Annotated in this window: 56 protein-coding genes and 1 tRNA gene (1 of these 57 cut by a window edge); 30 read left to right on the forward strand and 27 right to left on the reverse strand. The window is 67.5% G+C overall.

The features are described 5' to 3' along the window. Positions 1-105 precede the first annotated feature (105 nt). Positions 106-972, reverse strand: coding sequence for a M23 family metallopeptidase (locus tag ACFQ9R_RS11825; RefSeq protein ID WP_378632128.1), 867 nt, complete (start codon positions 970-972; stop codon positions 106-108). 266 nt (positions 973-1,238) lie between these two features. Between ACFQ9R_RS11825 and ACFQ9R_RS11830 the strand changes: the two genes are divergently transcribed. Together ACFQ9R_RS11830 and ACFQ9R_RS11835 are read left to right on the forward strand one after the other, a co-directional pair. Next, a complete protein-coding gene (locus ACFQ9R_RS11830; RefSeq protein WP_378990435.1) occupies positions 1,239-2,285 on the forward strand; it encodes an NAD(P)H-dependent flavin oxidoreductase in 1,047 nt (348 codons plus the stop codon). Between the two features lie 69 nt (positions 2,286-2,354). Beyond that, positions 2,355-2,747, forward strand: coding sequence for an SCO5389 family protein (locus tag ACFQ9R_RS11835; RefSeq protein ID WP_378632123.1), 393 nt, complete (start codon positions 2,355-2,357; stop codon positions 2,745-2,747). Positions 2,748-2,800: 53 nt separating this feature from the next. Here ACFQ9R_RS11835 and ACFQ9R_RS11840 read toward each other — a convergent pair whose 3' ends face one another. From ACFQ9R_RS11840 to ACFQ9R_RS11850, 3 genes are all read right to left on the reverse strand, one after another. Then, positions 2,801-4,435, reverse strand: a complete 1,635-nt coding sequence (locus tag ACFQ9R_RS11840; RefSeq protein WP_378990437.1) for a long-chain fatty acid--CoA ligase — start codon at positions 4,433-4,435, stop codon at positions 2,801-2,803. 114 nt (positions 4,436-4,549) lie between these two features. Beyond that, positions 4,550-4,927, reverse strand: coding sequence for an ArsR/SmtB family transcription factor (locus tag ACFQ9R_RS11845; RefSeq protein WP_378990438.1), 378 nt, complete (start codon positions 4,925-4,927; stop codon positions 4,550-4,552). A gap of 99 nt (positions 4,928-5,026) precedes the next feature. Next, a complete protein-coding gene (locus ACFQ9R_RS11850) occupies positions 5,027-5,626 on the reverse strand; it encodes a TetR/AcrR family transcriptional regulator (RefSeq protein ID WP_378990439.1) in 600 nt (199 codons plus the stop codon). A gap of 71 nt (positions 5,627-5,697) precedes the next feature. On the opposite strand from ACFQ9R_RS11850, the gene ACFQ9R_RS11855 reads away from it, so the two are divergent. The 3 genes from ACFQ9R_RS11855 (at position 5,698) to ACFQ9R_RS11865 (ending at position 7,857) form a co-directional block, all read left to right on the forward strand. After that, positions 5,698-6,840, forward strand: coding sequence for an acyl-CoA dehydrogenase family protein (locus ACFQ9R_RS11855; protein WP_378990440.1), 1,143 nt, complete (start codon positions 5,698-5,700; stop codon positions 6,838-6,840). A 94-nt stretch (positions 6,841-6,934) separates the two neighbouring features. Next, on the forward strand, positions 6,935-7,708 hold the full coding sequence (locus tag ACFQ9R_RS11860; RefSeq protein WP_378990442.1) for a DUF1542 domain-containing protein: 774 nt from the start codon (positions 6,935-6,937) through the stop codon (positions 7,706-7,708). 73 nt (positions 7,709-7,781) lie between these two features. Then, positions 7,782-7,857: transfer RNA gene (locus tag ACFQ9R_RS11865), tRNA-Arg, on the forward strand. Between the two features lie 624 nt (positions 7,858-8,481). Here the strand turns inward: ACFQ9R_RS11865 and ACFQ9R_RS11870 are convergent. Together ACFQ9R_RS11870 and ACFQ9R_RS11875 are read right to left on the reverse strand one after the other, a co-directional pair. After that, positions 8,482-9,144, reverse strand: coding sequence for a pentapeptide repeat-containing protein (locus tag ACFQ9R_RS11870; protein WP_378990443.1), 663 nt, complete (start codon positions 9,142-9,144; stop codon positions 8,482-8,484). Between the two features lie 12 nt (positions 9,145-9,156). Beyond that, positions 9,157-10,044 carry an exodeoxyribonuclease III gene (locus ACFQ9R_RS11875; RefSeq protein WP_378990444.1) on the reverse strand — a complete coding sequence of 296 codons (888 nt, stop codon included), beginning with the start codon at positions 10,042-10,044 and terminating at the stop codon, positions 9,157-9,159. A gap of 652 nt (positions 10,045-10,696) precedes the next feature. Between ACFQ9R_RS11875 and ACFQ9R_RS11880 the strand changes: the two genes are divergently transcribed. From ACFQ9R_RS11880 to ACFQ9R_RS11890, 3 genes are all read left to right on the forward strand, one after another. After that, a complete protein-coding gene (locus tag ACFQ9R_RS11880; RefSeq protein ID WP_378990446.1) occupies positions 10,697-12,067 on the forward strand; it encodes a toll/interleukin-1 receptor domain-containing protein in 1,371 nt (456 codons plus the stop codon). Further along, a complete protein-coding gene (locus ACFQ9R_RS11885; protein ID WP_378990447.1) occupies positions 12,064-15,687 on the forward strand; it encodes a hypothetical protein in 3,624 nt (1,207 codons plus the stop codon). Before ACFQ9R_RS11880 ends, ACFQ9R_RS11885 begins: the two co-directional genes overlap by 4 nt. Positions 15,688-15,753: 66 nt before the next feature. Further along, positions 15,754-16,677, forward strand: a complete 924-nt coding sequence (locus tag ACFQ9R_RS11890; RefSeq protein WP_378990448.1) for an esterase/lipase family protein — start codon at positions 15,754-15,756, stop codon at positions 16,675-16,677. 21 nt (positions 16,678-16,698) lie between these two features. Here the strand turns inward: ACFQ9R_RS11890 and ACFQ9R_RS11895 are convergent, their stop codons facing one another. Then, the gene (locus ACFQ9R_RS11895) at positions 16,699-17,841 is read right to left on the reverse strand and encodes a serine hydrolase domain-containing protein (protein ID WP_378990450.1); all 1,143 of its coding nucleotides are present in this window, start codon (positions 17,839-17,841) and stop codon (positions 16,699-16,701) included. 334 nt (positions 17,842-18,175) lie between these two features. On the opposite strand from ACFQ9R_RS11895, the gene ACFQ9R_RS11900 reads away from it, so the two are divergent. The 3 genes from ACFQ9R_RS11900 to ACFQ9R_RS11910 all read left to right on the forward strand — a co-directional run bounded on the left by ACFQ9R_RS11900 (position 18,176) and on the right by ACFQ9R_RS11910 (position 19,915). Next, on the forward strand, positions 18,176-18,676 hold the full coding sequence (locus ACFQ9R_RS11900) for a DUF4232 domain-containing protein (RefSeq protein WP_378990451.1): 501 nt from the start codon (positions 18,176-18,178) through the stop codon (positions 18,674-18,676). Between the two features lie 38 nt (positions 18,677-18,714). Then, the gene (locus tag ACFQ9R_RS11905) at positions 18,715-19,143 is read left to right on the forward strand and encodes a hypothetical protein (RefSeq protein ID WP_378990452.1); all 429 of its coding nucleotides are present in this window, start codon (positions 18,715-18,717) and stop codon (positions 19,141-19,143) included. A 61-nt stretch (positions 19,144-19,204) separates the two neighbouring features. After that, positions 19,205-19,915, forward strand: a complete 711-nt coding sequence (locus ACFQ9R_RS11910; protein WP_378990453.1) for a helix-turn-helix domain-containing protein — start codon at positions 19,205-19,207, stop codon at positions 19,913-19,915. Here ACFQ9R_RS11910 and ACFQ9R_RS11915 read toward each other — a convergent pair. Next, positions 19,897-20,472, reverse strand: coding sequence for a dihydrofolate reductase family protein (locus ACFQ9R_RS11915; protein ID WP_378990454.1), 576 nt, complete (start codon positions 20,470-20,472; stop codon positions 19,897-19,899). The two genes, ACFQ9R_RS11910 and ACFQ9R_RS11915, sit on opposite strands and share 19 nt — an antisense overlap. A gap of 65 nt (positions 20,473-20,537) precedes the next feature. Between ACFQ9R_RS11915 and ACFQ9R_RS11920 the strand changes: the two genes are divergently transcribed. After that, complete coding sequence (locus tag ACFQ9R_RS11920; protein WP_378990789.1) at positions 20,538-20,978, forward strand: chloramphenicol phosphotransferase CPT family protein; 441 nt, start codon at positions 20,538-20,540, stop codon at positions 20,976-20,978. A gap of 139 nt (positions 20,979-21,117) precedes the next feature. Here ACFQ9R_RS11920 and ACFQ9R_RS11925 read toward each other — a convergent pair whose 3' ends face one another. The 4 genes from ACFQ9R_RS11925 to ACFQ9R_RS11940 all read right to left on the reverse strand — a co-directional run bounded on the left by ACFQ9R_RS11925 (position 21,118) and on the right by ACFQ9R_RS11940 (position 23,057). Beyond that, positions 21,118-21,285, reverse strand: a complete 168-nt coding sequence (locus tag ACFQ9R_RS11925) for a DUF4236 domain-containing protein (protein ID WP_082843603.1) — start codon at positions 21,283-21,285, stop codon at positions 21,118-21,120. A 39-nt stretch (positions 21,286-21,324) separates the two neighbouring features. Next, on the reverse strand, positions 21,325-21,621 hold the full coding sequence (locus tag ACFQ9R_RS11930) for a hypothetical protein (protein WP_378990455.1): 297 nt from the start codon (positions 21,619-21,621) through the stop codon (positions 21,325-21,327). 117 nt (positions 21,622-21,738) lie between these two features. Further along, positions 21,739-22,176, reverse strand: a complete 438-nt coding sequence (locus ACFQ9R_RS11935) for a DUF6194 family protein (RefSeq protein ID WP_378990456.1) — start codon at positions 22,174-22,176, stop codon at positions 21,739-21,741. A gap of 56 nt (positions 22,177-22,232) precedes the next feature. After that, positions 22,233-23,057 (reverse strand): helix-turn-helix transcriptional regulator, encoded by an 825-nt coding sequence (locus ACFQ9R_RS11940; protein ID WP_378990457.1) that lies wholly within the window; start codon positions 23,055-23,057, stop codon positions 22,233-22,235. A 128-nt stretch (positions 23,058-23,185) separates the two neighbouring features. Between ACFQ9R_RS11940 and ACFQ9R_RS11945 the strand changes: the two genes are divergently transcribed. From ACFQ9R_RS11945 to ACFQ9R_RS11955, 3 genes are all read left to right on the forward strand, one after another. Beyond that, complete coding sequence (locus ACFQ9R_RS11945) at positions 23,186-23,650, forward strand: hypothetical protein (protein WP_378990458.1); 465 nt, start codon at positions 23,186-23,188, stop codon at positions 23,648-23,650. A gap of 243 nt (positions 23,651-23,893) precedes the next feature. Further along, on the forward strand, positions 23,894-24,880 hold the full coding sequence (locus ACFQ9R_RS11950) for an adenylate/guanylate cyclase domain-containing protein (RefSeq protein ID WP_378990459.1): 987 nt from the start codon (positions 23,894-23,896) through the stop codon (positions 24,878-24,880). Positions 24,881-24,977: 97 nt separating this feature from the next. After that, positions 24,978-25,745 (forward strand): RluA family pseudouridine synthase, encoded by a 768-nt coding sequence (locus ACFQ9R_RS11955; RefSeq protein WP_378990460.1) that lies wholly within the window; start codon positions 24,978-24,980, stop codon positions 25,743-25,745. 5 nt (positions 25,746-25,750) lie between these two features. Here the strand turns inward: ACFQ9R_RS11955 and ACFQ9R_RS11960 are convergent, their stop codons facing one another. Then, positions 25,751-26,359, reverse strand: coding sequence for a TIGR03086 family metal-binding protein (locus ACFQ9R_RS11960; RefSeq protein ID WP_378990461.1), 609 nt, complete (start codon positions 26,357-26,359; stop codon positions 25,751-25,753). A 73-nt stretch (positions 26,360-26,432) separates the two neighbouring features. On the opposite strand from ACFQ9R_RS11960, the gene ACFQ9R_RS11965 reads away from it, so the two are divergent. Both ACFQ9R_RS11965 and ACFQ9R_RS11970 read left to right on the forward strand, forming a co-directional pair. Further along, positions 26,433-26,876, forward strand: a complete 444-nt coding sequence (locus ACFQ9R_RS11965; protein WP_378990462.1) for a MarR family winged helix-turn-helix transcriptional regulator — start codon at positions 26,433-26,435, stop codon at positions 26,874-26,876. A gap of 151 nt (positions 26,877-27,027) precedes the next feature. Next, positions 27,028-27,807: a phosphodiesterase gene (locus tag ACFQ9R_RS11970; RefSeq protein WP_378990463.1), complete on the forward strand. Its 780-nt coding sequence runs from the start codon at positions 27,028-27,030 to the stop codon at positions 27,805-27,807. On the opposite strand, the gene ACFQ9R_RS11975 is transcribed toward ACFQ9R_RS11970, so the two are convergent. Next, positions 27,753-28,700 (reverse strand): LysR family transcriptional regulator, encoded by a 948-nt coding sequence (locus tag ACFQ9R_RS11975; protein ID WP_378990464.1) that lies wholly within the window; start codon positions 28,698-28,700, stop codon positions 27,753-27,755. The genes ACFQ9R_RS11970 and ACFQ9R_RS11975 overlap by 55 nt on opposite strands. 84 nt (positions 28,701-28,784) lie before the next feature. Between ACFQ9R_RS11975 and ACFQ9R_RS11980 the strand changes: the two genes are divergently transcribed. The 5 genes from ACFQ9R_RS11980 (at position 28,785) to ACFQ9R_RS12000 (ending at position 34,162) form a co-directional block, all read left to right on the forward strand. Beyond that, entirely contained in the window at positions 28,785-29,705 is a 921-nt protein-coding gene (locus ACFQ9R_RS11980; protein ID WP_378990466.1) for a DMT family transporter, read from the forward strand. Positions 29,706-29,786: 81 nt separating this feature from the next. Further along, entirely contained in the window at positions 29,787-31,916 is a 2,130-nt protein-coding gene (locus ACFQ9R_RS11985; protein ID WP_378990468.1) for an ABC transporter ATP-binding protein, read from the forward strand. Further along, positions 31,913-32,653: an energy-coupling factor transporter transmembrane component T family protein gene (locus ACFQ9R_RS11990; RefSeq protein WP_378990470.1), complete on the forward strand. Its 741-nt coding sequence runs from the start codon at positions 31,913-31,915 to the stop codon at positions 32,651-32,653. The genes ACFQ9R_RS11985 and ACFQ9R_RS11990 overlap by 4 nt, the downstream gene beginning before the upstream one ends. A gap of 174 nt (positions 32,654-32,827) precedes the next feature. Continuing rightward, positions 32,828-33,469, forward strand: a complete 642-nt coding sequence (locus ACFQ9R_RS11995) for an ammonium transporter (protein ID WP_378990471.1) — start codon at positions 32,828-32,830, stop codon at positions 33,467-33,469. Between the two features lie 51 nt (positions 33,470-33,520). Then, positions 33,521-34,162, forward strand: coding sequence for a cysteine hydrolase family protein (locus tag ACFQ9R_RS12000; protein WP_378990472.1), 642 nt, complete (start codon positions 33,521-33,523; stop codon positions 34,160-34,162). Positions 34,163-34,301: 139 nt separating this feature from the next. Here the strand turns inward: ACFQ9R_RS12000 and ACFQ9R_RS12005 are convergent, their stop codons facing one another. From ACFQ9R_RS12005 to ACFQ9R_RS12025, 5 genes are all read right to left on the reverse strand, one after another. Further along, entirely contained in the window at positions 34,302-34,472 is a 171-nt protein-coding gene (locus ACFQ9R_RS12005) for an antitoxin (RefSeq protein WP_378990473.1), read from the reverse strand. A 77-nt stretch (positions 34,473-34,549) separates the two neighbouring features. Further along, positions 34,550-36,832, reverse strand: a complete 2,283-nt coding sequence (locus ACFQ9R_RS12010) for an ATP-dependent DNA ligase (protein WP_378990474.1) — start codon at positions 36,830-36,832, stop codon at positions 34,550-34,552. 48 nt (positions 36,833-36,880) lie between these two features. Continuing rightward, entirely contained in the window at positions 36,881-37,126 is a 246-nt protein-coding gene (locus ACFQ9R_RS12015; RefSeq protein ID WP_301904870.1) for an antitoxin, read from the reverse strand. 27 nt (positions 37,127-37,153) lie between these two features. After that, positions 37,154-38,287, reverse strand: a complete 1,134-nt coding sequence (locus ACFQ9R_RS12020) for an MBL fold metallo-hydrolase (RefSeq protein WP_378990475.1) — start codon at positions 38,285-38,287, stop codon at positions 37,154-37,156. After that, entirely contained in the window at positions 38,287-39,015 is a 729-nt protein-coding gene (locus tag ACFQ9R_RS12025) for an enoyl-CoA hydratase (RefSeq protein ID WP_378990476.1), read from the reverse strand. Before ACFQ9R_RS12025 ends, ACFQ9R_RS12020 begins: the two co-directional genes overlap by 1 nt. Positions 39,016-39,047: 32 nt before the next feature. On the opposite strand from ACFQ9R_RS12025, the gene ACFQ9R_RS12030 reads away from it, so the two are divergent. After that, on the forward strand, positions 39,048-40,229 hold the full coding sequence (locus ACFQ9R_RS12030) for an NAD(P)-binding domain-containing protein (protein ID WP_378990477.1): 1,182 nt from the start codon (positions 39,048-39,050) through the stop codon (positions 40,227-40,229). Here the strand turns inward: ACFQ9R_RS12030 and ACFQ9R_RS12035 are convergent. Continuing rightward, on the reverse strand, positions 40,210-41,064 hold the full coding sequence (locus ACFQ9R_RS12035) for an aldo/keto reductase (RefSeq protein ID WP_378990478.1): 855 nt from the start codon (positions 41,062-41,064) through the stop codon (positions 40,210-40,212). The two genes, ACFQ9R_RS12030 and ACFQ9R_RS12035, sit on opposite strands and share 20 nt — an antisense overlap. A gap of 101 nt (positions 41,065-41,165) precedes the next feature. Continuing rightward, positions 41,166-42,677: a carboxyl transferase domain-containing protein gene (locus ACFQ9R_RS12040; protein WP_378990480.1), complete on the reverse strand. Its 1,512-nt coding sequence runs from the start codon at positions 42,675-42,677 to the stop codon at positions 41,166-41,168. A gap of 106 nt (positions 42,678-42,783) precedes the next feature. On the opposite strand from ACFQ9R_RS12040, the gene ACFQ9R_RS12045 reads away from it, so the two are divergent. Further along, the gene (locus tag ACFQ9R_RS12045; protein WP_364578900.1) at positions 42,784-43,062 is read left to right on the forward strand and encodes a helix-turn-helix transcriptional regulator; all 279 of its coding nucleotides are present in this window, start codon (positions 42,784-42,786) and stop codon (positions 43,060-43,062) included. Beyond that, positions 43,059-43,592, forward strand: a complete 534-nt coding sequence (locus tag ACFQ9R_RS12050; RefSeq protein WP_378990481.1) for a hypothetical protein — start codon at positions 43,059-43,061, stop codon at positions 43,590-43,592. Before ACFQ9R_RS12045 ends, ACFQ9R_RS12050 begins: the two co-directional genes overlap by 4 nt. Positions 43,593-43,668: 76 nt before the next feature. On the opposite strand, the gene ACFQ9R_RS12055 is transcribed toward ACFQ9R_RS12050, so the two are convergent. The 4 genes from ACFQ9R_RS12055 to ACFQ9R_RS12070 are packed head-to-tail and all read right to left on the reverse strand — an operon-like array spanning position 43,669 to position 48,919. After that, a complete protein-coding gene (locus tag ACFQ9R_RS12055) occupies positions 43,669-44,271 on the reverse strand; it encodes an ATP/GTP-binding protein (protein ID WP_174551063.1) in 603 nt (200 codons plus the stop codon). Then, positions 44,252-44,626, reverse strand: a complete 375-nt coding sequence (locus ACFQ9R_RS12060; protein WP_056818578.1) for a DUF742 domain-containing protein — start codon at positions 44,624-44,626, stop codon at positions 44,252-44,254. The genes ACFQ9R_RS12055 and ACFQ9R_RS12060 overlap by 20 nt, the downstream gene beginning before the upstream one ends. Before the next feature lie 7 nt (positions 44,627-44,633). Continuing rightward, positions 44,634-45,047: a roadblock/LC7 domain-containing protein gene (locus ACFQ9R_RS12065; RefSeq protein ID WP_011207200.1), complete on the reverse strand. Its 414-nt coding sequence runs from the start codon at positions 45,045-45,047 to the stop codon at positions 44,634-44,636. Next, on the reverse strand, positions 45,044-48,919 hold the full coding sequence (locus ACFQ9R_RS12070) for an ATP-binding protein (RefSeq protein ID WP_378990483.1): 3,876 nt from the start codon (positions 48,917-48,919) through the stop codon (positions 45,044-45,046). Before ACFQ9R_RS12070 ends, ACFQ9R_RS12065 begins: the two co-directional genes overlap by 4 nt. A 319-nt stretch (positions 48,920-49,238) precedes the next feature. Between ACFQ9R_RS12070 and ACFQ9R_RS12075 the strand changes: the two genes are divergently transcribed. The 3 genes from ACFQ9R_RS12075 (at position 49,239) to ACFQ9R_RS12085 (ending at position 53,504) form a co-directional block, all read left to right on the forward strand. Continuing rightward, positions 49,239-51,284 (forward strand): AMP-binding protein, encoded by a 2,046-nt coding sequence (locus tag ACFQ9R_RS12075; protein WP_378990484.1) that lies wholly within the window; start codon positions 49,239-49,241, stop codon positions 51,282-51,284. Positions 51,285-51,441: 157 nt separating this feature from the next. Next, positions 51,442-52,137 (forward strand): response regulator transcription factor, encoded by a 696-nt coding sequence (locus ACFQ9R_RS12080; RefSeq protein WP_101464499.1) that lies wholly within the window; start codon positions 51,442-51,444, stop codon positions 52,135-52,137. Positions 52,138-52,247: 110 nt separating this feature from the next. Beyond that, positions 52,248-53,504 carry a sensor histidine kinase gene (locus ACFQ9R_RS12085; protein WP_378990485.1) on the forward strand — a complete coding sequence of 419 codons (1,257 nt, stop codon included), beginning with the start codon at positions 52,248-52,250 and terminating at the stop codon, positions 53,502-53,504. 55 nt (positions 53,505-53,559) lie between these two features. On the opposite strand, the gene ACFQ9R_RS12090 is transcribed toward ACFQ9R_RS12085, so the two are convergent. Both ACFQ9R_RS12090 and ACFQ9R_RS12095 read right to left on the reverse strand, forming a co-directional pair. Then, complete coding sequence (locus ACFQ9R_RS12090) at positions 53,560-53,706, reverse strand: hypothetical protein (protein ID WP_378990486.1); 147 nt, start codon at positions 53,704-53,706, stop codon at positions 53,560-53,562. A 97-nt stretch (positions 53,707-53,803) separates the two neighbouring features. After that, positions 53,804-54,466 (reverse strand): hypothetical protein, encoded by a 663-nt coding sequence (locus tag ACFQ9R_RS12095; protein ID WP_378632017.1) that lies wholly within the window; start codon positions 54,464-54,466, stop codon positions 53,804-53,806. Positions 54,467-54,743: 277 nt separating this feature from the next. Here ACFQ9R_RS12095 and ACFQ9R_RS12100 point away from each other — a divergent pair, with 277 nt between their 5' ends. Then, on the forward strand, positions 54,744-55,901 hold the full coding sequence (locus tag ACFQ9R_RS12100; protein ID WP_378990487.1) for a hypothetical protein: 1,158 nt from the start codon (positions 54,744-54,746) through the stop codon (positions 55,899-55,901). A 74-nt stretch (positions 55,902-55,975) separates the two neighbouring features. After that, positions 55,976-56,086: the start of a Uma2 family endonuclease gene (locus ACFQ9R_RS12105; protein WP_378990488.1), read on the forward strand. Its footprint extends 471 nt past the window's final position; only the first 111 of its 582 coding nucleotides appear in the window; the start codon lies at positions 55,976-55,978; its stop codon lies beyond the right edge, outside the window.

A 56,086-nucleotide genomic window follows, 5' to 3' on the forward strand; every position in this document is an offset into this window, starting at 1 on the left:
CCGTCGATCAGGTGCCGTTGCGTAGGCGACGAAGGAGCAAGCAACGGTGCCTGATCGACGGGACCGGCGGGGCCGCGAACTCGAGCGCGCCAGCGCTCCAGAAACTCAGTGCGCGGAAGGGCCCCATTCCAGCGGCACGCCCTTGGAAGCGAGGTACGGAATCGGGTCCATCTTGGCGCCGCCCTGATCCCAGATCTCGAGGTGCAGGTGCGGTCCGGTGGACTGGCCGCGGTTGCCGACGGTCGCGATGACCTGGCCCGCGTTGACCCGCTGGCCTTCGCTGACCAGCATTTCGTTGACGTGGCCGTAGACGCCGGTGGTGCCGTCGTCGTGCAGCACCCGCACCCACAGGCCGAAGCCCGACGCCGGGCCCGCCTCGATGACGGTGCCGTTGGACACGGACTTGATCGGCGCGCCGATCGAGTCGGCGAAGTCGAGGCCGTAGTGCATGGCACCCCAGCGCGAGCCGAAGCCGGAGCTGATCGGGCCCGCGACCGGGCGGGTGGCCTGCGGCGGCGCGACCTGGTGCTGGATGCCCTGGAGGATGTCCTCGACCTGCGACAGCGGGCCGGAGATCTCGGGGGGCAGGTTGCCGATCCCGAAGGGCGCGGCCACGGGGGCGGCGATCGGCGCGGCGACCGCGGTCACCGGTGCGGGGGTCTCGACGTGCGCGGCGACTTCCTGCGCGGCGACGAGGTCGACATCTTGGCGGGCCGACTCGGGAACGACCGATTCCTCGACGCTGTCGTCGTGGGTCGGCAGCAGCGGTGCGGCGAAGGCCAGGGCCGGGGCGATCTGAGCGGTGACGCCGACCAACGCGCCCGCGGCGACCGCGGCACTGGCGGCGACCCGAACACGATCGGAACGCGACGCCTCGGCGCGGTGCCTGCTCCTGCTCGGGCTCCGGCCATCCGCGTGCGCAAGCAGGGCCTGCACGGAGATGGATTCGGGACCCACACGGTGCTGCGACAAGATCTCGTCCTAGCGTCCGACAACAAGGAAACGAAACCGGTCTGCGACCGGGCCGGAGACCACCTGGGTGTTCTCCGATGCCGAACTATGTGTAACGGTTCGGCATCCGTTGTGACGCGAACTCTACCCGGCCGTGACCATTCCGCAACCTTCTGTCACGAATTCGCAGGTAGATGACGTGCCGCACAGTAACAATCACAGTGTCCGACCCATCACACGCGCTGTCACCGGGCCTGAACACGGTCCCGACCGACCAGACTCGACCCATGGTGATCGAGACCCTGACCGTCCCCATCGTCGCCGCGCCCATGGCGGGCGGCCCGTCCACACCCGAGTTGGTGGTCGCCGTCGCGGCCGCGGGCGGGTTCGGCCAGCTCGCCGCCGGATACCTCGGCACCGAGGCGGTGGCAGCGCAGATCGAGGCGACCAGAGCCGCCACCACGGCGCCGTTCGGGGTGAACCTGTTCGCGCCCGGCGCGGTGGCCGATCCGGCCGGCTACGCCACCTACCTCGCCGAACTCGGCGCCGAATTCCCGATCGGCACCCCTGAGCACGACACCGACGGATGGGACGACAAGCTCGATCTGCTGGTCGCCGATCCGGTCGCCGTGGTCTCGACGACCTTCGGCTGCCCCAGCGCGGTGGAGGTGGACCGGCTGCACGCGGTCGGCTCGGAGGTGTGGGTCACGGTCACCTCCCCCGCCGAGGCGCTGATCGCCGTCGAGGCGGGCGCCGACGTGCTGATCGCCCAGGGCGCCGAGGCGGGCGGGCACCGCGCGAGCTTCCTCGACGATCCCGCCGAGGACCCGATCGACCCGCCCGGCCTGCTCACCCTGATCCAGCTGCTCACCGCCGTCACCTCCCGCCCGCTCGTGGCGGCGGGCGGGATCGCTACCGGCGCAGGCGTGGCCGGGGTGCTGGCGGCCGGTGCGTCGGCGGCGCAGATCGGCACCGCGCTGCTGCGCTGCCCGGAAGCCGGCACCAACGCCGTGCATCGTGGTGCGATCGGGACGCCGGAACCGACGATGCTCACGCGCGCGTTCACCGGACGTCGCGCGCGCGGGATCCGCAACCGTTTCCTCGTCGACCACACCGCCGACGCGCCCGCCGCGTACCCCGAAATCCATTACGCCACTGCCCCCTTGCGGGCGGCCGCGCGGGCGGGTGGCAACACCGACGAAGTGAATCTGTGGGCGGGGCAAGCGCACTCGCTGAGCACCGGGCAACCGGCAAGCGAACTGGTCACCGATCTCGCCGCCGACGCGAAAAGCGCACTCCGGAAAGCACTTTCGGAACGAATTCAGGGTTATTGACAACGGATTTCGTTTAGACTCGGACCTGGCATCGCGTCCCGCCGACCACCCCCAAGCAGGAGGAGAGCCATGTCCCTCGATGTTCCCGCCGCATTACTCGAACGCGCAGAACAAGGCAATATCGACGACGCCGAATTCGTCGAATGTGTCCGTACCTCCCTGCCTTACGCGTGGGAGGTGGTGAGCCGGGTGGCCGAAGACCTGCGCACCGGCACCGACGAATACGCCGACAACCGGATCCCGCCGCCGGACGAGGTGGCTCGCGGGCAGCTGCTGCGCGCCCTGGCCTCCGACGCCATCCGCGGCGGCCTGGAACGGCATTTCGGTGTGAAGCTGGCCTTCCAGAACTGCCATCGGGTCGCGGCGTTCCCGCTGTCGGCCGTCGGCGGGGAGACCTACACCACCTACATCAGCCCTCGCGCCCAGCTCTTGAATCAGAGCCCCGAGCTGCGCAACTGCTGATCGACGAAAAAGGCGGGCGTGGAAGCAATTCCACGCCCGCCTTGTCGTTTTCGCTACACCGTGACGACGTCCAGCTCGCCCTCGGCGTACTGGGCGCGCAGGCGCTTCTTGTCGAACTTGCCGACGCTGGTCTTGGGCACCTCGGCGATGAAGGTCCAGCGCTCGGGCAGCTGCCACTTGGCGAACTTGTCGGCCAGGTAGTCGCGCAGCTCGGCTGCCTCGGCGGCAGCGCCCTCGGCGAGCACGATGGCGACCAGCGGGCGCTCGTCCCACTTCTCGTCGGGCACACCGATGACCGCGGCCTCGGCGACGGCCGCGTGGCCCATCACCGCGTTCTCGAGATCCACCGAGGAGATCCACTCACCACCGGACTTGATCACGTCCTTGGAGCGGTCGACCAGGGTGAGGTAGCCGTTGGCGCTGATCTTGCCGACATCGCCGGTACGCAGCCAGCCGTCGTCGAACTTGTCCGGGTCGATCTCCGCGCCGGTGGGCGAGTAGTAGGAGCCGGTGATCCACGCGCCGCGGACCTCGAGCTCGCCGAGCGACTCACCGTCGTTCGGGACGACCTTGCCGTCGTCGCCGACCAGCCGGGCCTCGACGTTGGCCGGGAAACGCCCCTGCGTGTAGCGGTACTCCCAGGCATCGTCATCGCTGACGCCCGCGGGCGCGTGCGCGACGCTGCCCAGCGGGGAGGTCTCGGTCATGCCCCACGCGTGCAGGATGCGCACGCCGTGCTTCTCCTCGAACGCGCGCATCATCGCGGGCGGCACCGCGGAGCCACCGACGACCGCGGTACGCAGGTGCGAGATGTCCTGCGGCGCGGCGGCCAGCGCGGCCAGCACGCCGCCCCAGATGGTGGGCACCGCGGCGGCGAAGGTCGGCTTCTCGGCCGCCATCATCTCCAGCAGCGGGCCGGGCTGCAGGAAGCGGTCCGGCATCAGGACGTTGGCGCCCGACATCAGCGCCGCGTACGGCAGGCCCCACGCGTTGGCGTGGAACAGCGGCACGATCGCCAGCACGTAGTCCGAGCCCTGGAAACCCATGCCGTTGGGCGAGTTCACCTGCATCGCGTGCAGCCAGTTGGAGCGGTGCGAGTAGACGACGCCCTTCGGGTCGCCGGTGGTGCCGGAGGTGTAACACATCGCGGCGGCCGAACGCTCGTCGACGACCGGGAAGTCGAAGTCGGCGGACTGGGCGTCGAGCAGCTCGCGGTAGGAGTGCACGGTGACGCCTTCGGGCGCGGTGAGCGCGGCCGGATCGCCGTTGACGACAATCACGTGCTGCACGGTCTTCAGGTTCGGTAGGTACTGCGCGAACAGCGGCACCAGCGTGCCGTCCACGAGCACGACCTTGTCCTCGGCGTGGTTGGCGACGAAGACCAACTGCTCGGGGAACAGCCGGATGTTGAGCGCGTGCAGCACCGAGCCCATCGCGGGCACCGCGATGTAAGCGACCATGTGCTCGTTGTTGTTCCACATGAAGGTGCCGACGCGGTCGCCCTCTTCGATGCCGAGACCCCGCAGCGCGTTGGCCAGCCGGGCCGAATCGGCGCCGAGCTCACGGTAGGTCATGGTGCGAACACCGTCACCGGTCCATGTGGACACAGTCGAATCGCCCTGGAAAGTTGCGGCATAGTTGAGCAGTTTGGCCAGCGAGAGCTGGTCGTCCTGCATGGTGCTCAGCATCGGTGCTCCTTCAAGTCCCTGCCGTGGCATGAGCCACGTCACAACGGATGCTACCGAAAGGTTTGAGGCTCGCAATCGTTTCCTCCGACAACATTCCTGCAGGTCGGCTCGTCATCACGCACCGGGCGGCCGCGCGTGCGGCGGCTGACCATCGGGCCCCCTATGGTGCGATGGCACTCCGGGACCGGCATGTTCGGCGTTGTGTACCGCGTCGACGACCAGGCTGCGGACATGGTCGTTGTCGAGGCTGTAGTAGATGGTGGTCCCCTCGCGACGAGTACGCACGAGCCTGGCCATCCGCAGTTTCGCCAGATGCTGGGACACCGAGGGGCCCGGCTTGCCCACCCGGCTCGCCAATTCGTTCACCGAGAGTTCTTGATCGGCCAGCGCCCAGAGGACTTGAACCCTCGTCGGATCGGCCAGCATTCGGAACACCTCGACCACCAACCCCACCTGATCCTCGGCCAGAGGCGAGCGGGCATCTGCATTCATGCGCAGATAATAGATCGCCGATGCCGGTTCCCCATGGCCGCCGCTCCGGACGTTGGTCAGGCCGACATGCCGAGTGCCGAGGCGAGCGCCGCAATCCGCTCAGCGCAACGCGATCTCGGCGAGCGCGGTCCAGTCGGCCAACACCTTTTTGCGACGAACGCGGTCACGGCCGACCATCTCGTCGAGAGTGGCGCCACGGACCAGGTTTATGGTGAGCCAGAAGGTGCTCTCCAAGCGCTCACCGGTGATGGCGGGGTCGATCAGCCCGGCACAGCGGTCGAGCAGCTCGACGGTGAGTTCGTGCTGCACCCGCAACATTTCGCGGCGTAGCGCCGCGTCGTTGGCGATTCCCACATACAGCTCCACCGCGGCACGACCGAGCTTGCCCGCGAAGGTAGCGGTGACCAACTCGACCAGCACAGCGCCCGCCGACCTACCGTCCGCCACCGCTTTCGCCTTGCGCAGCATGGCTTCTCGCTGACGATCGGTGAGATGGCCGATCGCCTGAGCTAGAAGTTCACCGCGCGTGTGGAACTGATGCAACTGCGCGCCACGCGTCACCCCCGCCCTGGCCGTGATATCGGCGATAGAGGCACCCGCATAGCCGACCTCGGCCAGGCTCTCGATGGCGGCATCAAGCAGCAGCGTCCGGGTCCGCAGACTCTTCTCCTGATGCTTGTTCGGTGGGAGCGCAGGCATCACTCCAGTATAGGGCTACAAAATTACATGTCACATTGCACGCAATTCAGTGCTCGGCGTACTGTCATGACATGGCTGTAGACCGGATGTTGCCCACCGCCGAGGCACGTGAGCTGATCGAACTGACCCGCGACATCGCCGACAAGGTGCTCGAGCCGCGTGTCACCGAGAGCGAGAAGACCGGAGTCTTCCCGGACGGCGTGTTCCCGGCGCTCGGCGCGGCCGGGCTGCTCAGCCTGCCGTATCCGGAGGAATTCGGCGGCGGCGCGCAGCCGTACGAGGTGTACCTCCAGGTGCTGGAGGAAATCGCGAGCCGCTGGGCCGCCGTCGCCGTAGCGGTGAGCGTGCACGGCCTGTCCTGCCACCCGCTGTTCACCTACGGCACCGACGAGCAGAAGCAGCAGTGGCTCGACGGCATGCTCTCGGGCGAAACCATCGGCGCCTACAGCCTTTCCGAAGCGCACGCCGGTTCCGACGCGGCCGCCCTGCGGTGCCGGGCCACCCCCGTCGACGGCGGCTACAACCTCAACGGCACCAAGGCCTGGATCACCAACGGCGGCCGCGCCGACTTCTACACCCTGTTCGCCCGCACCGGCGAGGGGTCGCGCGGCATCTCCTGCTTCCTCGTGCCCGCGGGCACCGAGGGCCTGAGCTTCGGCAAGCCCGAGGAGAAGATGGGCCTGCGCGCCATCCCCACCACCACCGCCGCCTACGACGACGCGTTCCTGCCCGCCGAACGTCGCATCGGCGAAGAGGGACAGGGACTTTCGATCGCGTTCAGCGCGCTCGACGCGGGCCGCCTCGGCATCGCCGCCGTCGCCACCGGTGTCGCCCAGCGCGCGCTCGACGAGGCCGTCGCCTACGCGAAGGAACGAGAAGCCTTCGGCCGCAAGATCATCGATCACCAGGGCCTCGGGTTCGTCCTCGCCGACATGGCCGCCGCCGTAGACACCGCCCGCGCCACCTACCTCGACGCCGCCCGCCGCCGCGATGCGGGCCTGCCGTATTCGCGCCAGGCTTCGGTCGCCAAACTGGCCGCCACCGACGCGGCCATGAAGGTGACCACCGACGCGGTCCAGGTCTTCGGCGGCTACGGCTACACCCAGGACTTCCCCGTCGAGCGCTACATGCGCGAAGCGAAGGTCATGCAGATCTTCGAGGGAACCAACCAGATCCAGCGCCTGGTCATCGCCCGCCACCTCGCCGGTAGCTAATAGGCAACGCGCTGATCAATAGGGGTCAGCGCGTTCGGGCAACCGATCAGTAAACTGGACGGCATCTCGACACCTCGACGAAATGAGGCGCGCGATGCTGTGGTGGCTGATCGTGATCGTGATCGTGTGCGTCGGTGCTCTGCTGTACCTGCGTGCCGAACAGAACAAGCGCAACGCGCGCGAGCTCGAGGAAGCACAGGCCGACGCGCGGGTGACCATCGAGCGGCTCGGCGGACAGGTCTACCAGCTGACTCCGCGCAACGAAGCCGCACGACAGGCCCTGGCCGACGCGTCCGAACGGTACAACGCCGCGGGCGGCCAGATCGACCGCGCCGGCTCCCCCGCCCAAGCCCGGCTGGCCAAGCAGTCCGCGCTGGAGGGCCTCTATTACATTCGCGCCGCCCGCACCGCGATGGACATGGACCCCGGCCCTGCGATCCCGGCCATCGAGGGCCAGGACATCGCCGGCCAGGTCGACGAGCAGCGCACCATCGCCCACAACGGCCGCTCGATCACCGCCTCCCCCGCCCCCTCCGCGGGCACACCGAACTATTTCCCCGGCGGCCGCGTGGCAGGCCGCCCCGTCCCCGCCGGGTGGTATTCCGAACCGTGGTGGAAGCCCGCGCTGATCGCCGGCGCCTGGGGCGCGGGCTCGGCACTGTTGTTCACCACGCTGTTCGCCGGAATGGGCGGGGTCGGCTACACCGCGCAAGCCTTCGAGGACGGCACCGGCGAAGCGGCCGTCGATCCCGGCACCGACCAGGGCGGATTCGACCCCGGCGACACCGGCGGCGACTTCGGCAACAGCGGGGGTTATGACACCGGCGGCGGTTTCGACAGCGGCGGCGGCGACTTCGGCGGCTTCTGACCCCGCCCAACGGGCCTCTGCCACCGACCCCGGCCCCACGCTATACTCAGCTCGGCCAGCCCAGCCTGGCCACGCCTTCGTAGCTCAGGGGATAGAGCAACCCTCTCCTAAAGGGTAGGTCGCAGGTTCGAATCCTGCCGAGGGCACCAACCTGCGACACTAATTTCGCAGGTCAACGGCCGTTTCCTCGCGATTCCGACAAAATTCGCACACGAAAGTCCAGGTCAGGCGCGTTCGTCCCTCTGGAGTGGCAGGGCACAGCGAACATGGGAATGCACGCATCGGTATACGGGATATCGGCGACCGGGCCTCTCACCGGCACCGGTTAGTCCCGGCACCATGTCCTTCGCGGCGCGCAGCGGCCGGTTCCACGGACTTGACCATCTGGCCGCCACCGGTTCCGACTCCCCGCCCCGTCACGGGCGTCATCGACGCTGTACCCGCAGAACGAGTACAGCAACCGTCCCGGCGATGGGGAAAGCGATGAGCTGTGGTCGCAAGATGGAGCACCCGTCGCCGATCGAATCCGACTCGACGAACTTCGAGCCGGATTGCCGACCAGACTTCCCGGCGCACCTACCCGTAAAGATGCCGAAAAGACCCGCATGCACCGCAAACCGGAACGATCCGCCGAGACAGCCCGCACCGAATCCACCGCCGCGCGGCCGACGAATGGACTCACGGAGGATTCTGGGCGCGCTGCCGGTCACAGCCCCGATACATGCCACGCACGATGTCGATCCGACCAGGCTTGGGAGTCAATGACAGCCGGGTCACGATCGAATGGTGACATCCACAGCTCCATTTTCGCTGAACCATTTCTTGAGCTCGAGACCCGCGAGAACCATAGCCGATTTCACTCCGACATCCACTGGACCAATTATGGACCCCGAAGCGCCTGCCACCGAACATCCGCCCATTCGTGCGTCCGAAAAGTCTGTCGAAGAAAACTCGCAGCCTCGCAGATCGGCGGATCCGAGATCGGCATCCGCAAAGCTTGCGCTCCGCAAGTCAGCACCGACCAGATTTGCACGCCGGAAGTCCGAATCCTCGAAGACCGCGCTCTGAAGGCGGGCATCACAGAAAATACCACCAGATGCCGAACAGCCACGACCTTCGACCTTGCGGAGATCGCTACGACTGAAATCAGCATTACGCAAATCGGCCGAGATCATCCACGCTGTATACAGATCCACATCGGATACACATGCCGAAGTCAGATCGGCCCCATTCAAGGACGCGCCCTCCAAGAACAAACCCGATACATCAGAGCGGGAAAGGTTCAGACCGTCCCCATTGAAGAGATTCGATGCCGACATCGACATCGACACCGGTGGCAATTGATCCAGGTAGAGCCCCAGAGCCACTTGAGCCGCAGGGTCAGAAGGCCAACGCTTGACATCGCTCCTGGTCCGGCCATAAATCAACTGCCCCATACTACTTTTCCTTCAGTCACGCATTGCCGAGTAGGTCACCACGAGTGGGGCGTGATCGGAGAGGCGCTCGGCGGGTGACGGTTCCTTGTCGACGACGACAGACGTGGCGAGGCGGGCGAGACCGGGTGTCGCGAGTTGGTGGTCCACGCGCCAACCCACATCCTTGGCGAACGATCGACCCGCCCAACTCCACCAGGTGAGTGGACCCGGGCGATCGCCGTGCACCTGTCGCACCACGTCGACGAGCCGGCGCGTGCCGAGAATCGAACTGAACCACTCGCGGTCGGCAGGCAGGAATCCGTCCATCGTGCGGGCGGCACGCCAGTTGGTCACATCGTGCCGGGTGTGCGCGATGTTCAGATCCCCGGTGAGGACGAACTCGCGTCCCGCGCTCAGCGCCGCGAGCCGGTTCCGGTGCACTTCGCGGACGAACGCCGCGAGGAACCTCTGCTTCCGTTCGTACTTGACCCCACCGTCGGGCTGTTCGCGCATAGATCCCGGGCGCTGGAGATGCGAGGGCAGACCACCCTTGGGCAGATACAGACAGGCCACCGTCACCGGCCGGTCGGCCAGGTCGACCTCGATATAGCGTCCCTGTGCGGCGAACTCACCGAGTCCGCGGGCCCGGGGTGGGTGGGTCACCCACGTCCGCACGGCAGCGGCGCAAACCCTCGTCAGTACGGCCACACCGTTACGACCGGCCACCGAACCCACGTCCACCGCCGCCGAATAGCCCGGGAAGGTGCCCACATCAGATGCGGGACAACGCAACTCCTGCAACGCGACCACGTCGACCGACCGCGCCCGCAACCACTGGTCGAATCCACGACGACGTGCCGCGCGGATTCCGTTCACGTTGAATGTGGCGACAGTGAGAGAATCAGCGACCGACGAACCCATGGCAACACTGTGCCGGAGTCCCCCGTCACCCGCTCGGGCAGCTCCGGTACGCGACCTCGGTGGGGCCGGGGAGATCGGCGAACTGGTTTTCCCTCGCGCAAGCCGATGGAGGGGACGGTGTGTTCTCACCTACCCCAACGGCACTCGGTTTATCGACGCCGAAGCACTGGCAGCTCAGACCGAATATCTCGGTGCGCACGCCGCCACGGACACGAGATGTGAAGGCCAGGCAGGAAGCCGAGGCCGAAGCTGAGCGAGCACGGACTGGACCCCCGCCGATCAAGCTCTGATGTCGTCACGCCCGTTTCACCTCGGATGTACGCCGCCCAGGATACGTCCAAAAGTTGGAGCAGCAGGCGACCTGCCACACCAGGCCGACAGACTCAGATCAGATAATGACCAACTATGACCAGGCGTTTTCCGGTTGTCTGTGTTTTGTGTGTCCTGCCGAGGGCACCACAGCGCACTGCGGCTCCAGCTCGGTGACCTGATGCTCGGCGAAGTTCGAGTAGCCGACTACTCTACGACGCGATTACGTCGGAGCCTACTGTTGATTCGGTACTGAACGCGTTCTCGGGACATTCCACGCTGGTGCTGCGCCACCCGGCGTGGCCGGGCGTTTTGTGGCGCAATCCGGATCGAGTGTTTGGGCATGAACGACGATTTCTGGGACGATCTTCTCGCGCATATCCGGCAGCGGGTTCTGGTGCCGGTTGTGGGGCCCGACGTGACCAGGGTCGATCTCGGCGACGCTGATCAGACATTCACCACACTCATCGGCCAGCGCCTGGCCGAACGCTGGAACCTCTCCGTGCCGCCCGGACCGACCACCATGGATGCGGCGGTGGCGGCGTTCCTGCGCGAGCGCGGCCAAGACGAGATAGAGCGGTTGTATCGCGTCATCAACGACATCATCGTGGAGGTCGATCCAGAGCCCGGCGACGCACTTCGAAACCTCGCCGCGATCGATGACCTGCGCTTGTTCGTGAGCACGACGCCCGACCGAGTGCTCGCGAAGGCAGTGAACGAGGTCCGTTTCCAGGGAAGGCAAGGCGCACGGGAGATTTCGTTCTCTCCCAATCAATCCACCAGTGAACAGTCGCGAAATGCCCAACCGGCCACGCCCGCCGATACCGTCGTTCTGAATTTGTACGGTCAGGCAGCCTCCACTCCTCAGTATGCGATCCATGAGGAGGACCGGCTGGAGTGGCTGCACGCATTACTCAGCGAAAAGGCGAGCCTTCCCGACTGGGTCGGTTACCAACTGAAGGAACATCCCCTACTCTTCATCGGCTGCGAGATCCCCGACTGGCTCGGACGGTTCCTCCTGCGGATGTCCAGCAATACCCGGCTGTCGCTGGAACGCATTCCATTCTTTCTCGCCGGCTGCTCGGCGTCACGAGAACCTTCCCTCTCGAGTTTTTTCGCGACGTACTGCCGCAAGACGCTGGTCCAGCAACTGGACATCGACCCGGCGACCTTTGTCGCGGAACTACGCGCGCGCTGGGTGCAGCAGACCACTCCGAGGCGCCATGACGCGGTTGGCGACGCCCTTCGCCCGCTTCCGGACGCTCCGACGATCTTCATCAGCTATATGCGGGAGGACGCCGACGCGGCCAAGCGGGTCTGTGACGCCATCACGAGTCTCGGCGGTGACGTGTGGCTCGACGAGCGGCGGCTCAGCCCAGGAGATGCGTGGGAACACGAGATTCTGTGCAGCATCCGCCGAACCGTCCGCCTGTTCGTCCCGATCATCTCCGCGAACACCGAGCACGCGGAGGAAGGCTACGTTTTCAAAGAATGGTACGAGGCGGCAGATCGCGCACGCTCCATCCCGAGCCGCCGTTTCATCGTGCCCGTGGTTATCGACGACAACTACGATCTCAACCCGAGCCGTTACCGGCAGATGCCGGACAGCTTCGGGCGCTTGCACTTCGGCAGGGCACCCGGCGGTGAGCCGGATGCGGGGCTCATCGCCGTGCTGAAGGACGAAATCCGCGCGATGCGGCGGACAGCGGCATGACTGCCGTCACGCGAGCGGGGCAACTCGACAGCGAGAACCCGTGGCCGGGCCTGGAGTCCTTCGAGGAAAACGGGCAGGCGTTCTTCTTCGGGCGCGACCGTGAAGCGGAGTCCTTGCTGAACCACGTCCGCGATGCCCCGGTCACGATCTTGTACGGGCGGTCCGGTCTCGGAAAGACCTCGCTGCTGCGAGCTGGCCTCTTTCCCGCACTGCGCAACGAGCACTTCCTGCCGATCTACATACGCTTGGATCTCACACCGAACGCGGCGGCACTGTCTCGCCAGCTACACCGATCGGTGCGCGACTCGATCCGGGCCGAAGCGCCCGATGCGATATTGCCCGGCGACGATGAATCGCTCTGGGAGTATCTGCATCGCAAAGACTTCGAGCTCTGGAGTGCACAGAACTATCCGCTCACGCCGGTGATCGTTCTCGACCAGTTCGAGGAACTGTTCACCCTCGGTGAGCGCGTTCCAGATCTCGTCCGGGAATTCATGCACGACCTCGGCGACCTCGCCGAGAACCGGATTTCCGACGATGTGGCTGCCCGGATCGACAACGATGAGGCCGAGGCAGGCCGGTTCCGGTTGCGGTCACAAGACTTCAAGTTGCTGATCACGTTGCGGGAGGACTTTCTGCCCAACCTCGAGGAATGGTGCCCGCTCATTCCCGCGCTGGGACGGTCACGGATGCGGCTGCTTCCCTTCCGCACCGATGCGGCGTTCGAGGCGGTCCACAACCCGGCCGAGCATCTGATCACCGATGCTCTCGCGCATCGAGTGGTGAGCATCATCGCCGGCGAGGACCTTCACCTCGGCCGGGATACCTCGTGGGTCGACATCGATGACAACCTCGCGGCCTCGGACGTGGAGCCCGCGCTGCTGAGCCTGTTCTGCCGCGAGCTCAACGAAGAGCGCAAGCGTCGTGGGCGCGCGCACTTCGACGAGCAGCTGGTCGAGGATGCCAAGCGCGATATTCTGTCGAACTACTACGCGTCGTGCGTGCGTGATCTGTCACCGCGAGTCGCGGAGTTCATCGAGTCGGAACTGATCACCGAGAAGGGTTTCCGCGACAGCTACGCCCGTGAGGACGCGGTGCCGTCACGGCTGACCGACGACGAACTCGCTCGGCTGATCGGCTCGCGCCTGGTGCGGCTCGAGGAATACCACGGCGCGCAACGGATCGAACTGACCCACGATGTGCTCACGGGCGTCGTACGCGACCACCGCGACCGGCGACGCGCGGAGGAAGTGCGCGCGGCGCAGGCGGCCCATGCGGAAAGGGAGAAGCGAGCCCTGCTCGACGCTGCCGCCCGGCGTGAGGCCGAACTCGACGACGAGCGGCGGGCGGGACGGCGACTCAGGCGGCTGTCAACTGTCCTGGCAATGGTGTGCGTCGTATCCGTCGTGCTCGCTGTCCTGGCCGCGATCAATTGGCGATCGGCCGACATCGCCCGCGATGATGCCGCTGCTCGAAGCAGAGAGGCGCTCGCCGGGCGACTGACCTCGCAGGCGCAGTCGATGCTGGCCGGCGGCCAGCCCGGCAGCGAGCTGGCGGCACTCGACAAACTGCTCGCAGCACAGCAAATCTCGACCGATCCCGACCTCGGCGCGCTGGTGACGACATTGCGGAACGAGGCGCGATTGCACAAGGTCATCGACCTGTCTGCGCAGGGCGGCGTGCTCAGTGCCGATGGCCGGTGGATTGCCACACCTACACCGTCCGGAATCAAGCTGGTGGATACGGAGGCGGGGAAGCCGCGCGGAGAGCCGTTCGTTGCCGACGGCACACTCGAGGCCGCAAGCCCGGACGGGCGGTATCTCGCATTGAACGACCGAGACGACATCGTTCGAATCTGGGACTCGGCCGAGGGCAAGCCGATCGGGCCGCCTCTGACGGGCGGAGCGGACTGGCTGCCGACCGCTGTCGTCAGTCCGGATGGTGGTCGGGTCGCCGCGAGCTATGGAGATCACGCGCGTTTGTGGGACGCCCGGACCGGACAGCAGATAGGTCCATCGCTGAGCGGGCCCGGTGCGAAGGTGTGGGCGCTGGCGTTCAGCCCGGACGGGAAGCGTCTGGCGTCCGCGGGTACCGAGCGGACGGTAAAGCTCTGGGACGCCCATAGCGGCGCGGCACTCGGCGAAACGGTACCTGTCGGCGACCCGCGCATCGCCGAGGGCGAAGCGATATGGAGCCTGAGCTTCAGTCCCGACGGACACTTCATCGCCGCCGGCGGACACACCGTTGGCCTCGGTACATTGTTGAGCGCAGGCACACCGTTGCGGATCTGGAACGCCGATACCGGCGCCGCAGTCGGGAACCCGGTAACCGGCAATTTCGGCGCCATCGATTCAGTGGCGTTCAGCCCGGACGGGGGCCGGGTCGTTACGGGTGGCAGCGACAAAACCGTAAGAATGTGGGACCCGAACACCGGTCAGCCGGTCGGCAATCCGCTCGAACTCAAAGCAGCCGTCCGCTCCGTCGCCTTCACCCCTGACGGCAATCGGATCGTTGCTGTAGCCGACAACACCGCCCAGGTATTCCACACCGATCCCGATGCCGCGCTGGCCACCGAGTTAGGCGGCAGCAGAGCGGTTGAGCTTGCGGCGCTGGGGAGCGGCTACGGAATGGATAACCACGCGGATCAGCCGCGAATCGTGATCCTTCGTGACAGCGCGCTACGGCGGCTGGACGCCGACACCGGTGAGCAGGTTGGGGACGCGATCGTTTCCGAGGCCCTCCGGGGAGGCGCCCAGCTCTCCTTCAGCCCGGATGAACGCTGGCTCGCGGTTGTGGGCCGGGACAACGATATCCGAGTCCTGGATGTAGCGAATGGGCTGCAGCGTGGAGCGCCGATGAAAGGGCACCAGGACACGATAGAAACGGTCGACTTCAGCCCGGATGGGAAGACACTCGCAACTGGAAGTAGTGACAATACGGTCCGGCTCTGGGACTGGGCCGAGGGGCGGCAGATCGGTGATCCGTTGACAGGGCACAAGAATCGCGTGCACGAAATCGCGTTCAGCGAGGACGGCCGTCGCTTGTATTCCCTCAGCAGCGATTCCGTCCGCATCTGGGATACCGCTACGAGGCAATCGGTCGGCAAGGTAATGAAGGGCTCCTTCACGAGCATGACGCTCAGTCATGACGACCGGCGCATCGCGGTCGCAGACAACAAGACGATCCGCCAATGGGACGCCGAAAGCGGCGACCCCGTCGGCATGCCTTTCGAAGGCCACGACAAGCGCGTTGATTCTGTCGGCTACAGCCCCGACGGCAAGTACCTCGTCTCCACCTCGAGAGACCGCACGCTGCGGTTCTGGGACACCGACACCGGACGTCAGATCGGCGAACCGATCGCCACCATCCCGGCCGGCTCGACCCCCATTCTTGAATTCAGCAAGGACGGACGTCGTGTTTTCGTTGTTTCCCAACGGGTCTCCTTGGACGGCAAGCCTCCTTTCGTGGGCGGTGGGATATGGCAGCTTCCGGCGCCTGCCGCGTGGTGGGACGCGCTCTGCGACAAACTCACCTCGAATCCCAGCGACGAGCAATGGAAGAACTGGGTTTCGGACGACCTACCGACCGCCGAGCTGTGCTGGGGCAAACCCCAGGCATGATCCTGATTCCACGCTAAAGTCACCCCGAAGGGCAGAATTGAAACACGTTCTAATGGGGGCTTCATCATGTCGAAATGGCGAATCAGGTCGTTGCTGTGCGCGGCAGCAGTGACGGTGGGTGTGGGCGCCGGGCCCGCGCAGGCGGAACTACCGGTGGAATACAGCACGTGGAGTGGCATTCGTGCCGAGCTGGCTCATCCCGGCGGCTCGCTGCCCGGCAGCAATGACTGGGACTGCAAACCCACTGCGGCACACCCGAATCCAGTGGTGATGGTGCACGGCGGAGCCGGCGCCGGCGCCCAAACCAATTGGGGCACCATCGTTCCGCTGCTGGTGAACGAAGGCTACTGCGTCTTCGCGCTGACCTACGGCGCTCTCGACCTGCCATGGCCGGTTTCGGCGCTCGGCGGGATGACCGGCACCCCGGAGCAGAACGCGCGCACCATCGGCGGTTTCATCGAGCGGGTACAGGCGGCGACCGGCGCCGAGAAGGTCGATATCGTCGGCCATTCCCTGGGCACGCTGCTGCCGAACTATTACGCGAAACGATTCGGGGGTGCGTCCCTGATCGAGAACTACGTCTCCTTGGCTCCGGTATGGAGTGGCACCTTCGGCGATCAGTTGGCCACCGCCCGCGAATACGCCGCCCAGCTCGGTGTCGGCCCAGCCCTCGAAGCAGCGTTGGCCGCCCAGCCCTCCGGGAAGGAAGCCCAGACAGGTTCGCCACTGATGGTCGACCTGCATTCCGACGGCATGTATGTCCCCGGCATCAGCTACACCAATATCGTCACCATCCACGACCAGGTCGTCCTGCCCTATACGTCCGGCCTGCTGCCCGGTGACGGGGCGACGAATATCGTTCTGCAAGAAGGCTGTTCGCAAGACAGGGCCGATCACCTCGGCATCGTCGCCGATCCCCGCGCAGCCGCCTACCTGCTCAACGCCCTCGATCCACAACACCCTCGCCCGGTGCCCTGCCCGGCCGGATAATCGGCCCGAAAGGCCGCCGGCCTATTTCTCGCAGAGCGCGTGGTCCACCAGCTCGCCGACCGTCCGCAGTTGCGCGAATCCCGCGCTCTGCGTGACGTCCTCACCGACAGCGAGCGTGGCAGACAGTGAGACCACGGCGCTTCGGCCACCGTCATCGGTCACTCCGGCGTTGGTGAGAAATCCCGTCTGACCGCCGTTGTGCATCCAATACGTGCCGCCGCACGACAGGGGCACCGCGAACAGGCCGAGGCCGTAGCTCGCGCCGGGCCAGACCAGCCCGGTGACACCCTCGACCGGCACCGTGGTCAGCATCTGGGCCCGCTCTTCGGGTCGCAGCAGTTTTCCGCCGAGCAGACTTCGGTAGAAGGTGCCGACATCGGCGGTGGTGGAGACGTAGCCAGCGGAGGCGTCGGCGTCCACCAGTTCCGTGACATCGATCAGCGGACCGTCGACCTCGAATTGCTGATACCCGTTCGCGTGCGGGTCGGGCAGCGTCGGTGCGTCGCCGGGCCAGCGGGTGTCACGCAGTCCGAGTGGTTCGAGGATCCGTGCGGAGATCTCGTCGTACCAGGGCCGGTTTGCCACCTGCTCGATGATCAGGCCGAGCAGGACATAGCCGACGTTGGAGTACGACCACCCCGCACCCGGCGCGAAATCGGGTGCGTGCCGCATGGCGGCCGCCACCGTGTCGCGCGGATCGCGCACCTGATAGCGGAGCCGGTAATAGTCCTCGGCAGTGGCCATTTCGGGCGGGCTCTCATGAATACCGCTGGTGTGCTGGAGAAGGTGCCGAACTGTGATTTCCGCACCGTCATTTCCGTTGCCGCGCAACATATCCGGCAGCCAGTGCTGAACGGTGTCGTCGAGCGAGAGACGACGTTCACCGACCAGCATCAGGACCACGGTGGCGACCATCGTCTTGGTCAAGCTTCCGATCCGGAAGTACCCCTCGGGCGAAACCGCTTCTAGGGCAGAAGCATTCGAGTGACCTGCCACCGCGGCCTGATGGGTCCCGACGCCCACGACCCTGGCCTGCACTCCCGTAGTTCCCAGCGCCGCGATCGCCTCGACGTCGCGTCGCAAAGTGTCCGCGCGGGGTTCGGCGTCGCACCCGCAGACCGTCGAGACCAGCGCGAGCACCGCGGCCAGGATCGTGTATCGCATCGTTCCCCTTTCGCATCACCGGGAACCTATCGATGCCGAACACCCCTCGACATCCCACTGCGGTACGGCAACGCACTCACCCCGCGGTATCGACTCGGCGTTCGCGCCCGGCCGAGTCACGGCACGAGCGCGTCGGCGAGGTCCGGTCCGCATCGTCGCTATCCGCACATCGCTGACACACCCGGGTGACGGCGGATTCGGTGTATGACCGAGTCACACCCCCGGGTTATCCACACCGCGTACGGGGAACATCGTTAGCGAGGTTAACGGACAAGCTCGACGTCTCGATCTACCCACGTCCCGAATCGAAATCTGCACGAAAGGAAACTCCACGGTGAGAACGAAGCGAGCGATAGCGGTTGTGGCAGTGGCAGTTCCGGCGATGTTCATGATCCCGGCCGTCAGTTCCGCACAGCTGCCGATCTGTTCGGCCGAGATGTTGACCGCGACCACCCAGCACGACTCTGCGCCCTCGACCCAGCAGAACACCCTGCGGATCGTGCTCACCAACACGTCCCAGCAGAGCTGCCTGGTCCAGGGCTACCCGGGCGTCGACCTGGCCGGGCCCGACCATCCGGCCTACGGGCCGAACTACTCGCTGCCACGCCAGGAAACCGGTTTCGCCCCCGTGACGGTCGCCCCCGGCGCGGCCGTGAGCAGCGAACTCACTTATCTCTCGGACGGACCCGAAGGCTGGACACCCACCACGATCGTCCTGACCCCGCCCGACACCACCACCCAGTTGCAGGTGCCGTGGCCGCAGGTCGGCAGCGTCGTCCGTCAAGACGCCGCCACCCACGCGGGTACCTTCATCGGCCCACTGCGGCCGGCCTGATCATGCGAATGTTGAACCACGCGCAGAAGGGAAATCCCATGAATCTTCCGATTCGCCGATTCGGCATCGCCGTGATGCTCGGCGCCGTGCCCGCCATGCTGACCGCCGCACCGAATGCGACCGCGGCAGTGACCGGAGTGAGTGTGGAGCAGCCTGCCGAGGGCCTGCGCACCGGCTGCGCCTACACGGTCACCGTCGGTGTCGACGCACCGGTTTCCGAGGCCGGCGAGGTGACCATCGGCATCAGCGGTGGTTCGGTGCCCGGGAACGGCAAGCAGCTCGGGGTCGCCGTCTACCATCCGGAGAACGGCACCGCGACGTTCGACTGGACACCGGAGTACACCGGTCGTCAAAACCTTGTCGCCCAGCAGTTCAAGCCCGGGCAGTACACCTCCACGGACTACATCACGGTCGAGGTCGTAGGGCGCGGTCTGAATACCGGAAGCTCCTGCCTGCCGCTCCCGTAGAACTCACAGACCAGGCCGACTTCACCTGAATCCGGCAACCCGCGCGATTAGGATCGCGATGGTGGGATTGGTGTTCGAGACCCGATTATCGGACTCGCCCTGGGTGGAGTCGGTGTGGACCTGCCGCAGTGAGCAGGTCGCGGAGATGACATCCGTGGCGACCGAGACCTGGGGATTGGTGTTCTGGGAGCAGCAGGGTGTGCCGTTCGCGGCGGTCACCGGGCCGGAAGTCGCCACCAGCACCGCACCCGTTCCCGAGGGGGCCGACTTCGTCGGCATCCAGTTCGCCGTCGGCACCTCGCTGCGCGCGGTGACCGCGACAACCCTGGTCGACAGTGGGATCGTCCTGCCCGATGTGACCGCACGCGGGTTCTGGCTGGACGGCGACCGATGGGAGACACCGCGCGTCGACGACGCGGAAGCGCTGGTCGAGCGGCTGGTCGGCCAGGGCGTCGTGGTCCGCGATGCCCTGGTCGCCGACACGCTGCGTGGTCTGACACCCGCGATCACCGAGCGCACGCTCGAGCGTCGCTTCCGGGCGGCGACGGGCCTCACCCAGGGCGCGGTCCGTCAGATCGAGCGGGCCCGCACCGCGGCGGTGCTGCTGAGCGCGGGCGAGGCGCCGGGCGATGTCATCGACAAGCTCGGCTATTACGACGAGCCCCACCTCGCCCGCGCGCTGCGCCGCTTCGTCGGCCGGACGGCGGGGCAGCTGCGCGAGGGTGCCAGTGGTGCGATCGCGCTGGACCTCACTCAGCGCACCACGTCGTAGACCATCTTGGCGACGCCGTTGGAGTATGTCGCCGAGTCGCGCAGGCGCAGCTGCTGTTTGGGCCGGTCGGCCCGGCCGAACAGGCTCTTGCCCGCGCCGAGCAGCACCGGGAACACGAGCAGATTGTATCGATCGATCAGGTCGGCGTCCGACAGTCGCTGTGCCAGTTCGGCGCTGCCGTGGATGTAGATCGGGCCGCCGTCGGTCTGCTTCAGCTTTTCGATGTCCTCGGTCGAGCGCAGGATGGTGATCTCGCCCCAGCCCTCGATCAGCGCGTCGTCGGTGAGCGAGGAGGAGACAACATATTTGGGCAGCTCCTTGTAGGCGGCGTGATCCTCGGAATCGCGCCAGATCGGGGCGAACGCCTCGTAGCTGCGGCGACCGAACATCAGCGCGGTGGTGTCGGCGAGTTCCTCACCCTTGAGCGAATACGCCTCCGGCACGAACTCGGTCTCCATCACCCACCCGCCACTGCGATGCCCCTCGACCTTCCCACCGGGCGAGTCCACCACGCCGTCGAGCGACATGAATCCCGTGTAAACCAGTTCGCGTGCCATCACAATCCTCCTGAATACGAGCGTCGTAAACTGCCTGCGGCCAGCCTAGGGAACGCTCCCCCACCCTGTCTTGGACGAAACCGACACGGACCTGTGAACTCGACACCGCCAAACTCGCCGATGTCCTGCGACGGACCCGAGCGGGGTTCCACCGCGCCGTCGCCGCGATGGCTTCGGCGGGCAACGACATCGTCATGGACCACGTCCTGAGCGAGCCGTGGCGGCTGCGCGATTGTCTGACGGTCATGCACGGCATCGACGTCGTCTTCGTCGGCGTGCACTGTTCACTCGACGAACTACAACGCCGAGAACAGCAACGGGGCGATCGCCGCGTCGGCACCGCGGCCGACCAGATCCACTCGGTTCACGCCCACCGGACCTACGACCTGGAACTCGACACCAGCACCGACACCATCGAGAACTGCTCGGCCCGGATCACCGCATTCCTCAACCTGGCCCCCACACACCGAGCATTCGATCGCCTTCGCGCCGAACTGACTAGGTGAGATGCGTTGCGAGCCGACGGCGACTGCACCCAGCCATCGACCTCCGCGCGCCGTGCGTGGACAGCGTTGCGGTGGGCGGTAATACGGGTCGAACGGCGGCTTTCGGCCGGTGGGCACCAGCAACGCGGGCGGCGCCCGATCAGCGTTGGCGCCAGCTCAGGGGGCCGGGGAGGTCGACGCTGTTCTTGCGGGTGCGGGAGTTCCAGGACCAGGGGCCGATCTTGATCCCCCAGGACGACAGGCCCGCTTGGGTGAAGTTGAACTTCAGCGGTCCGAAGGATTTGCGCTGACGGAACTTGATGGGCATGAGCAGCCTCCCTGATCGCCACCAGGATAACCGATCCGGTTACGCCCCACCGGTTTCCGCAGGTCGCCAGGACGAACCGGAACGTCGGCGACGACGAGCGATGGCGAACATGGTGAGGGCGACGATGATCGCGAGGGCGATGGCGAGGGTCAGCAGGATCAGAGGGGCGCTGGGGTGGGTTCGGCCCGCGCCGCTGCGGCGGATCAGCAGAGCGGCGATCAGGGGGCCGACCATCGTCAGCGCCGCCGCTGTCGACAGCAATCCGCCGGTGATCAATTCGACGGGTCCGAGCCTGGCGCTGGACAGCGAACGCACAGGCCGGAGATGTACTGACATGACCTCCCCTTTCGTTGGTATCTGAAAGGTACCGCGCCGGAGGGAATAAACCGCGACCATGCGACCGGGCCGTCGCGACCATGTCACCAGCAAACCAAGAGCGACTGCCGAGTCCGGCTATTCGGCCGCGCGTCGCTCGGATCGGGTGCGTGCCCGGTCGTGGGCCTCGCGCAACAACTCGCGAACCGTCGCTTCGGTGGCAGTCGACGGATTCACCACCGCGAGCCAGTTCGCGGCCGCGTAGAGGGGGTGGGCGACGACGGTGTCCTCGATGCTCGCATCGGTCGGGGCGGCCGCTGCGGCGAAGGTCGTCTTGCTCACGGCGATATTGACGCGGAAGCTGCCGGGGCGGTTCAGGTCGGATGTCTCGTCGCCGGGGTAGTCCTTGGTCACGATGGTGGCGAAGGGCTGACCGGCGGGAACGACGCCGTCGGGGGCGTAGTAGAAGAAGGTGTCGCCCCAGCTGATCTCGGGAGCCTCACTCCCCTCGGTCGGCCGCAGCACCAGCACTCCGCCGAGGCCGGTCACGTAGTCGGTTACTTCCTCGATCGTCATGCTTCGAGCGTCTCATTCGCGAGCAAGCGGTTCCAACCCCGGTGTGAACTGCCCGGTCAGCTGGCGCCGACCAGTTCCCGCGTACCCAACGCGACGACCGCCTGGCTTGCCGCCGAATCCGGGTGCACGGTGTACACCACCAGCAGCTGATCCAGATCACCCGGCAAAGCCAATGTCTCGTAACCGAATTCGATCCGGCCGACCAACGGATGCTGGATCAGCCTGTCGCCGTGCGTATTGCCTGCCGGGGTGTGGATCGACCAGATGCGGTGGAACACCGGGTTGGCGGCGGTGAGTTCGTCGATGAGTGAGGTCAGCCTGCGATCGCGCGGGCAGCGGTCCACCTGGCGACGGAGATAGGCGGCGGTCTCCGCGGCAACCGGTTCCCAGTCGGGATAGAACACGCCCGCCGCGGGGTTCAGCACCGTGAAGCGAGCCAGGTTGCGTTCGGGATCGGTGACCGCGTCGAAGCCGAAGATCTTGTCGCCCATGTCGTTCCAGGCCAGCACTTCCATGTGGCGCCCGAGCACGAACGCGGGCGTCGTGATCGAGTGGAGCAGCAGCCGGGTGCCGGGGCGAACGGTCGGGGCGTAGTTGTAGTCGGGGTCGGCGGGACGGACCAGCGTGTAGAAGTGGTCGCGCTCGGCGGCGTCGAGACGCAGGGCGCGGGCAACGGAGTCGAGCACCGAATCGGGGTAATCCTCATCGCGCCCCCGCTCCAACCGGGTGTAGTAATCCACACTCATGCCGGCCAGCTGTGCCACTTCCTCGCGACGCAATCCGACCATCCTGCGGCGACCGTATTCGCTCAGTCCGACGGCGGCGGGTTGGATGCGGGCGCGCCGGGTACGAAGGAACTCGCCGAGAGCGGGTGACGACATGGCAGCCAGCGTAGAAGGTAGCGGCGGATACGCGTGCATCGCATCATGCGAAGGGAATTGTTCGGTTGGTTAACGAGGTGCGTCGGGGCGGCGAAATACCGGGTACAACAAGTCGAGGGAGGACGTCCATGTTGATCCGATCCGCACTCACCGTTCTGTCCGGGGCCGCGCTGGCCGCCGGTTTCCTGGCCGCAGGGCCGTCTGCCGCGCAGTCGGGACTCGGCGATTACACGCCGGTAGACCCCGTCGACTACCAGGTTCCCGAACCCGAATACGCGGGCACCGTCTTCTTCACCACGCCCGACGGACGGCACTGCGCCATCTACTGGAACAACGGCCCGGCCGGGTGTGACGCGGTCCCGATCGACGCCCCTACCGGTACCGACCAGCTCCGGGTCGGGATCCTCGAAGCGGCGCACTTCGTCGACGCCGACAGCCCGATCTTCACCCACCCGGCCGCGAAGGTGCTCCCCGAAGGTCACCGGATCACGCGGGAGAACACCACCTGCGGCGTCGGCTATCAGGGAACGGTGAGCTGCGAGGTCGGCGAGCACGGCTTCACCCTGTCGGCCACCTACAGCGTGCTGCGCTGACGCGCCTTCAACAGCTCGATCACCGCCATCGTCGACGCGGGCAGCCCGCGCGAGGCCGAATACCGCCGCGCCTTCGAGGAAGCCGAGCAGTGGGCGAAGTCGCACCGGCAGGTAAGCGACCAGGTCACGGGTTACCAGGCAGGACGGCGTTGTGCCAGGTGTCACCGGCCCGGATTTATGAACGTTGCCAATGTGGAGACGAGGATGCCTGTCGCTCGCGCGGCACAGTCGTAGAGTCTGAGTATGTCGGAGCCCGAGATGACCGAATTGGTGCAGCGCAGTATCGAGGAAGCGCTGCTCGGTGGGCCGCGTCGATATACGCGCACGCAGGTGGCCGAGCAGTCGGGGGTGCCGGAGTCGGAGTCGCGGCGGCTCTGGACGGCGCTGGGTTTTCCGGCCAATGAGGACGACGAGGTCGACTTCACGCAGACCGATATCACCGCGGTCACCAACTTTCGGAGTATGAAAGTTGTTGCCTCGTCCGATATTCGGCAACAGGCCGCAGCCGCGCGGACGATCGGCCAGGGCATGGCGCGGCTGGCGGAGTGGCAGGCCGACCTGGTGCTGGCCGAGATCAAGGCACGCGTCGCCGCGGCCGATCCCACGATTCCGCTGACGGAACGGATCAGTGCCGCAACGGAATCCACCATGGCGAGCATCGACCAGTTGCAGTCGTACGTGTGGCGCAGGCACCTGGCGGCCGCGGTCGCCAGGTCGAGCGAGGCGCAGGGCGAAGGTTCGATGCGGACGCTGGCGGTGGGATTCGCCGACATGGTCGGCTTCACCCGGCTCACCAGGCACCTGCACCCCGACGAATTGTCCACGCTCCTCGAAGCTTTCGAATCGACCACCACCTCGGCGATCACCGACAACGGCGGCTGGGTGATCAAGAACGTCGGCGACGAGGTGATGTTCGCCGCCGAGACCGCGGCCGCCGCCGCCCGCATCGCGCTGGCCATCCAGGAGTCGACCATGCTCGTCGGTGGCACGCCGGAACTGCGCGTGGCGTTCGCCTACGGCGAGGTGCTGCAACGCTTCGGCGACCTCTACGGCTCGGTGGTCAATATCGCCGCCCGCCTGACCGGCGTCGCCCGGCCGGGCAACATCCTCATCGACGACGCCGCGGCCTCGGCCCTCGACGACCACCCCGAATTCGCCATCCGCCACCTGCGCAGCGTCCGTGTTCGCGGTTTCAACCGCCTACGCCCCCACCGCCTGCGGCAGGCATGATCGCGACGTGCACAGCTTCGAGGTGCACAGCTCCCGCGCGGCGGCCCGCTGACCAGCCGTCGAGCGGCACCGGCACACCGTTGCCTAGGGTGTTGTAGTGGACTTGGATTGGCACAGCGTGCGCGAGGAGTACACCGTGTTCGCCGATGACGCGGTGCTCGCGTTGAACAAACCGTCGGGGATCTCGGTGACCGGGGAGCGACACGACACCGATCTGGTGGAGTTGGCACAGGCGGCGGGAACGCAGTTGTATCCGGTGCACCGGATCGACAAGGTGACTTCGGGACTGGTCCTACTGGCTACCGATCTGGCCGCGCACGGACCGCTGACCAGGCAGTTCAACAATCAGACCGCGCGTAAAGCGTATCTGGCGATCGTGTCGGGCGCCGACCTGCCCGATGGCGGTGAGATCGATCTGCCGTTGAGCGTGGGGCGCAAGAACCGGGTGCGGATCGCGGCGCCACGGGAGGCGATCCAGCGCGCGGGTGACCGGTGGTTCGTCGACGAGGCGGATCTGCTGCCCGCGAAGAACTATCCTTCGCGCACCTTGTTCAGCACGGTTGCCCGGCACGGCGAGCACGCACTGCTCGCCCTGCGGCCGGTGACCGGGCGCCGCCATCAGATCCGCGTGCAGCTGGCCTGGATCGGCCACCCGATCCTGGGCGACCCGCTGTTCGACCGCACCGCCGCGCTGCCCCGCACCCACCTGCACTCCTGGCGACTCGGCCTCGACGCCGACTGGCTCACCCCACCGCTGCTCGATCTGGAAGCCACCCCCGGCCCCGATTTCTGGGAGCCGTTCACGTCCGACCCGGACGAGAGCGCGCGGCTTCTCCACACCGCCGCACAACTGATTTCCGGCTGACACCCTCACGCCCGGCTCGGCAGCCACTCGGGCGCACGGCCGAGAACGCGCAAGATGCGGTCCAGAGTTGCCGTCGTGTCCGCGACCTCGAGCGCGGGGCCGAACGCGGCGCCGGGGCGACGGCGAGCCGTGCCGGTGGGGACCGCTTCGGCGATCCGCAGAGCGGTCGGGGCCAGGTCGGGATCCAGGTCGATCGCTCGGCCTACCGACCGGGCGACATCCCAGGCATGGACGACGCTGTCGATGAGATGGAAGCCGAGGGCGGTCGCGACCGGGAACTCGCCCGGTGGGATTTCGGGGAGATGCAGGGTGCGGGCCTGGCAGGCGGCGAAGGCCGCGACGACGTCGTGGGCGGACCGGATGTAGTCGCCGATCGGATCGATCGCGGGGCGCACCGCCCAGACCGCCGGGTCGTTCGCACCGCGAGCGGCGGCGGCGAAACCACGGTTCTGGGTGCCCATGTGGTCCAGCAGAGCGCGCAGATCCCAACCGGCACAGGGCGTTTCGGTCGACAGTGCGGAATCGGACGCCGCCTCGACCGCGTCGATACTCAGCCGCACCGCGCGCTCGTGCCGGACCAGGAGAAGTCGATCTTCCTCAGAGATAGTACGCATATGCTGACCGTACGCGCATGCTTATGATCTGCCAAGGGTCATCGACCGACCCGTCCGGCGGTAGATTTCGACCATGCCGAAAGCGACCCGGCCGGATCTCGCGGCCATGCTCGTCCCGCTCGGCCGTGCGCTGACGGAGGCGGAGCGGCCCGTCCTCGACCGGCACGGGCTCACCATGTGGGCCTACGTGGTACTGCTCGGACTCGACGAAGGGCCCGTCCACACCCAGGCCGCGCTCGCCAAGACGATCCGGGCGGACAAGACCCGGATCATCCCGGTCCTCGACGACCTCCAGCAGCGCGGCCTGATCCTGCGTGACCCCGATCCGGCCGACCGGCGCGTCAACCTGATCCGGCTCACCGCCGACGGCGCGAAGCTGCGCGACCGCGCCCAGCACGACATCCAGGAACAGGAGAAGCGACTACTGGCCGACCTACCCGCCGCCGATCGCCACGCTTTCCTGCGCGTACTACAGCTGCTCGCCGCCCGCACCCGAACCGCGAAATCACCCGGGTGAGCGGTGACACAGACCACCTCGTGGGTTTCGGTCCGTGGCACGGCTCATGAAGACGAATAAACGCAGGTCATCTAGCCTGGAGAGGTGCCGATGAGTCATACCGGCGCACTCTGACGCAACGGAGCGATCCCAGAGAAGAAAGCGACTGCCGATGATCCTGGCGGCTCAGCTCAGCGATACCCACTTCGACCTCAGCGCGCGCAACACCGAACGGGTGGAGGCGGTGATGGGTTACCTGGCGGACCTGCCACGCAGGCCCGACGTCATCCTGGTGACCGGCGACATCACCGACTCCGGCACGCCGGAGCAGTACGCGCAAGCACGCCTTGCCCTGCAAGCGGACATCCCCGTGTACCTGCTGCCCGGCAACCACGACGACCGCGCGAACTTCCGCACCGCACTGCTGGGCGAGCCCGCCTCGACCACTCCCGTCAACAGCGTCCACCGCGTCGGGCCGCTCACCGTCGTCATGCTCGACTCGAGCATCCCCGGTGAATCCGCGGGCCTGCTGGGCGAGGACACCTTCGACTGGCTGCGCGCGACACTCGCCGAGGCGCCGGACGGGCCGATCCTGGTGGCCCTGCACCATCCGCCCAAGCACGTGTTCAGTCCCGTGGTCGATGTCATCGCGCTCGCCGATCCCGGCCGGCTGGCCGCGGTGGTGGCGGGCGATCCACGCATCGTCGGCATTCTCACCGGCCACGCCCACGCCCCCATCGCGACGATCTTCGCGGGCAAACCCATGATCACCTGTCCCAGTACGGCTTCCGTCCTCGGCGGCGAATGGGAAGTGACGCCACCCCACCGCGTCATGGACTACGCACCCGACCCGGCTATCGCGCTGCATGTCATCGACGAGAACTTCGGCCTGACAACTCATTTCCGGACAGTCGCGATGGGCGGCTGGCTGTCCGAGCCCCCACCCGACTGACCGCCCGGCAAGCCCGCGGCCACCCGCAGCAACTCCATCGTCCGGGTGACGACCGGGTTGCACGACTCGGAGTCCTTGATGTGCGCGCAGATCGTGCGGCGCGGCGTCGGGTTGGTCAGCTCCAGCGCGCGCGAACCGGGCGGCAGGTCCGTGGCGCCGAGACGGGGAACGACGGTGATGCCGACACCGCGCGCCACGAATCGAAGGGCCGACGGGTAGTCGGTGGTCTCCACCACGAACCGGGGCGTGAAACCCGCTGCGGCGCAGGCGTTCAGCATCGCCTGCCTGCACGGTCCGTGGCTGGTGTCGTTGTCGATCCAGCGGTATCGCTCGAGTTCGGCGACGTCGACGGTGGTACGTGTCGCCAGTTCGTGGTCGGCGGGGACCACGGCGACGTAGGGCTCGGTCATCAGGTCGCGGTGGGTGTAGCCGGTGATCTGCGCCGGTTTGCCCAGGCGCACCGTGAGGGCGATATCGGGACGGTTGCCCGACACCGGGGCCAGTTCGTCGACGATGCGCAGGCGAACCCTGGTGTCAGGGAATTCGTGGGTGAGGGTGGCGACCACGTCGGGCATCCAGTTGGTGCCCGCCGAGCTGAACGAGTTGATCGTGATCCGGGTGGCCTTGCCCGCGCGCAGGTCCGACACCGTCGACCCGAGCGCGGTCAACTCGTCGAGCACCTTGGCGGCCTCCCCCGCGATCACCCGGCCCGCCGGGGTCGGCACCACGCCGCGACCGACTCGTTCCAGCAGCTGCAAGCCGGTCTCGCGCTGGAGTGCGGTCAGGTGCTGGGAGATCGCCGACGGCGAGTAACCGAGCGTCGAGGCCGCCGCGGCCACCGAGCCGGTCGCGACCACGGATCGGAAGATCATCAAGCGGTGCGTGTCGATCATGCGAATTCCTCGATTCAGTTCTACTGAATATTAGATGGCGAATACCCGCTTGTGCTTACCTCTTCACGGGTCCACCGTAGAGGAATGAAGTCACGCCTGCCCGCTCTCGCCCTGGTCGCCGTGATGCTCGCCTGGGCATCGTCGTTCGTGATCATCCGCGGCATCGCGCCCTACGTATCGCCCGCGGCGATGGCATCCGGGCGGCTGCTCGTCGGCGCCGTCGTGCTGGTGCTGGTGCTGGCGTTTCGCGGCGGCCGGATGCCGCGCGGCACGGCGCTGTGGCTCACGATGGCCTACGGCGCGCTGTGGTTCGGGCTCTACACCGTGCTGGTGAACGCCGCCGAACAGCATCTCGACGCGGGCACCACCGCCCTGCTGGTGAACATCGCGCCGATCGTGGTCGCCGTATTGGCAGGGTTGTTCCTGAACGAAGGCTTCCCGCCGCTGCTGGTCGTCGGCATCGCGGTCAGCTTCACCGGCGCCGCGATCATCGCGTTCACCGGACCAGGACAGCGCGACCGCATCGGCGTACTGCTCGCGGTGGCGGCCGCCCTGCTCTACGGCATCAGCGTGGTGGCGCAGAAGCTGGTGCTGCGGTCCACCGACCCGCTGACCGCGACCGCCCTCGGCGCGGTCGCCGGAGCCGTCGTCCTGCTGCCGTGGGCACCGGCAATGACACAGGAACTGGCACAAGCCCCGCTCTCCGCCACCATCGGCGTCGTATACCTGGGCGTCGTCTCGACCGCCCTCGCCTTCCTGCTGTGGGCCTACGCCCTGGCCCACACCCCCGCGGGAGTCACCGCGTCGTCGAGCTACGCCGTTCCCGCCCTCGCCATCGTCATGTCCTGGATCTTCCTCGCCGAGGTCCCCACCGCCACCGCACTCCTCGGCGGCGCCCTGTGCCTGACCGGCGTCGCGATCGCGCGCTTGCGGCCGAGCATGTTCCGGCGACGCCCACAGGTCGCCGCCGTGCGCCAGGACGACGCCGCCCCCGTGCTTCGATAGCCGACACGCCTGCCGACAACCCCACACAACCTCCACATCAGCCCCACACCCGCACACCCGACCCCCTGGCAGACTGGACACGTGAGAGACAAGCCCGCGGGTCTGCCCAGCGGTCCCCTGCGCCCGATCGAACTGGCGAGTGGCGCGGTGATGGCCGGGCTCACCGTCGGCCTCATCACCGTCGGCTCACTCGTCCCCATGGCGGCCGCGTTGCAGCTCGTCGCAGCAGTGCCGTTGGGCCTGCTCGCCCAGCGGTATCGGTTACGAGCACTGGTCACGGCCACAATCGCGGCCACGCTGGTCACCTTCGTGGCGGCCGGCGTGATGCCCGCGCTCGGCGTCATGGGCGCGGCCACCCTGGCGGGAATCATCGGGACCGTGAAGCGCCGGGGCGGCGGATTCCCCACGGTGTTCGCGCTCGGAATCGTCGCCGGTGTGGGCTGGGGGCTGTTCTCCGTCGGCAGTCTGCTGCTCTTCTCACGAACCAGAGACCTGTTCTTCGACGCGATCCGCAATACCGCGAAGGGCATCGAGAATCTGGCGGGCCGGTTGCCCGCGCTGGAGCCGCTCGGCCGGATGGCCGCCGAAGCCGTCGACGTGGTGCTGCGCTGGTGGTGGGTCTACGTCGGCGGCACGGTGGCGCTCGGCGTGCTGGTGAGCACGGTGATCTCCTGGTTCGTGCTCGGGGCGGTACTCGATCGCCTGGCGTGGTTGCCGGGCAGCGATCGACTCGACGCGCCGCTCGACGATCGGCCGGTCGGGCCGCTGCCGGTATCCCTGCACGGCGTCGGCTACCGGTACGAGGGCACGAATGTCGACGCACTGGCCGACATCGACCTCACCATTCGCCCGGGCGAGTTCGTCGCCGTCGTCGGCCACAACGGCTCCGGCAAGTCGACCCTGACCCGGGTCCTGGCAGGCAGGCCACCGACCACGGGTGCGGTGGATCGTCCGGGATCGGCAGGCTTGGGCGCGCTCGGCGGGACAGCACTGGTCCTGCAGCGACCCGAGAGCCAGACTCTCGGCGTCTCGGTCGCCGACGATGTGGTGTGGGGGCTCTCGGCGGAGTCTGCCGCCGAGGTCGACGTCGACGCGCTCCTCGCCGAGGTCGGCCTCGCCGACATGGGCGCCCGCGAAACCGCCACCCTCTCCGGCGGCCAGCAACAGCGTCTCGCCGTGGCCGCCGCGCTCGCGCGCCGCCCGGCGCTGCTCATCGCCGACGAAGCCACCTCGATGATCGACCCCGACGGCCGTCGCGAGCTCGTCGCCCTCCTGGCCGAGCTCCCGCGCCGGCACGGCACCGCCGTGGTCCTGGTGACCCACCACGAAGCCGACGCGACCGCCGCCGACCGGGTGATCCACCTCGCCGACGGCCGGATGGTCGACCACCTCGCGAGCTGGCCCCATCCGGCCCGCGACCAGCGCCGCAGGCCGATGGGCGCCTCCGTCCTCGAACTCGCCGACGTGCGCCACACCTACAACCACGGCACGCCGTGGGAAGCACCGGCCCTGCACGGTGTCGACCTGTCGGTCCGCAAGGGCGAGGCGCTGCTGATCGTCGGCGGCAACGGATCGGGCAAATCAACGCTCGCCTGGATCATCGCGGGACTGATCGCGCCGAGCTCGGGACGCTGCGAACTGCGCGGCACCGCGGTCGACAAGCAGGTCGGCGGGGTGGCGCTGGCCTTCCAGCATTCCCGCTTGCAACTACAGAAGCAGACAGTCGGCGCGGAGATCGCCGACTGGGGTGGGCGAGCCACCGGGTCCGGTGCGGTCGGGCAAGCGCTGGACGCGGTGGGGCTCGACCGCCGCCTCGCCGCCCGCTCGGTGGAGGAACTCAGCGGCGGACAGGCCAAGCGGGTGGTCCTCGCCGCGATGGTGGCGAGCCGGCCGCAGGTTGTCGTCCTCGACGAACCGCTGGCGGGCCTGGATCCACAGGGGCGCGCCGAGATCGTGGAACTGCTCGCCCGGCTGCGGGATTCGGGGCTGACGTTGATCATCATCTCGCACGATGTCGCCGAGATGGCGATGGTCTGCGACCGCACGGTGCACCTGGACGACGGTGTGGTGGTCTCGGCCGACGGCCACGCGATCCCGAGAACCGAACGCGCACTGGAGAAGCCGGCCTTCGTGGCCGGCCTGCCCCTCGGCCGCCGCGGCGACGAGGGCGCGACGGCCCACACCAGCGCACCGAAAGGCACGACCCCATGAGCACAGTGCTGCTGCGTGAAGTCCCGGTCGACAGTGTCGTGCACCGCCTGTGGGCAGGCACGAAGATGATCGCCGCGTTCCTGATCAGCCTGCTGCTGATGTTCCTGCCGACCTGGCCGGTGCTCGGCGTGATCACGGCCTTCCTGGTACTGATCTGGATACTCGCGCGGCTGCCACTCGGCGCGATCCCCCGGCTGCCGTGGTGGTTCTGGGGACTCGTCGTGCTCGGCGGCCTGATCAACGCGCCGATCGGAATGAAAGCGGTGCTCGGCTACACGCAGATCTTCGTCTTCGGAATGGTCCTGGTGGCCGCCTCGTTCCTGATCGCCTTCACCACGCCGATGGGCGAGATCGCCCCCGCTCTCGCGAAACTCGGCGCGCCGCTGCGCAAGTTGCGACTACCGGTCGACGAATGGGCCGTGGTCGTGGCGCTCACCCTGCGCGGATTGCCACTGCTGTTCGACGAGATCCGGGTGCTGCGCGCCGCACGCCGACTGCGCCCCAAGGACAACCTGATGCACCGCGCCGCCGACAACCCGCTCATCGACATCCTCACCGCGTGCATGGCGGTGTCGTCGCGGCGCGCAGGCGAACTCGGCGAGGCGATCACCGCCCGTGGCGGCACCGGCATGCTGACGGCGCATCCGAGCGCGCCGCACCGCCGCGACGCCATCGCACTCGGCGTGGTCGTCGTGGTCTGCGCGGGAGCCGTAGCGCTGAGCACCATCATCGGCTGAGCGCAATACCCCGAATTCACTGTCCCGAAACCCTGGTGCAAGCTATGGTTCCTCACAGAAATCGAGCTAGGCAGCTTCACGCGCCGGTCACGAAACTTTCTCGGGGGGAAGTCATCATCACGGCGCCTGTTCGAGCAACTCACACCTGATGAGATCCAGATGGGAAATGTTCACATGATCATCCGCAAAATCGCCGCGGCCGCTGTTCCGATGCTCGCCGCCGCACTGGTGGGAGCCGGAGTCGCCGGAGCCGACCCGGTGACGCCGAATGTCGATTACCGCACCGAGGTCGTCGGCAACACCCTCATCACCACCCTCACCCACGGCACCTTCGCCGTCACCGGCGGCACGGTCGAGATCCGCGACGAAGCAGGCGCCACCCTGGTGTCGATGCCACTCTCGGTCCGCGACGGCAAGTTCGAGTACCCGCTGCCGCACGCGGTTCGCGACGACGGCCACGTACTCGAGCTGACCGCGGTGAAGGACGTCGCCGCGGCCAAGCCCAACCTCACGCCGGTCGCCTCACCCGCCGAAAACTATGCGGCACAGGCGAACTTCGCATCCACCTTCGGCCTGGCCACCGCCGTCGGCAGCTTCGTCGGCATGGGTCTCGGCGCGGTGATCGGCCTGATCGTCGGCGGTGTCCTCATCCCCGGTGTCGGCGCGATTCCGGGCTTCGTCACCGGCGCCAGCGTCGGCGGCATCATCGGCACGATCATTGTCGGTGGACCCGCGCTGGTCATCGCGGGCATGGATCTGATCAACACCCTCCAGGCGCCGGCAGGTACCACGCAGTGGGCCCAGCAGACCAAATAGTCTGCGCCACAGTTCGATTCCTCCCTCGCACCGGCGCCTACACTGGCGTCGGTGCGACAAGGAAACGGACTCGACATTCCCGATAGCCTCGGCGATCTGTGCGCGCCCGACCGGATGGCGCTGATCGTCTACGACATGCAGGTCGGGGTTCTCGGCCAGCTGCCCGACGGCCAGGAGATCACCGAACGCGTCGTGCGGGTGGTCGAAGCCGCCCGGCGCGGCGGCTATCCTGTGATCTTCCTCCGGCACTTCTTCCCGCCACGGCGACTGACCGGGGTGTACGGGATGCGGCTGCTGATGGGCTGGCAGAACGCCGAATCCGTCGACGACGTGGCCTTCATTCTGCAACGCGACACGCCCTCGTTCGAGCTGGTGCCCGAGCTGGTGCCGCGCGAAGACGAGTTGGTCTTCGACAAGATGTCGATGTCGGCCTTCGAGGGCACACCCCTCGCTACTCTCCTGCGCGATCTGCGGATCGGCTCCTACGCCATCGCCGGCGTCGCACTCGAAATCGGCATCGCGCCCACCGTCACCCACTCCACCGATCTGGGTTTCGTACCGGTGGTGATCGGTGACGCCTGCGGCGGTCGCGACAAGGAGGCGATGGCGCGCGCCTACGACGACTTCGCGTTCCAGGGCAATGCCCTGGTCACCGATGTCGACACGATCTCCGCCCTGATGACCGGAAACTGACAGCCCGGCGAACTCCCAGCACCGGGTTTTCGGCCGCCTCGGATCCGAGGGGCGAGACGGAACGCCGAAGGCGCAGTATCGCCCCTCGGATTCGAGGCCCGCAGGGCCGAAAACCCCCGCGGCGCCAGCCGCTGAAGATTCAGCGGATGGCGTTCTTGGCCGCGTCCTGTGCGGAGTCGACCTGGCCGCTGAACTTGCCGCCGGTCTTCTCGTCGACCACGTCACCCGCCTTGTCGATCACGTCGTCGACCTTGTCCGCATGCTGGGCAGCCAGGTCCATCGCCTTGCCCGCCAGGTTCTTGAAATCCACCGCGCACTCCTCGTTGATTCGATACCGGGTCCAACGCGATTACCGTAGCAACATCACAGCTTTCACGGTGGGCATCATCATGGCGAGCTCGTCACACCGTCCCATACGGGATGCCAGAGCCGTCCGGTGTCGGTCCACGCCTGGAAGCGGACGGTGCCGGTGAGCTTCGGGGTAACCCATTGCGCGTCGTGGCGTTCGTCGGCGGTCATCTCGTTGGTGAACGGGGACGTCTCGCGCCGCAGTCCGTCGAGCTCGGCCGCGATCCGACGCGACTGTTCGTCTCCGAATCCGGTACCCACCCGCCCGACGTAGATGAGGCCGTCTTCGTGCGGCATGCCGAGCAGCAGCGACTTGAACGGCCGTTTGTCGCTGCGCCGCCACCCGCCGACCACCACTTCGCGCGAGCGCCAGTTGCGCTGCTTGAGCCAGGTCTGGCTGCGTTTGCCCGGCTGATACACCGATTCCAGCCGCTTGGCCACCACCCCTTCCTGCCCCTGCGCGCGGCTGGCCTTCATCGCCTCGGCGCCCGAACCCTCCAGCAGCGCGGTGACATTCATCGACGGCGACAATCTGCCCAGCGCCTCGAGCACCGCCCGGCGGTCGGTGTACTTCTTCCGCAGCAGCGAGGTGCCGTCGAGGTAGAGCACGTCGAAGGCGATGAACACCGCCCGGGCCGAATCTGCTTGCAGCGCAGAGATATCCGAGAGCCCGGCGTCGTCGAGAACCACCGCTTCGCCGTCCAGGACCACCTGATGCCCGGCCAGCTCCTCGCCGAGGGCAGCCAGGCGCGGATAGCGGGCGGTCACCGTGTTGCCGGCGCGGCTGCGGACGGTGACGGTGCCGTCGTGGATCTCGACGATCACCCGGAAACCGTCCCACTTGGTTTCGAAGCCCCAGTCCACGGGGGTCAGCGATTCGATTTCGCCCGCGGTGGCCAGCATGGGCGACAGTCCGCGCGGGAAACCGGTGTCCACCACAGGCTCTCGACGGGTCTGGTCGCGCATGTAGTGCATCAGCCACTGGTCGCCCTTGGTCTGGATGAGGGCGTAGCGGCCGGACACCCGCTCTCCGTCGAGCTCGACGATCACCTCGTCGGAGCGCCATTTCTCGGTGACGTAGGTGCCCGAATCCCAGATCGTCATCTCCCCCGCACCATATTCGCCCTGGGGAATGGTGCCGTGGAAGTGCAGGTATTCGAGGGGATGATCCTCGGTGCGCACCGCCAGCCGATTGTGTTTCGGCTCGGTCGGCGGACCTTTGGGCACCGCCCAGGAGGCGAGGACGCCGTCGTGCTCGAGCCGCACGTCCCAGTGCAGGCGGCGGGCGTGATGTTCCTGGATGACGAAGCGATTGCCGGGTCCGGGCTCGGGGGTCGCCTCTGGGACGGGCTCGGGAGTCCGCTGCGCGTCGCGCATGCTGCGGTATTTGGTGAGGGAATCGTGGCGGGCGGCAGGCCGGCCGGCCTCGGGGTCGGCGGGAAGCGGCGGATCGAGTTCGGCCAGCAGGTCGCCGTCAGCCTTCCAGCGGGCAAGCACCTCGTCGAAACGTAACTGGCGCAGCGTGTCCGAGTCCTCGATCTCGGCCCAGGTGCGCGGGGCGGCGGCATTCGGTTCGGCGCGACCGCGCAGCGAATAGGGGGCGATGGTGGTCTTGGCGGCGTTGTTCTGACTCCAGTCCAGGAACACCTTGCCCTTGCGGGCCGCCTTCGCCATGGTCGCCGTCACCAGATCCGGATGCAGCGCTTCGAGATTGGTGGCCACCTGCTTGGCGACAGTGGACGCGCCACCCGAACTCAGCGGCCGATCCAGCGGCACATAGACGTGAATCCCCTTGCTACCACTGGTGACCGGGAATGCCCGCATGCCGATGTCGGCGACCATGTCGCGCACCGCGAGCGCCACTAGCGCGCAGTCCGCCAGACCCGCGCCGGAGCCGGGGTCGAGATCGAACACGATCCTGGTGGCCGGGCCGCGCTCGTCCGCGTCGAAACGCCATTGCGGCACATGGATTTCCAGTGCCGCCTGCTGCGCGAGCCAGGCCATCCCGGCCTCGGAATCGATCAGCGGGTACACCACCCGGCGGCTGGAATGCTCGATCGCGGACCGGTGGATCCACGCGGGCGCGTGCTCGGGCAGGTTCTTCTCGAAGAAATCGGCATGGTCGACCCCGTTCGGCCACCGTTTCCTGGTGACCGGACGGCCGGCGAGATGGGGTAGTGCCGCCTCGGTGATCGCCGAATAGTAGGCGATCACTTCGCCTTTCGTCGTGCCGGTCTCCGGGTACAGCACCTTGTCGAGGTTGCTGAGCTCAACCTCGATGTCCGGTTCACCCGGCGCGCCCCGAAATTCCCGGCGGACCATCGACGCGATCGGACGGCGGGGACCTTCTACCGGTCCCCGCGCACCGAATCAGGCCTTGGGTCCCGGATCTGTCGGAGCGGGGCCGCCGGGGGCAGTGCCGGGGCCTGCCTGCGGGGGCACGACCTTCTTGGCCGCGTCCTTGCCCTTCTCGATCTTGTCGCTGTACTTGCCCTTGGTCTTGTCATCGATGAAGGTGCCGGCCTTGTCGACCGCCTCATTGATCTTGTCGGCGTTCTGTTCGACCGCAACCTTGCCCTTACCGAGCAAGCCCTTCAAGGTATCCACGAGACTCATCTGCCGATGTTCCTTTCGCGAGGAGGGTCATTCCACATCTTCCCACCACGAATCCCGTGGTGGGAGGTCATTCGGAACCACCCTCTGGCCCGGCTTGGGCACTACCACCGGAGTACCCGCATCCGCGGCCGCCGACACCAGGCGCCGGACGGGTTCGGACCAGCCGTGGAAGGCCAGGTTGAACGTTGCCCAGTGGATCGGGACCAGCAGGCCGTAACCTGCGTCGCCGAGGCACAGGTCGGCGTGGGCACGCACCGCCTCTTCGGGATTCATGTGCACATCGGTCCAGCGCTCGTCGTACGCGCCGATGGGCAGCAGCGTGAGATCGAAGGGGCCGAGCACCGCGCCGGCCTGGGAAAACGCCTTGGTGTAGCCGGTGTCGCCGCCGAAGTAGACCCGCTTGGTCGGGCCGGACAGCGCCCACGACGCCCACAGCGTGGTGTTGCGGACGAGCCCGCGGCCGGAGAAGTGCCTGGCCTCGGCGCAGGTGATGGTGAGGCCACGGTCGTCGGCATCGCGACCGAGCGAGACCGAGCCACCCCAGTCGAGCTCGATGATCCGGTATTCGGGCACGCCCCACTGCCGCAGGTGCGCGCCGATGCCGGTGGGCACGACGAACGGCGCGAGCTGAGTGCGGACGAGTTCGTCGACGGTGGCCTTGTCGAGGTGGTCGTAGTGATCGTGGGAGATGATCACGGCGTCGACCTGCGGCACCTGCGCCAGCTCGCCGGGGACAGGATGCAGGCGGGCGGGGCCGACCACCGGGGACGGGGAAACCCGTTCACTCCACACCGGGTCGGCCAGCACTCGGTAACCGTCGAGTTCCACCAGGGCGCTGGCGTGCCCGTACCAGGTCACCGCGAGCTCGGCGGCATGCTCGGGAACCGCGGGGGTGACCAGCGGGACGGGATTGGCAGGGCGGCCGATACGTCCCTTGGTGAGTCCCGACCAGATCAGCGACGGCGCGGCACCGGCGGCGAGCATCGAGCTCGGCTCGGTGTTGTGGAAACGGCCGTCGCGATAGGAGGACTTGCCGATCGCGGTCGGCGCGATCGCCGACGGGCCCGCACCGATCGAGGTGGGCAGGCCCCACACCGCGCGGGCCATCCAGGCGAGACCGAAGGTACTCGCCAGCGAACCTGCCAGACGTGTGATCCGCATCAGCGCCCCACGAACTTCGCCGGGCGCTTCTCCTGCCGGGCCAGGCGGCCCTCTTTCGCGTCGTCGCTGCTCCACGCGGCTGCCAGCGCGGCTTCCTGCTGCGCGCTCGCCGGATCGCCGGTGCCGTCGTCGTTGAGCATCAGTTTCATGGCCTGCAGCGACAGCGGCGCCAGCGCGGCGATGGACTTGGCCCAGTCCTTGGCGTCGGCGAGGGTGCCGAGCTTGTTGGCGAAGCCGTAGGCGTAAGCGTCTGCGGCGGAGACGGATTCGGCGCCGAGCAGGATCGTTCGGGCCGGGCCGCCACCGATCAGGGCCGCCAGCCGCGACACCGTCCAGCGATCGACCGAGATGCCGAGCTTGGCCGCGGGCACCGCGATGTAGGCGTCGGGCTCGATCACCCGCAGATCCGAGGCCAGCGCCAGCTGCACGCCCGCACCGAGCGCACCACCGTTGATCGCCGAGATCACCGGAACCGGCACGGATTCGATCGTGTGCAGCATGTCGAGCAGGCCGCTCAGGAACGACTCGGAGTACACCCCCGACAGATCGGCGCCCGCGCTGAAGATCGGCCCGCGGCCGGTGAGCACGATGGCACGCGCACCCTGCGCCACCGCGTCGAGCATCGCGGCGCGCAGTTCCCCGACCAGGTCCTCGTTGAGCGCGTTGCGCCGTTCCTCGCGCTGCAATTCGATGGTGATCACGTCACCATCGCGGGTCACGCCGAGCATGCATCCTCCCCAGAATCTCCCAGATTTCGTGGATGTTCACACTCTGCCACAGCCCGCCGACAACGCCCGGCAAGGCGATAGCATCGACGGCTGTGGCGAGGACGGATTTCGGCATCCTGGTGATCGGCGCGGGTCAGGCAGGGCTTTCCGCCGGTTATCACCTGCGCAAGCTCGGGCTGGTGCCCGAACGCGATTTCCGCATCGTCGACCACGCACCCGGCCCCGGTGGCGCCTGGCAGTTCCGGTGGCCGTCGCTGACTCTGACCACCGTGAACCGGGTGCACGACCTGCCGGGGATGTCCTTCGCCGAGACACTGCCGGCGGGATCGGAGTCGGCGCGAGCCGCCAGCGCGGTGCCGCACTACTACGAACTCTACGAAAAGCGCTTCGACCTGCAGGTTCAACGGCAGGTGACGGTAAAAGTCGTCTGCGATCGGACCGCCGACGGGCAGAGCTGCGCGGGCCGAGGCGAGGTATTGCAGGTCGAAACCGAGGGCGCGGGCACTCTTCGCACGCGAGGTCTGATCAACGGCACCGGCACCTGGGAGCACCCGTTCATCCCCCGATATCCGGGCGCCGACACCTTCGCGGGCCGCCAGTTGCACACCCGCGACTACCGCACGGCCGACGAGTTCGCGGGCAAACATGTCGTCGTCGTCGGCGGGGGCATCTCGGCGGTGCAGTTACTCGACGAAATCTCGCTCGTGACCTCCACCACATGGGTCACCAGGTCGGAGCCGCGCTGGCGCGAAACGCCGTTCGCCGAGCAGGACGGACGCGACGCGGTGGCGCTGGTGGAGGACCGCGTCCGGGCGGGTCTGCCGCCGGGGTCGGTCGTCTCGGTGACGGGACTACCGCTCGACGACCGTTTGCGCGCCGCCCGCGAGCGGGGTGCGCTGCGACGGCTGCCGATGTTCGAGCGGATCGAGCCCACCGGCGTGCGCTGGGCCGACGGCAGTTTCCAGGCCGCCGATGTGATTCTGTGGGCAACCGGTTTCCGCAGCTCACTGGATCATCTGGCGCCCTTGCGGCTGCGCGGACCCGGCGGCGGGATCACCATGACCGGGCGGTTGGCGACGCAGGTGGCCGTCGACCCGCGCATCCATCTGATCGGCTACGGGCCCTCGGCCAGCACGATCGGCGCCAATCGGGCGGGCCGGGCGGCAGCCCGTGAGCTGACCGGTTTCCTCGGGCTCAGTCCAGACCGGCACTGAACGTCGACGGATCGGCGCCGACCCGCTTGCCCGAGTCGAGGCGGCTGATCGACTCCATCGCCTCGGCGTCGAGTTCGAAGGTGAACACATCGAAATTCTCGGAGATCCGCGACGGCGTGACCGACTTCGGGATGACGATGTTGCCCAGCTGCAGGTGCCACCGGATGATCACCTGCGCCGGGGTGCGGTCGAGCTGCTCGGCGATGTCGACGATGGTGGGGTTGCCGAGCAGCGTGCCCTGCCCCAGCGGGCTCCACGCTTCGGTGGCGATCGCGTGATTGGCGTCGTATTGCCGCAGGTCACGCTGGGACAGCGTGGGATGCAGCTCGATCTGGTTCACCGTCGGGATCTCGCCCGCGTCGGCGATCAGGGTCTCCAGATCGATCACCCGGAAGTTGGAGACACCGATCGAGCCGATCCGGCCCTGCGACTTCAGCGCCTGGAACGCGCGGAACGTGTCGACGTAGCGGCCTGCCGACGGAACCGGCCAGTGGATCAGATACAGGTCCAGATAATCCAGGCCGAGGCGCCCCATGCTGGTATCGAAGGCGCGCAGGGTGCTGTCGTAGCCCTGGTCGGCGTTCCACAGCTTGGTGGTGATGAAGAGTTCGTCGCGGGGGATCCCCGATTCACGGATGGCGCGGCCTACGCCTTCCTCGTTGCCGTAGACCGCGGCCGTGTCGATACTGCGGTAGCCGACCTTCAACGCCTCGGCCACCACCCCGGTGACGTCTTCCGCGGGCACCTGGAACACACCGAAGCCGAGCTGTGGGATCACGTTCCCGTCATTGAGCACGATGGTGGGGACAGGGCTGCTCTCGCTGCGGAAGGTCACCCTCTCGAAGGTAGAAGTGGTTGGGTGCGGCGTCAACGACGGCGCGTCGCGTGTTTCCCCGTACCGAGAAGCGGGGCGCTGGTCAGGGGATTGCCCGCGATTCAGTACACAGCTCCGGCCAGTCCGATTCGCCGGTATCGGCGCTGCCTCAGCGTTCGCAGTTCGGCGGGCTCGTAGGTGCGCAGCGCCGCCAGTTCGGCGGCGATCGCCAGGACCGTGCGACGGGCGAAGGCCACCGGTTCGTCGGCGGCATCGGGGTACTCCTCCACGATCCGGTCCACCACACCGTCTTCGAGCAGATCAGCCGATCTGATGCCTTGCGCGGCAGCCATTTCCGGTGCGTGCGCGATATCGCGGAAGACGATGGCGCTCGCCCCTTCCGGCGGCAGCGGAGCCAGCCAGCCGTGCCTGGCGGCGAGCACCCGGTCGGCGGGCAACAGCGCGAGCGCGCCACCGCCGGTGCCCTGGCCGAGCAGCACGGAGACGGTCGGGGTGTCGAGGGTGACGAGATCGGCCAAACAGCGGGCGATTTCGGGGGCGAGCCCGCGTTCCTCGGCCTCCTTGGACAGGGCGGCGCCGACGGTGTCGATGACCAGCACCAGCGGCAACCGCAGTTCCCGCGCCAGGACCATCGCGCGCCGCGCCTCGCGCAGGGCGGCCGGGCCCATGGTGTGCTCGCCCTCCTGACCGGATCGGTCGTGCCCGAACACGACACACGGTTGACCGGCGAACCGGGTGAGGGCGAGCAGGACAGTGCGATCGGACTCACCACGGCCGGTTCCGCTGAGCGGAACCCGTTGTGTCGTATGGCGAAGCAGGTCCCGAATGCCCGGCCGGCCGGGCCGCCGCGAACTGAGCACCGAATCCCAAGCGCCGGCAGCCGGATTCGACGGGGTCGACGGACTACGCACCGGCGCAGCCCAACCCGGCTCGGTGGTCATCGGAACGACAGCGCCCGCGGCGACGCTCATCGCCCGGTGCGCGATCCGCCGGAACACCTCCACCGTCACCACACCGTCGATCACACCGTTGCGATAGAGGTTCTCCGCCGTCTGCACACCGGGCGGAAACGGCCTGCCGTACAAGGCTTCGTACACGCGAGGACCCAGAAACCCGATGAGCGCGCCGGGCGCGGCGAAGGTGATGTGCCCCAGCGACCCCCACGATGCGAACACCCCACCCATCGTCGGATCACGCAGATACACCAGATACGGATGCCCCGCCGACTTGTGCACGGCCACCGCACCCGCGATCTTCACCATCTGCACGAAAGCGACTGTCCCCTCCTGCATCCGCGTGCCGCCGGAGGTCGGCGAGGCGATCAGCGGCAGCCCGAGTTCGGTGGCGCGCTCGACGGCACACACGATCCGCTCGGCCGCTGCCACCCCGATCGATCCGGCCAGAAACGCGAACTCGCAGGCGATCACGGCCACTCGCCGCCCGCGCAACAACCCCTCCCCCGTCAGCACCGCCTCATCGGTCCCCGCCCGATCGGCCGCCGCGATGAGGTCCTGGCGATACCGCGGTGACACGGCGGGCTCGATCGGCGCCCGGTCCCAGCTCACGAAAGAGCCCGCGTCGAGCAACTGGCCGAGTAAGTCATCCGCCGACATCCGCACGCTCCGAGCGTAGCCGGACAGGTTCGGCCACAGTCACGAGATCGCAGCAGAGCATTGGGACATCTTGACAATATGTTGTGTTTTTACAACACTTCATTAGGTGAGCCCAGTCAGACGAGGGGAAACCCTGCCGATCTTCAATCGCATCGCGGTGTTGCGCGCGGAGCATCGGATGAGCCGGGCGGCGCTTGCCGAGGCCGTCAACGTGAATGTCCAGACGATCGGCGCGCTCGAGCGTGGCGATCACTATCCGAGTCTCGATCTGGCGATGCGCATCTGCGATGTGTTCGCGCTACCGATCGAAGTCGTGTTCTCCCGCAAGGAATTCGGGCCGTTGTCGGCCGAGCTCTACCCACGCACGAAAGGCGAGACGCCATGACCACCACGCTCATCGACCGCTACCAGAACTATCGGGTCCGGCGCTGGCTCGTGCAGGAACAACGGACAGCGGGGATGCTGAAGAGCTGGCGGTCGCTGCGTCGACGGCGGATTCTCGTGGTGATCGTGACGATCGCGCTGCTCGGGATCGCGGTCGCCGGAGTGATGCGCGCGCTCGACCTGTTCGGGGCGCCAGGAGTCGCGCTCGTCTCGGCACTGGTGTTCCTGCCGAGCTGGACGATGTTGCGGATCGCTTCGGGCGGCCAGGATCACGCACCCGACCAGATGCTCGACGAACTGGAGATCTCCGAGCGCAACAAGGCCCGCTCGGCGGGACTCGCGCTCACCCAGTCGCTGACCATGGCGCCGTTGGCGTACCTGATCTTCGGCAGCGCGTTCTCACCGGAGGCCGACGCCTATCGCATCGCCTACGCGGGCGGATTGATGATGCTGGCCACGATCATGGCCGGCGGCTGTGCACCGGCGATGATCCTCGGCTGGACCCGGCCCGACCCCGAACCGGAGTCCTGAAACCCTGGTCCTGAACGAAGAGCGGGGCTGCGGCCTTCATCGCAGCAGCCCCGTCCATCAGTGCAGAGACTCGAGCTCAGTAACCCTGCATGACCTTGCGCAGCGCGTACTCGGTCAAGGCGACCAGGGCCTGCTTGGCCGGTTCCCGGCGACGGGCGTCGATCGACATGATCGGCACGTCGGCGGGAACCGCCAGGGCCTGGCGGATGTCCTCGAGCGGGTACTTCGGCGCGTCGTCGAACTCGTTGAGCGCCACCAGGAACGGCAGCCCGCGGGCTTCGAAGTAGTCGACAGCGGCGAAGCTGTCTTCGAGCCTGCGGGTGTCGACCAGCACCACGGCGCCGATGGCGCCGCGGATCAGGTCGTCCCACATGAACCAGAACCGGTACTGGCCCGGCGTACCGAACAGGTACAGGACCAGGTCGTCGGCGAGGCTGATACGGCCGAAGTCCATCGCCACCGTGGTGGTGGACTTCTGCGGAATACCGGTCAGGTTGTCGATTCCGGTACTGGCGTTGGTGACCAACGCCTCGGTGCGCAGCGGAACGATCTCCGACACCGCGCCGACCATCGTGGTCTTACCCACACCGAAGCCGCCGGCGACCACAATCTTCGCCGAAGTCGGCTTGGCCGTGCGGGTATCGACCTGCGCCGTCGAATCAAATACGCCGGAGTCCACTGAGAACCCTTTCGATCAGCTCGCGACGTTCATCGTCGCTGGAATCGTCTTTCAAAGTTGCCGAAACCCGGACGTGGCCGGCCTCGATCAGATCGGCTACGAGTACCCGGGCCACCCCGATCGGGATGTACAGCTGGGCAGCTATCTCGGCAACGGACGGCGATTGCCTGCACAACTCCACGATGGACGTTTCGAGGTTGTTCAGTTCGTACTGCCGCTCCATGGCGACCGGATGCGATGCGACGAGTGCCTCCAGCGCCAACTCGACCGCCGGCCTGGTGCGGCCGGCAGTCAAGGAGTACGGGCGGACGAGGCTGGGCTCGGCGCTCCCCATGCGGTGATCGTCTATGTCCATCCCACCATCAGGAACCCATCGTGACGCGCGGGGTGGCCTGGACCGTCTGGCCAACGCGCTCGACCAGAAGTGCCATTTCGTAGCCGACCTGACCGATGTCACACGAGGTGTTGGTCAGGACCGCTAGGTAGGAGCCGTCGCCGACTGCCATGAGCAGCAGGTATCCGTGCTCCATCTCCACGACGGACTGGAGTACCGTACCGCCTTCGAACAGATTCGACACGCCGACGGAAAGGCTCGCCAGTCCGGCGGTCACCGCGGAGAGCTGTTCTGCGCGGTCGACCGGGAGCTGAGCGCTCGCGGCCATCAACAGTCCGTCAGCCGAGACCAGGACGGCATGGGCTACGCCAGGAACCTCGTTGGCGAAGTTCGAAACCAGCCAATCCAGCTGACGGTTCGTACCACCTAGATCGGGGTTCATCGGTCTCCTTTATCTCCGGTTAGGTTCATTGCCTTCATTGCGCGGCCATCCCGGACACCCTGCTGGTGACGACTCAGGCTGTTCCGGATCGTGGCGGGATCGCGTTGCTGCGGGGTGCGATCAGCGGTGCCGCTCACACCACCCGGCACAAGCCTTCCGCCCGGACTGCGCTGAGGCAAGCCGGCGGCGGTACGCACCTCGGACTGAGCTTCGCTGGCCGCGCGTGCAGCCTGCCAACCCTCGTCACCCGGTGATTCGAAGGCGGCAGCCATCTGGTTCCGGTCGGAATTCTCGTCCGTGAGCCACGCCGACATCATCTCGGCGAAGATCGGCGTTCCGCCCATCACGGAATCACCTTCCGGTGCCGGCTGCAACCTGGTCTGGAAGAACGACGCAGCCTTGACCGGATTGGACCGGAAGCTGTGCCGACCCGGATCACGCCCTGCCGACGCAGCGTTATCCGGCCCCGCAGGGTCCCGATCCCGTTGCGGCAGAGCCACTCCTGGCCCGGCGTTCGCCTGCGGTACAACACTAGCCCCGGGATCGCGCTGCGGCAGCCCATTCGGCGCAGCCGCGCGTTGGGGCAGGCCGTTGGGCGCGTCCCGCTGCGGTTGACCCGCGGCCGGAGCGCGCTGGGGCAGACCGTTGTCGGCCGAATCCTGCTGCGGCGCAGGGGTTGCGCGCTGGGGCAGACCATTGGCCGGACGGGCGGGCTGGGCACGCTGTGGAAGTCCGTTGGCCGGATCACGCTGCGGCAGACCACCGGTCTGCTCACGCTGCGGCAGACCATTGGACGGATCACGCTGCGGGAGGCCACCGGTCTGCTCACGCTGCGGGAGGCCGTTGGACGGGTCGCGCTGCGGCAGACCGCCCGTCTGGTCCCGCTGCGGTAGGCCGGTCGACGGATCACGCTGCGGCAGGCCACCGGTCTGCTCACGTTGCGGGAGACCACCGGTCTGATCGAGCCTGGGCAAACCACCGGACTGATCCCGATGCGGCAGGCGCGGCGCGGGATCACGCTGCGGCAGGCCACCGGAGGCGTTGCCCCGCTGCGGGAGTCCGGTCGACGGGTCACGCTGCACGGGCTCGGAATCACGCTGCGGCGCAGCGCTGCCCTGACCACGCTGCGGCAACCCGGTCGACTGCGCCGGATCGCGCTGGGCGTTCGCGGCATCGCGCTGCGGCAGACCCGTTGCCGGGTCACGCTGCGGCAGGCCACCGGTCTGTTCCCGCTGCGGGAGGCCGGTCGACGGATCGCGCTGCGGCAGACCCGTTGCCGGGTCACGCTGCGGCAGTCCGCCGGTCTGCTCCCGCTGCGGTAGCCGCGGCGACGGATCGCGCTGCGGCAGACCGACCGAAGGATCACGCTGCGGGGCGCCATTGGCGCCCGGCGAACGCTGCGGCAACCCACCGGGGGTGCTCCCCCGCTGCGTCTGTGCCGAATCGCGCTGCGGCGGTGCCATATCGCGCTGGGGCGGTGCCGCGTCACGCGGCGACTGCGCGGAATCCCGCGACGGCGCGCCGTTCGCACCCGGCTGACGCTGCGGCAGCCCACCACCGGCCTGCGGCGGCCCACCGGGCTTCTGCTCACCCGGGCCCTGCTGGCCCGGCCCGGCGGGCGGACGCTGCGGCCCACCCGGCGCCAGGTTGCGCTTGGGTAGGTTCGCCGCGGCGAGCTTGCCGCGCTGCGGCACGTTCCCCTGGCCCGGCGCGGGCGGACGCAGCGACGGCGACGACTGCTCGTTCGCGTCCTGGGCCACGCCCGAAGCCATCGAGTTGCCCGGCTGACGTTGCGGCAGCCCACCACCGGCACCCGCCGGCGGCCCGCTGGTTCCGGGATCCACGGTGACCATCACGTTGCCACCCGGGGTGCGGGTGATCGCGCGGGTCTGCATGGTGCTGCTCGGCTGCTGCTGCTGCGGGTTCGGTCGCTGCTGCTGCGGTGCGGGCGCGTTCTGCTGCTGCACCTGCTGCGGCGGCACCACCGGGCCACCGGCACCGGCGACGATGAGGCCGACCGGCACGTGCACGGTGACGGTGACGCCCGGATCGCGCGCGGTATCGAAGGTCGGACGCAGGCGCACGGTGAGACCGTGGCGCTCGGCCAGCCGGCCGACCACGAACAGACCCATGTGGCGGGCGGTGTCGGGACCGGGCTCCGCGGTCTGCTCGAGCCGGTGGTTGATCTCCGACATCTCGGCAGGCGGCATACCGATGCCGCGGTCGGCGACCTCGATCAGCAGACCCTGGTCGTGTGCCTGGGCGAAGGTGAACTTGACGTCGGTCTCCGGCGGGGAGGCCCGCAGCGCGTTGTCGAGCAGCTCGGCGAACAGGTGCGCCATATCGGAGGCGGCCGGTTCGACCAGCGAGCCACGCGGTGTGGCGCCGAGCTTGACCCGCTCGTAGTCCTCGACCTCGGAGATCGCGGCACGCAGCACGTCGGCGATCTCGACCGGGGCCGACTTGGTGCGACGCTGCTTGGTACCCGCGAGAATCAGCAGGTTGTCACCGTTACGGCGCATGCGCGCGGCGAGGTGGTCGAGCCGGAAGAGGTTCTCGAGCAGGCGCGGGTCCTTCTCGTCGTACTCCATCGCCTCGATGAGGGTGAGCTGATGGTCGACGAGCGACTTGGACCGGCGGGCCAGCGTCTCGAACATGTCGTTGACCTGCGAACGCATCTGCGCCTGGTCGCTGGCCAGACGCAACGCCTGACCGTGGATGTCGTCGACGGCGCGGGCGAGCTGGCCGATCTCCTCGTCGGAGCGCACCGGCATCGGCTCGAGCGGCACGTCCTCGGGCGCGGCACCGTTGCGCAGCTGGGCGACCTCGTGCGGCAGATCGGACTCGGCGACGCGCAGCGCGGCCAGCCGGAGGCGGTGCAGCGGCACGATCATCGAGCGGGCGACGAACACGGCGAGCAGCAGCGCGGCCAGGATCGTCGCGATGACGACAGCGGTATAGGTCCAGGCACCGGTGGCGGCCGCATCGGTGAGCTCGTCCATCGAGACCTCGATGGCCTTGGTGGCCTCGTTCACGACGCCTTCGTAGGCCTGCAGACTCGAGTAGAGCGAGGTACGCAAGTCGCCGACTGGCAGCTTGCCCGCGGACACCTCGGGACTGCTGATCAGGTTCGCCCGGATATCGGCCTGAGCCTTGAGGTCGGCGATCACCCGATCCCCGTCGGGGAAGCGGTTGGACAGCACGTCGAGCAGATGGCTCTCGGTCGCGACACCGGTGAGGAAGGTCTGCGCCCCCGTGTCCTGCCCACGCAGCATCCCGGCCAGACCGGCGAGCTCGTCGACGAGCACCGAACGCGTGTTGAGCGAGTCGACCAGACGCAGCTTGGCCGTGTCCATCACCGGATCGCTCACCTGAGCGATGGTGGACTCCACGATGCTGACGCTGTCCTGGGTCATCTGCTCGACCCCGGAAAGCACCGGCTCGGCGGACGTCGACAGCGCCTTACCCTGCGCGCGCACGTTCTTGGCCTGCTTGACCATCCGCTCCAGCGCGCCGTGCGCGGCAGGCAGATCGGTCAGCCGACCGAGCGAGGTCTCGGCCGCGGCGACGGCGGCGTCGAGATCGGCGAGGTCCTTGTCGGTGACCAGGGTGACCCCCGGACCGGCCGGCACCAACTGACTGCCGGCCACCTTCGCCGTGCCTGCACTCAGCGCGGTGACCGTCGGAATCGTGTCTACCTGCTCGTTGATACTGGAGAGCCGGTTGGCCTCCGAGAACTCGGAGGTAATTCTCGACACGCCGAGCCCGACCGCGACCGCGAGTGGCACGGCAAGCACGGCCGTAACCTTCCAACGCAGGTCCCAGTTGCCGAGCGCCCAGCGTTTGCTGCCGGACCTAGCGGCGTCACGCATCTCCCACTCACTTTCCAAACTGGCCTCGTACCGTACGCCTGAGGCGAACCTCCACAGGCGCGATGGTGGCTCGCCAGTGGCTGCTGGCCGAGAACTACGGCTGGCCGAGAAATTGCGTCTACGACTGCCCGAATAAGTGACATCGGATTCTAACGGATCAATAACTTCTTGGCTGACTCCCGGTAGAGGTCCGCTCGATGACCAGCCCGTTGTAGGCAAAACCAAAGGTCGCGGCACCCCCTCGGGTGTCGCGTGAAGTCTGCCACAATCATCTGGATCTATCGAGCGGGCATCGAAGCGAGGCTAGGGAGTCACGGGGTTGGACACCGAACACGAGTACCGGCCGGTCTATCAGACCAGCCTGGTCGACCCAGCCGACTTCTGGTCCGCCGCAGCTCAGGGCATCGAGTGGGATGTCGAACCGCAGCAGATCGTCGATGCCGCCGATAAGCGGTCGGCCCGGTGGTTCCCCGATGCCCGCCTGAATACCTGCGTGAACGCCCTCGACCGCCACGTCAGAGCGGGCACTGTCGACCAGGGTGGACACGCCGATCAACCCGCCCTCATATATGCCTCCGCTATGACGGACACCACCACGATTTACACCTACGCCGAATTGCTCGACGCGGTGGCCGAGTTCGCGGGAGCCATGCGCGATCTCGGTGTGGTGGCCGGTGATCGGGTGGTGATCTATCTGCCGATGATTCCCGAAGCGGTGATCGCGATGCTGGCCTGTGCCCGCATCGGCGCGGTGCACTCGGTGGTGTTCGGCGGGTTCGCCGCACCCGAGCTGGCCGCCCGCATCGACGACGCCGAGCCGGTCCTGATCATCACCGCCTCGGGCGGGCTGGAACCCAACCGCCGCATCGACTACCCGCCGATCGTGATGGCCGCGCTCGATCTCGCCGAGACCGCGTCGGTACGCACGGTGATCGTGAAGCAGCGGCCCCAGTTCACGACGATCGAGTTCCCGGCCGCCCTGCCCGCCACCGACGTGCTGCCGTCCTCGGAGCAGACCGTCGCCGCGCGCTGGGTCGATTGGGACGACTGCGTCGACGGCGCGGCGCCCGCCGATCCGGTCTCGGTGGCCGCCACCGATCCGCTCTACATCCTCTACACCTCCGGCACCACCGGTAAGCCGAAGGGCGTGGTGCGCGACAACGGCGGACACGCGGTGGCGCTGGCCTGGTCGATGCGCAATATCTACGACGTCGGCCCTGGTCAGGTGTTCTGGGCCGCCTCCGATGTGGGCTGGGTCGTCGGCCACTCCTACATCGTCTACGCACCCCTGCTGGTCGGCGCGACGACGGTGCTCTACGAGGGCAAACCGGTCGGCACCCCCGACGCGGGCGCGTTCTGGCGGATCGTCGACGAGCACGACGTGCGGGTGCTGTTCACCGCGCCGACCGCGTTGCGCGCGATCCGCCGCGCCGACCCCGACGCCACCGCGGCCCACCGTCACGACCTGTCCCGGCTGCGCGCGCTGTTCTGCGCGGGCGAGCGCCTGGATCCGGCCACCTTCGACTGGGCGACGAACACCCTGCTGGCCGATCATCCCGACACCCCGGTGGTCGATCACTGGTGGCAGACCGAGACCGGCTGGCCGATCTGCGCCGACCCGCTCGGCGTGCAGGAACTGCCGGTCAAGCCCGGTTCGGCGAGTGTGCCGGTGCCCGGCTACCGGCTGCGCGTGCTCGACGCGAACGGCAACGCGGTTCCGGCCGGGACCGAGGGCAACATCGTCATCGGGCTGCCGCTGCCTCCCGGCTGCCTGACCGGGTTGTGGCGCGACCGGGATCGCTTCATCCGCTCATACCTGTCGGCCTTCCCCGGCCATTACCTCACCGGCGACTCCGGCTACTTCGACGAGGACGGCTATCTCTACGTCCTCGGGCGCAGCGACGACGTGATCAACATCGCCGGGCATCGCCTGTCGGCGGGCAGCATCGAGGCCGCCATCGCCGGGCACGAGGCCGTCGCCGAATGCGCGGTGATCGGCATGCCCGACGAGCTCAAGGGCAGCCTCCCGCTGGCCTATGTGGTGCTCAAGCAGGGCGTCGAGATCGACCAGCAGCAGTTGCGCGCCGAACTCGACGACCGGGTGCGTGCCCAGATCGGGGCGATCGCCACCCTGCACGACTCGATCATCGTCACCGGCCTGCCCAAGACCCGTTCCGGCAAGATCCTGCGCAAGACGATCCGCCAGCTCACCGCCGGTGAACACGTCGAAACCCCCGCCACCATCGAGGACCCCCACGTCCTCACCGCCCTGGCGGACCGCATCCTCGCCAACCCACCACTGGGCAGCATCACGCCGACGGCCACCCCCGAACAGGACAACGATCCAGTCTCGCCGACCCCGTAGACATCCGAGGTCTTCGCAGCCCCGCAGGGGCGTCTCGGCCGCCTCGATCCGGACTGACCAGAGGGTGCGACGAAGGAGTGCCCGCCCGGAGAGAAGATCGAGGGCACCAGGCCGAGACCCCGCGGCGCCCGCGTTGCCAGAAATATAAGCTCACCACGTGACTTCCTCTACCGTTCTCGTCGTCGATGACGACGAGGACGTTCTCGCCTCGGTCGAACGCGGCCTGCGACTGTCCGGTTTCCGGGTGCTGGTCGCGCGCGACGGTGGCGCCGCGCTGCGCGCCGTCGCCGAGCAGGCGCCCGACGCGGTGGTCCTCGACATGAACATGCCGGTCCTCGACGGTGCCGGGGTGGTCACGGCCTTGCGGGCGATGGGCAATGACGTGCCCATCTGCGTGCTCAGCGCCCGCGCTTCGGTGGACGACCGGATCGCGGGTCTCGAGTCGGGCGCCGACGACTACCTGGTGAAACCGTTCGAGCTGGCCGAATTGGTGGCCAGGATCAAGGCCCTGCTGCGCCGCCGCACCGACACACCCGAGCCCGTGGCGCCCGGCGCGCTGACGGTCGGGCCGTTGCTGGTCGATGTCGCGGGGTATCGCGCACTACTGCACGGGCGCGAAATCGAGCTCACCAAAAGGGAATTCGAATTGCTGTCGACGCTCGCCCGGAATGCCGGTGTGGTGTTGACGCGAGAACGGCTGCTGGAATTGGTGTGGGGTTACGATTTCATAGCCGATACGAATGTGGTGGACGTGTTCGTCGGATACCTGCGCAGGAAACTCGAAATAGATGACACGCCACGGATTTTGCACACGATTCGCGGGGTGGGTTTCGTACTCCGGGAATCGAAATGATCTCCGAACAACCGCTGAAACGTCGTCGCAGACAATCGTTTTCGCTCCGGACAAGAGTCGCGGGGGCGGCTGCGGCGGGCGCCGTCATCATCGTCACGATCGCCGCTTTCGTGGGTTTTCAAGCAATCGAGCGCAATAATGTCACCCAAACCGATCAGCAACTGGAAATCGCTTCGCGCATCGTGCTGATCGAGCCGGTGCTGGCAACCGGGTTCGTCAACCTGACCGGATTGCAGAACACCATGGCGCTCACGGTGCGCGACGACGGCCAGGTGACCGCGTCGAGCTCGACCCAGCTGCCGGATCTGCCGCCCGGCTCGCAGACCGTCGAGCTGAACGACCAGCCCTATCGGGTACTCACCACCACCGAGAACCAGCCCGCGGGTCGCACTGTCTCGCTGGCCATTCCGACCACCGAGGCCACCAAGGCCACCGACGACCAGCAACGCTGGGTCCTCGCGGGCGCGGCGATCGCGGTGGCGGCCGCGGCGGCGCTGGGCTGGCTGCTCGCCGGGCGTGCGGTCGGCCCGATCGTGAAGCTGACCAAGCAGGTGTCGGCCCGCAGCACGGGCGGCGAGCCGGACGAGCACGACCGCCCGGTCGACGGTTCCGGTGTCGACGAAGCGGTGAAGCTGGCCGACGCGGTGAACACCATGCTGGCCCGCGTCGACCAGGCCCAGGCCGAGACCGCCGCCGCGCTGGAAACCGCCCGCGACTTCGCCGCCGTCTCCGCCCACGAACTGCGCACCCCGCTCACCGCGATCCGCACCGACCTCGAGGTCCTGCGCACCCTCGACCTCACCGACGACCAGCGTCGCGAGATCCTCGACGACCTCGCCCGCAACGAGACCAGAGTGGAAACCACCCTGTCCGCGCTGGAACGGCTCGCCCGCGGCGATCTCACCGCCGAGACCGATCACGTCCCCACCGATGTCGCCGACCTGTGCGACCAGGCCGCCCACGACGCCATGCGCCACAACCCCGGTCTGGCGGTGCGCATCGACACCGACGCCGAACTGGTGACCCGGGGCCTGCCCGCAGGCCTGCGGCTGGCCGTCGACAACGCGCTCACCAATTCGGTGAAGCACGGCGGCGCCACCGCCGCTGTCGTGTCGGCGCATCGCACCGCGCACGACCGGATCGTCATCGCCGTCGACGACAACGGCACCGGCGTCGCGCCCGGCGAACGCGAGGCGGTCTTCGCGCGGTTCGCCCGCGGCGCCAACGCCACCAAGGGCGGTTCCGGCCTCGGCCTCGCGCTGGTGGCCCAGCAGGCCCAGTTGCACGGCGGGCTGACGTACTTCGAGGACAGTCCACTCGGCGGCGCCCGTCTCGTCATCGACCTGCCCGCGCGACCGGCCCGGTAGAAACACGAAAGCCCCGCACCCACGATGACCGTGGATGCGGGGCCGAGCTCGCTACTTACTTGTCGCTCTTGAAAGCGTCCTTCACTCTGCCCGCCGCGCGCTCGGCAGCTTCCTTCACGTTGGCCGCTGCCTTCTTCGCTTCCGCCTCGATCTTCTCGCCCTCGGCCTTGGCCTTGGCCTTGACATCGTCGGTGTCGGACATCGAACCTCCACTCTCGTGAGTTCCGCGCCTGATCGGCGCGGGGTGAAGACACTCGCGAGAATACCGCACAGTTAACAACCAGCGACTGAAGCTGGAATCAGGGGAGAACCTGCGGGATCGACTCCGGGATGACCAGGCCGATCACCGCGCCGAGCACCGCGCCGGTGATCGCGAAGGAGACACCCGAGGTGAACGCGCACAGGAAGTAGCCGATGATGAACGCGGCCAGGCCCGGGATGCACAGGATCGCCGCGGTCAGGAAGCCGATGGTGGCACCGGCGGCCGCACCGTTCTGGACGGGGTCGTGGTTACCGGCCTCGGGGTTGGTGGCGATGCTCTTCAGCTCGTCGGTGGTGGCGGCGGACAGCTGCGGGGCGATCTGCAGCGTGCGGCCGTCCTCGGAGACGACCGAAGCCAGCGCGATGTTGTTGCCACCGACGGTGGTCAACGTCAGCGGCAGCTCGCTGACCTTGTCTCCGGTGGCGGAGATGACCGCGACGTTGGTGGAGTCGGGCGAGAGCACGAAGCGGCCGTTGTCGACGGTTGCGGAGACGGTGCGCAGGTCCGGCGAGACGGTGGTCTTGTAGCCGACGCCGTCGGCGGCGCCTTCGCCTGCCAGCCCGGCGGCGATCTCGGCCTGACGCGCGACGGTGACGTCAGCGGCCGCGGTGCCCGTGGTGACGAGCGACGCCGCGACGACCAGCGGCAGTGCGGCGAAGACCGCACGGCGACCCGCGCGAGTGATGTTGTGGCTGAACATGTTCGGTTCTCCCTCCCGATGCTTCCGAAGAATCCCCGAACCCCCCGGACGAATCGAAAAAATCTCGATGTCGATTGACTCGAGAGTTGTACCGAACCACTACGGTGTTGCGGAATATGTTGTGACACAAGACATAGTTTGAACAGGTAGCTATCGATCGGCGATCGCGCGCAGTACTTGACCGGCATACCGACAGCTACCCTCGAACAGCCCTTCCTCAACGAACTCTCAGACATCTCCCACGTCCGGCACCGAACTCCGGGATACCGTCGCCGATGTGATCGACAAACGCGCTCGCCTGCTCTGCTTCACCACTGCCCTCGCGCTGGCGGGCGGTGCTGTCGCCTGTTCCGGCAAGGATGCCGCACCGACCGGGATCGCGCTCGTCAACGCTGATTCCGGGCCGACCGGCGAGCGTGTGGCCAAGGCGGTGCAGGATGCGGGTGGCTATGAGTGGACTGTCGCGAAGCCCGGTGAGATCGACGCGGGCGACTACGCCGCCGTGATCACCCTGCCCGCCGACCTCACCGCGTCGATGGCCACCCTCGCCACCCCGGAACCCAAGCGCGCCAGGGTGACCGTCGCCACCCACGACGGCGCCGACACGAACACGGTGAACGGCGCGGTCGATGTGGTGACGCACCGGATCGGCGCGTCCGGCGTCGACGCGGCGCTGGCCGCGGTCTCGCAGGCACGCAACCAGATGACCTCGGTCCAGTTCACCGCCCAGCTGCTCAGCGCGGGCGTGAACGCCGCCGCCGACGGTGCGAGCCAGTTCAGTGGCGGTGCGGAGCAGATGCTCGGGTTCCTCGACTTTGCGAAAGAGGGTGCGGGCCAACTCACTTCGGCGATCGAGCTGCTGAACCAGACCGTCGACGGCGCGGCGAAGCAGGCGAACCAGCTGGCCGATGCCCTCGGCGCCACCGGCGTCACCATCGCCGGCGTCCAATCCAGCGCGGCCGCCATGGGCTCCGGCCTCGACCAGATCCTGCCCCTGCTCAAAGCCCTCCCCTTCGCGGGCGACCCGCAGCTCGCCGACATCATCACCAAACTCGAAGCGCTACGCGGCGTATCGACCCAGGCAGGCACCCAACTCGACGGCCTCAGCGAATTGACCGGCGCCGCAGTAGATCCCAACACCGACCTCGGCACCCTCCTGCGCACCGTCGTGGCCCGCCTCAACAGCGCCCGCGACCAGCTCACCCAGGGCGCCGAACTCGCCAAGGGCCTGCCCACCCTCGCCGAGCAGGGCGGCGCCCAACTCCTCTCGGCCGTCGAACAACTCACCGGCGGCGTCGGCGCCCTGCAGAACATCGTCGGCAACCTCAACACCCAAACCGGCAAGGCCCTCGAGGCCCTCCCCCCACGAGGCCAGTCCCAGCAATCCGCCCTCGCCCTCGCCCTCACCGACCCCGTCGAAGTCGTCCGGGAGTGACCCCACCACCAACCGCCTTCGGTAGTCGTCGACGAACAGTGTCGAGGCGGCAACACGGTCGGTAAGCTCGGCCCATGACGATCCAGGCCGTGGACTCGCTACCCCATCAGATGACGGAAGAGCAGTACCGTCAGCTCCCCGAGGACGTCTCCAGGGAGATCGAGGTAGTGCACGGGCACGTCATC

The sequence above is a fragment of the Nocardia sp. NPDC056541 genome (assembly GCF_042794235.1).
Taxonomy (GTDB): Bacteria; Actinomycetota; Actinomycetes; order Mycobacteriales; family Mycobacteriaceae; genus Nocardia.

Bases quoted from the DNA above. Each gene is read 5' to 3' on its own strand.
- ACFQ9R_RS11830 (WP_378990435.1), top strand. From the start codon at position 1,239: ATGGTGATCGAGACCCTGACCGTCCCCATCGTCGCCGCGCCCATGGCG.
- ACFQ9R_RS11835 (WP_378632123.1), top strand. From the start codon at position 2,355: ATGTCCCTCGATGTTCCCGCCGCATTACTCGAACGCGCAGAACAAGGC.
- ACFQ9R_RS11840 (WP_378990437.1), bottom strand. From the start codon at position 4,435: ATGCTGAGCACCATGCAGGACGACCAGCTCTCGCTGGCCAAACTGCTC.
- ACFQ9R_RS11845 (WP_378990438.1), bottom strand. From the start codon at position 4,927: ATGAATGCAGATGCCCGCTCGCCTCTGGCCGAGGATCAGGTGGGGTTG.
- ACFQ9R_RS11850 (WP_378990439.1), bottom strand. From the start codon at position 5,626: ATGCCTGCGCTCCCACCGAACAAGCATCAGGAGAAGAGTCTGCGGACC.
- ACFQ9R_RS11855 (WP_378990440.1), top strand. From the start codon at position 5,698: ATGGCTGTAGACCGGATGTTGCCCACCGCCGAGGCACGTGAGCTGATC.
- ACFQ9R_RS11860 (WP_378990442.1), top strand. From the start codon at position 6,935: ATGCTGTGGTGGCTGATCGTGATCGTGATCGTGTGCGTCGGTGCTCTG.
- ACFQ9R_RS11870 (WP_378990443.1), bottom strand. From the start codon at position 9,144: ATGGGGCAGTTGATTTATGGCCGGACCAGGAGCGATGTCAAGCGTTGG.
- ACFQ9R_RS11875 (WP_378990444.1), bottom strand. From the start codon at position 10,044: ATGGGTTCGTCGGTCGCTGATTCTCTCACTGTCGCCACATTCAACGTG.
- ACFQ9R_RS11880 (WP_378990446.1), top strand. From the start codon at position 10,697: ATGAACGACGATTTCTGGGACGATCTTCTCGCGCATATCCGGCAGCGG.
- ACFQ9R_RS11885 (WP_378990447.1), top strand. From the start codon at position 12,064: ATGACTGCCGTCACGCGAGCGGGGCAACTCGACAGCGAGAACCCGTGG.
- ACFQ9R_RS11890 (WP_378990448.1), top strand. From the start codon at position 15,754: ATGTCGAAATGGCGAATCAGGTCGTTGCTGTGCGCGGCAGCAGTGACG.
- ACFQ9R_RS11895 (WP_378990450.1), bottom strand. From the start codon at position 17,841: ATGCGATACACGATCCTGGCCGCGGTGCTCGCGCTGGTCTCGACGGTC.
- ACFQ9R_RS11905 (WP_378990452.1), top strand. From the start codon at position 18,715: ATGAATCTTCCGATTCGCCGATTCGGCATCGCCGTGATGCTCGGCGCC.
- ACFQ9R_RS11915 (WP_378990454.1), bottom strand. From the start codon at position 20,472: ATGGCACGCGAACTGGTTTACACGGGATTCATGTCGCTCGACGGCGTG.
- ACFQ9R_RS11925 (WP_082843603.1), bottom strand. From the start codon at position 21,285: ATGCCCATCAAGTTCCGTCAGCGCAAATCCTTCGGACCGCTGAAGTTC.
- ACFQ9R_RS11930 (WP_378990455.1), bottom strand. From the start codon at position 21,621: ATGTCAGTACATCTCCGGCCTGTGCGTTCGCTGTCCAGCGCCAGGCTC.
- ACFQ9R_RS11935 (WP_378990456.1), bottom strand. From the start codon at position 22,176: ATGACGATCGAGGAAGTAACCGACTACGTGACCGGCCTCGGCGGAGTG.
- ACFQ9R_RS11940 (WP_378990457.1), bottom strand. From the start codon at position 23,057: ATGTCGTCACCCGCTCTCGGCGAGTTCCTTCGTACCCGGCGCGCCCGC.
- ACFQ9R_RS11945 (WP_378990458.1), top strand. From the start codon at position 23,186: ATGTTGATCCGATCCGCACTCACCGTTCTGTCCGGGGCCGCGCTGGCC.
- ACFQ9R_RS11950 (WP_378990459.1), top strand. From the start codon at position 23,894: ATGTCGGAGCCCGAGATGACCGAATTGGTGCAGCGCAGTATCGAGGAA.
- ACFQ9R_RS11960 (WP_378990461.1), bottom strand. From the start codon at position 26,359: ATGCGTACTATCTCTGAGGAAGATCGACTTCTCCTGGTCCGGCACGAG.
- ACFQ9R_RS11965 (WP_378990462.1), top strand. From the start codon at position 26,433: ATGCCGAAAGCGACCCGGCCGGATCTCGCGGCCATGCTCGTCCCGCTC.
- ACFQ9R_RS11970 (WP_378990463.1), top strand. From the start codon at position 27,028: ATGATCCTGGCGGCTCAGCTCAGCGATACCCACTTCGACCTCAGCGCG.
- ACFQ9R_RS11975 (WP_378990464.1), bottom strand. From the start codon at position 28,700: ATGATCGACACGCACCGCTTGATGATCTTCCGATCCGTGGTCGCGACC.
- ACFQ9R_RS11980 (WP_378990466.1), top strand. From the start codon at position 28,785: ATGAAGTCACGCCTGCCCGCTCTCGCCCTGGTCGCCGTGATGCTCGCC.
- ACFQ9R_RS11990 (WP_378990470.1), top strand. From the start codon at position 31,913: ATGAGCACAGTGCTGCTGCGTGAAGTCCCGGTCGACAGTGTCGTGCAC.
- ACFQ9R_RS11995 (WP_378990471.1), top strand. From the start codon at position 32,828: ATGATCATCCGCAAAATCGCCGCGGCCGCTGTTCCGATGCTCGCCGCC.
- ACFQ9R_RS12010 (WP_378990474.1), bottom strand. From the start codon at position 36,832: ATGGTCCGCCGGGAATTTCGGGGCGCGCCGGGTGAACCGGACATCGAG.
- ACFQ9R_RS12015 (WP_301904870.1), bottom strand. From the start codon at position 37,126: ATGAGTCTCGTGGATACCTTGAAGGGCTTGCTCGGTAAGGGCAAGGTT.
- ACFQ9R_RS12020 (WP_378990475.1), bottom strand. From the start codon at position 38,287: ATGCGGATCACACGTCTGGCAGGTTCGCTGGCGAGTACCTTCGGTCTC.
- ACFQ9R_RS12025 (WP_378990476.1), bottom strand. From the start codon at position 39,015: ATGCTCGGCGTGACCCGCGATGGTGACGTGATCACCATCGAATTGCAG.
- ACFQ9R_RS12030 (WP_378990477.1), top strand. From the start codon at position 39,048: ATGTTCACACTCTGCCACAGCCCGCCGACAACGCCCGGCAAGGCGATA.
- ACFQ9R_RS12040 (WP_378990480.1), bottom strand. From the start codon at position 42,677: ATGTCGGCGGATGACTTACTCGGCCAGTTGCTCGACGCGGGCTCTTTC.
- ACFQ9R_RS12050 (WP_378990481.1), top strand. From the start codon at position 43,059: ATGACCACCACGCTCATCGACCGCTACCAGAACTATCGGGTCCGGCGC.
- ACFQ9R_RS12060 (WP_056818578.1), bottom strand. From the start codon at position 44,626: ATGGACATAGACGATCACCGCATGGGGAGCGCCGAGCCCAGCCTCGTC.
- ACFQ9R_RS12065 (WP_011207200.1), bottom strand. From the start codon at position 45,047: ATGAACCCCGATCTAGGTGGTACGAACCGTCAGCTGGATTGGCTGGTT.
- ACFQ9R_RS12070 (WP_378990483.1), bottom strand. From the start codon at position 48,919: ATGCGTGACGCCGCTAGGTCCGGCAGCAAACGCTGGGCGCTCGGCAAC.
- ACFQ9R_RS12090 (WP_378990486.1), bottom strand. From the start codon at position 53,706: ATGTCCGACACCGACGATGTCAAGGCCAAGGCCAAGGCCGAGGGCGAG.
- ACFQ9R_RS12095 (WP_378632017.1), bottom strand. From the start codon at position 54,466: ATGTTCAGCCACAACATCACTCGCGCGGGTCGCCGTGCGGTCTTCGCC.